General features: G+C 63.4%; 48 protein-coding genes and 1 tRNA gene (1 of these 49 running past the window's edge). 23 read left to right on the top strand and 26 right to left on the bottom strand.

The genetic code is table 11. The annotated features are described in order from the left end of the window. Positions 1-172 precede the first annotated feature (172 nt). The 3 genes from NCS58_RS05585 to NCS58_RS05595 are packed head-to-tail and all read left to right on the top strand — an operon-like array spanning position 173 to position 4,281. Positions 173-2,962, top strand: coding sequence for a sensor histidine kinase KdpD (locus NCS58_RS05585; RefSeq protein WP_250538074.1), 2,790 nt, complete (start codon positions 173-175; stop codon positions 2,960-2,962). Further along, positions 2,955-3,650 carry a two-component system response regulator KdpE gene (gene kdpE / locus NCS58_RS05590; protein WP_061119865.1) on the top strand — a complete coding sequence of 232 codons (696 nt, stop codon included), beginning with the start codon at positions 2,955-2,957 and terminating at the stop codon, positions 3,648-3,650. Before NCS58_RS05585 ends, kdpE begins: the two co-directional genes overlap by 8 nt. Positions 3,651-3,696: 46 nt before the next feature. Next, on the top strand, positions 3,697-4,281 hold the full coding sequence (locus NCS58_RS05595; RefSeq protein WP_250538075.1) for a GNAT family N-acetyltransferase: 585 nt from the start codon (positions 3,697-3,699) through the stop codon (positions 4,279-4,281). Here NCS58_RS05595 and NCS58_RS05600 read toward each other — a convergent pair. Continuing rightward, positions 4,265-5,164, bottom strand: a complete 900-nt coding sequence (locus NCS58_RS05600) for a LysR family transcriptional regulator (protein WP_250538077.1) — start codon at positions 5,162-5,164, stop codon at positions 4,265-4,267. The two genes, NCS58_RS05595 and NCS58_RS05600, sit on opposite strands and share 17 nt — an antisense overlap. 108 nt (positions 5,165-5,272) lie before the next feature. Here NCS58_RS05600 and NCS58_RS05605 point away from each other — a divergent pair, with 108 nt between their 5' ends. Together NCS58_RS05605 and NCS58_RS05610 are read left to right on the top strand one after the other, a co-directional pair. Further along, positions 5,273-6,109, top strand: a complete 837-nt coding sequence (locus tag NCS58_RS05605) for a nitrilase-related carbon-nitrogen hydrolase (RefSeq protein WP_250538078.1) — start codon at positions 5,273-5,275, stop codon at positions 6,107-6,109. 104 nt (positions 6,110-6,213) lie between these two features. Beyond that, positions 6,214-7,491, top strand: a complete 1,278-nt coding sequence (locus NCS58_RS05610; protein WP_250538080.1) for an amidohydrolase family protein — start codon at positions 6,214-6,216, stop codon at positions 7,489-7,491. Positions 7,492-7,539: 48 nt separating this feature from the next. Here NCS58_RS05610 and NCS58_RS05615 read toward each other — a convergent pair whose 3' ends face one another. The 6 genes from NCS58_RS05615 to fixL form a co-directional block, all read right to left on the bottom strand. After that, entirely contained in the window at positions 7,540-9,651 is a 2,112-nt protein-coding gene (locus tag NCS58_RS05615; protein ID WP_061121757.1) for a M3 family metallopeptidase, read from the bottom strand. A 147-nt stretch (positions 9,652-9,798) separates the two neighbouring features. Then, on the bottom strand, positions 9,799-10,653 hold the full coding sequence (gene folD / locus NCS58_RS05620; protein ID WP_061121756.1) for a bifunctional methylenetetrahydrofolate dehydrogenase/methenyltetrahydrofolate cyclohydrolase FolD: 855 nt from the start codon (positions 10,651-10,653) through the stop codon (positions 9,799-9,801). Positions 10,654-10,856: 203 nt separating this feature from the next. Then, positions 10,857-11,768: a DUF2950 domain-containing protein gene (locus NCS58_RS05625; RefSeq protein WP_250538082.1), complete on the bottom strand. Its 912-nt coding sequence runs from the start codon at positions 11,766-11,768 to the stop codon at positions 10,857-10,859. A 64-nt stretch (positions 11,769-11,832) separates the two neighbouring features. Next, complete coding sequence (locus NCS58_RS05630) at positions 11,833-13,182, bottom strand: DUF3300 domain-containing protein (RefSeq protein ID WP_250538178.1); 1,350 nt, start codon at positions 13,180-13,182, stop codon at positions 11,833-11,835. Between the two features lie 470 nt (positions 13,183-13,652). Next, positions 13,653-14,288: an oxygen response regulator transcription factor FixJ gene (gene fixJ / locus NCS58_RS05635; RefSeq protein ID WP_014190971.1), complete on the bottom strand. Its 636-nt coding sequence runs from the start codon at positions 14,286-14,288 to the stop codon at positions 13,653-13,655. After that, positions 14,285-16,819 (bottom strand): oxygen sensor histidine kinase FixL, encoded by a 2,535-nt coding sequence (gene fixL / locus NCS58_RS05640; RefSeq protein WP_061121754.1) that lies wholly within the window; start codon positions 16,817-16,819, stop codon positions 14,285-14,287. The genes fixJ and fixL overlap by 4 nt, the downstream gene beginning before the upstream one ends. Positions 16,820-17,100: 281 nt before the next feature. On the opposite strand from fixL, the gene aceE reads away from it, so the two are divergent. From aceE to lpdA, 3 genes are all read left to right on the top strand, one after another. Continuing rightward, on the top strand, positions 17,101-19,794 hold the full coding sequence (aceE, locus tag NCS58_RS05645; RefSeq protein WP_061121753.1) for a pyruvate dehydrogenase (acetyl-transferring), homodimeric type: 2,694 nt from the start codon (positions 17,101-17,103) through the stop codon (positions 19,792-19,794). Between the two features lie 80 nt (positions 19,795-19,874). Continuing rightward, positions 19,875-21,509, top strand: a complete 1,635-nt coding sequence (gene aceF / locus NCS58_RS05650; RefSeq protein WP_250538083.1) for a dihydrolipoyllysine-residue acetyltransferase — start codon at positions 19,875-19,877, stop codon at positions 21,507-21,509. 75 nt (positions 21,510-21,584) lie between these two features. Next, positions 21,585-23,642: a dihydrolipoyl dehydrogenase gene (gene lpdA / locus NCS58_RS05655; RefSeq protein WP_250538084.1), complete on the top strand. Its 2,058-nt coding sequence runs from the start codon at positions 21,585-21,587 to the stop codon at positions 23,640-23,642. A 150-nt stretch (positions 23,643-23,792) separates the two neighbouring features. Here lpdA and NCS58_RS05660 read toward each other — a convergent pair whose 3' ends face one another. Continuing rightward, complete coding sequence (locus NCS58_RS05660; RefSeq protein WP_061121751.1) at positions 23,793-24,368, bottom strand: phasin family protein; 576 nt, start codon at positions 24,366-24,368, stop codon at positions 23,793-23,795. A gap of 776 nt (positions 24,369-25,144) precedes the next feature. On the opposite strand from NCS58_RS05660, the gene pbpG reads away from it, so the two are divergent. Further along, the gene (gene pbpG, locus NCS58_RS05665) at positions 25,145-26,329 is read left to right on the top strand and encodes a D-alanyl-D-alanine endopeptidase (RefSeq protein WP_250538086.1); all 1,185 of its coding nucleotides are present in this window, start codon (positions 25,145-25,147) and stop codon (positions 26,327-26,329) included. 75 nt (positions 26,330-26,404) lie between these two features. Here the strand turns inward: pbpG and NCS58_RS05670 are convergent, their stop codons facing one another. Further along, positions 26,405-27,211, bottom strand: a complete 807-nt coding sequence (locus tag NCS58_RS05670) for an IclR family transcriptional regulator (protein ID WP_061121749.1) — start codon at positions 27,209-27,211, stop codon at positions 26,405-26,407. Between the two features lie 189 nt (positions 27,212-27,400). Here NCS58_RS05670 and NCS58_RS05675 point away from each other — a divergent pair, with 189 nt between their 5' ends. The 3 genes from NCS58_RS05675 (at position 27,401) to NCS58_RS05685 (ending at position 30,667) form a co-directional block, all read left to right on the top strand. Then, positions 27,401-28,135: a (Fe-S)-binding protein gene (locus tag NCS58_RS05675; protein WP_061121748.1), complete on the top strand. Its 735-nt coding sequence runs from the start codon at positions 27,401-27,403 to the stop codon at positions 28,133-28,135. A gap of 26 nt (positions 28,136-28,161) precedes the next feature. Further along, on the top strand, positions 28,162-29,574 hold the full coding sequence (locus NCS58_RS05680) for a lactate utilization protein B (protein WP_250538087.1): 1,413 nt from the start codon (positions 28,162-28,164) through the stop codon (positions 29,572-29,574). Positions 29,575-30,448: 874 nt separating this feature from the next. Then, on the top strand, positions 30,449-30,667 hold the full coding sequence (locus NCS58_RS05685) for a hypothetical protein (RefSeq protein WP_250538089.1): 219 nt from the start codon (positions 30,449-30,451) through the stop codon (positions 30,665-30,667). 77 nt (positions 30,668-30,744) lie between these two features. On the opposite strand, the gene NCS58_RS05690 is transcribed toward NCS58_RS05685, so the two are convergent. Together NCS58_RS05690 and NCS58_RS05695 are read right to left on the bottom strand one after the other, a co-directional pair. Further along, positions 30,745-32,111, bottom strand: a protein-coding gene (locus tag NCS58_RS05690; protein ID WP_250538090.1) for an IS3 family transposase whose coding sequence is annotated in 2 segments (ribosomal slippage) — positions 30,745-31,649 and positions 31,649-32,111 — 1,368 coding nt in all. Because the reading frame shifts where the segments join, the coding sequence is not laid out codon by codon here. Positions 32,112-32,204: 93 nt separating this feature from the next. After that, positions 32,205-33,404: an amino acid aminotransferase gene (locus NCS58_RS05695; RefSeq protein WP_061120146.1), complete on the bottom strand. Its 1,200-nt coding sequence runs from the start codon at positions 33,402-33,404 to the stop codon at positions 32,205-32,207. A 377-nt stretch (positions 33,405-33,781) separates the two neighbouring features. Between NCS58_RS05695 and uvrB the strand changes: the two genes are divergently transcribed. The 6 genes from uvrB (at position 33,782) to NCS58_RS05725 (ending at position 39,947) form a co-directional block, all read left to right on the top strand. Further along, positions 33,782-35,878, top strand: a complete 2,097-nt coding sequence (uvrB, locus tag NCS58_RS05700; RefSeq protein WP_250538091.1) for an excinuclease ABC subunit UvrB — start codon at positions 33,782-33,784, stop codon at positions 35,876-35,878. A gap of 364 nt (positions 35,879-36,242) precedes the next feature. After that, positions 36,243-36,788: an iron transporter gene (locus NCS58_RS05705; protein WP_061120144.1), complete on the top strand. Its 546-nt coding sequence runs from the start codon at positions 36,243-36,245 to the stop codon at positions 36,786-36,788. A gap of 55 nt (positions 36,789-36,843) precedes the next feature. Next, positions 36,844-37,176, top strand: a complete 333-nt coding sequence (locus tag NCS58_RS05710) for a cupredoxin domain-containing protein (RefSeq protein WP_061120143.1) — start codon at positions 36,844-36,846, stop codon at positions 37,174-37,176. 67 nt (positions 37,177-37,243) lie between these two features. Beyond that, positions 37,244-38,095: an FTR1 family protein gene (locus tag NCS58_RS05715; protein ID WP_061120142.1), complete on the top strand. Its 852-nt coding sequence runs from the start codon at positions 37,244-37,246 to the stop codon at positions 38,093-38,095. After that, positions 38,092-39,495, top strand: coding sequence for a 4Fe-4S binding protein (locus NCS58_RS05720; protein WP_250538092.1), 1,404 nt, complete (start codon positions 38,092-38,094; stop codon positions 39,493-39,495). Before NCS58_RS05715 ends, NCS58_RS05720 begins: the two co-directional genes overlap by 4 nt. A gap of 38 nt (positions 39,496-39,533) precedes the next feature. After that, on the top strand, positions 39,534-39,947 hold the full coding sequence (locus NCS58_RS05725; protein WP_061120140.1) for a heme-binding protein: 414 nt from the start codon (positions 39,534-39,536) through the stop codon (positions 39,945-39,947). A 295-nt stretch (positions 39,948-40,242) separates the two neighbouring features. Here NCS58_RS05725 and hemP read toward each other — a convergent pair whose 3' ends face one another. The 4 genes from hemP to NCS58_RS05745 form a co-directional block, all read right to left on the bottom strand. Continuing rightward, positions 40,243-40,491, bottom strand: a complete 249-nt coding sequence (gene hemP, locus NCS58_RS05730; protein WP_250538093.1) for a hemin uptake protein HemP — start codon at positions 40,489-40,491, stop codon at positions 40,243-40,245. 145 nt (positions 40,492-40,636) lie between these two features. Then, positions 40,637-41,125 (bottom strand): SRPBCC family protein, encoded by a 489-nt coding sequence (locus tag NCS58_RS05735; RefSeq protein ID WP_250538094.1) that lies wholly within the window; start codon positions 41,123-41,125, stop codon positions 40,637-40,639. Positions 41,126-41,165: 40 nt separating this feature from the next. Further along, entirely contained in the window at positions 41,166-41,564 is a 399-nt protein-coding gene (locus NCS58_RS05740; RefSeq protein ID WP_250538095.1) for an OsmC family protein, read from the bottom strand. Positions 41,565-41,698: 134 nt separating this feature from the next. Then, a complete protein-coding gene (locus NCS58_RS05745; protein ID WP_250538096.1) occupies positions 41,699-42,571 on the bottom strand; it encodes a pirin family protein in 873 nt (290 codons plus the stop codon). Between the two features lie 166 nt (positions 42,572-42,737). Between NCS58_RS05745 and NCS58_RS05750 the strand changes: the two genes are divergently transcribed. Next, a complete protein-coding gene (locus tag NCS58_RS05750) occupies positions 42,738-43,700 on the top strand; it encodes a LysR family transcriptional regulator (RefSeq protein ID WP_061120135.1) in 963 nt (320 codons plus the stop codon). A 326-nt stretch (positions 43,701-44,026) separates the two neighbouring features. Here NCS58_RS05750 and NCS58_RS05755 read toward each other — a convergent pair whose 3' ends face one another. The 9 genes from NCS58_RS05755 to NCS58_RS05795 all read right to left on the bottom strand — a co-directional run bounded on the left by NCS58_RS05755 (position 44,027) and on the right by NCS58_RS05795 (position 51,542). Next, positions 44,027-44,449 (bottom strand): biopolymer transporter ExbD, encoded by a 423-nt coding sequence (locus NCS58_RS05755; protein WP_061120134.1) that lies wholly within the window; start codon positions 44,447-44,449, stop codon positions 44,027-44,029. Positions 44,450-44,466: 17 nt separating this feature from the next. Next, entirely contained in the window at positions 44,467-45,213 is a 747-nt protein-coding gene (locus tag NCS58_RS05760; RefSeq protein ID WP_061120133.1) for a MotA/TolQ/ExbB proton channel family protein, read from the bottom strand. A gap of 34 nt (positions 45,214-45,247) precedes the next feature. Next, on the bottom strand, positions 45,248-45,979 hold the full coding sequence (locus NCS58_RS05765) for an energy transducer TonB (RefSeq protein ID WP_250538097.1): 732 nt from the start codon (positions 45,977-45,979) through the stop codon (positions 45,248-45,250). A 328-nt stretch (positions 45,980-46,307) separates the two neighbouring features. Next, entirely contained in the window at positions 46,308-46,544 is a 237-nt protein-coding gene (locus NCS58_RS05770; protein ID WP_250538098.1) for a bacterioferritin-associated ferredoxin, read from the bottom strand. Between the two features lie 174 nt (positions 46,545-46,718). Continuing rightward, positions 46,719-47,600 carry a glutamate racemase gene (gene murI / locus NCS58_RS05775; protein WP_250538099.1) on the bottom strand — a complete coding sequence of 294 codons (882 nt, stop codon included), beginning with the start codon at positions 47,598-47,600 and terminating at the stop codon, positions 46,719-46,721. Between the two features lie 4 nt (positions 47,601-47,604). Beyond that, positions 47,605-48,081: a bacterioferritin gene (bfr, locus tag NCS58_RS05780; protein ID WP_014190999.1), complete on the bottom strand. Its 477-nt coding sequence runs from the start codon at positions 48,079-48,081 to the stop codon at positions 47,605-47,607. Positions 48,082-48,285: 204 nt separating this feature from the next. Continuing rightward, positions 48,286-49,809: a fumarate hydratase gene (locus NCS58_RS05785; RefSeq protein ID WP_250538100.1), complete on the bottom strand. Its 1,524-nt coding sequence runs from the start codon at positions 49,807-49,809 to the stop codon at positions 48,286-48,288. Positions 49,810-49,858: 49 nt separating this feature from the next. After that, positions 49,859-50,446 (bottom strand): TIGR00645 family protein, encoded by a 588-nt coding sequence (locus NCS58_RS05790; RefSeq protein ID WP_061120128.1) that lies wholly within the window; start codon positions 50,444-50,446, stop codon positions 49,859-49,861. A gap of 169 nt (positions 50,447-50,615) precedes the next feature. Further along, positions 50,616-51,542, bottom strand: coding sequence for a DMT family transporter (locus NCS58_RS05795; RefSeq protein ID WP_250538101.1), 927 nt, complete (start codon positions 51,540-51,542; stop codon positions 50,616-50,618). Between the two features lie 333 nt (positions 51,543-51,875). Here NCS58_RS05795 and acs point away from each other — a divergent pair, with 333 nt between their 5' ends. From acs to NCS58_RS05815, 4 genes are all read left to right on the top strand, one after another. After that, a complete protein-coding gene (acs, locus tag NCS58_RS05800; RefSeq protein ID WP_250538102.1) occupies positions 51,876-53,858 on the top strand; it encodes an acetate--CoA ligase in 1,983 nt (660 codons plus the stop codon). Positions 53,859-53,935: 77 nt separating this feature from the next. Beyond that, positions 53,936-54,259, top strand: coding sequence for a DUF4212 domain-containing protein (locus NCS58_RS05805; RefSeq protein WP_061120126.1), 324 nt, complete (start codon positions 53,936-53,938; stop codon positions 54,257-54,259). Continuing rightward, entirely contained in the window at positions 54,256-56,280 is a 2,025-nt protein-coding gene (locus tag NCS58_RS05810; RefSeq protein WP_250538103.1) for a sodium:solute symporter family protein, read from the top strand. The genes NCS58_RS05805 and NCS58_RS05810 overlap by 4 nt, the downstream gene beginning before the upstream one ends. Before the next feature lie 43 nt (positions 56,281-56,323). Then, positions 56,324-56,413: transfer RNA gene (locus NCS58_RS05815), tRNA-Ser, on the top strand. Positions 56,414-56,908: 495 nt separating this feature from the next. On the opposite strand, the gene NCS58_RS05820 is transcribed toward NCS58_RS05815, so the two are convergent. Next, on the bottom strand, positions 56,909-57,205 hold the full coding sequence (locus NCS58_RS05820; RefSeq protein ID WP_061120124.1) for a hypothetical protein: 297 nt from the start codon (positions 57,203-57,205) through the stop codon (positions 56,909-56,911). A 98-nt stretch (positions 57,206-57,303) separates the two neighbouring features. Further along, on the bottom strand, positions 57,304-57,671 hold the 3' portion of the coding sequence (locus NCS58_RS05825) for a hypothetical protein (protein ID WP_250538104.1). Its footprint extends 10 nt past the window's final position; 368 of the gene's 378 nt are visible here — the last part of the coding sequence; the start codon falls outside the window, past its right edge; the stop codon is at positions 57,304-57,306.

Here is a 57,671-nt window from a genome sequence, read left to right on the forward strand (position 1 = left end):
TGATCGGCGCCCCGTGGGGGGGGGCGCATTAAATATTTAAGTACAAAAAAAAAACACCCCCCCCCCGCCCCGCACAGGGGCAGAGCCAATAGACCGACACGAACACAGGATTCCATAGAAGCCCGAGCAAACCGAAGCAAACCAAAGCAAAGCGAAGCAAAAAACCAGAACCATGCCCCGCCCAACCCCCGACGAACTCCTCGACAAACTCCACCGCGACGAAGAAAAACGCCAGCGCGGAAGGCTGAAGATCTTCTTCGGCGCCTCAGCCGGCGTAGGCAAAACCTTCGCGATGCTCCAGGCCGCGCGCCGCCGCCGCGACGAGAACGTGGAAGTCGTCGTCGGCGTGGTCGAAACGCATGGCCGCAAGGAAACCCTCGCCCTGCTCGAAGGACTCGAAACATTCCCGCCTGCGCGCATCGAGTACCGCGGCCGTCTGCTCGCCGAATTCGACCTCGACGCAGCCCTGACAAGAAAGCCCCAACTCATCCTCGTCGACGAACTCGCACATTCGAACGTGCAAGGCTCGCGCCACATGAAGCGCTGGCAGGACGTGCAGGAACTGCTCGACGCGGGCATCGACGTCTACACGACCGTCAACGTCCAGCACCTCGAAAGCCTGAACGACATCGTGGGCCGCATCACCGGCATTCGCGTCTGGGAGACCGTGCCCGACCGCATCTTCGATCTCGCCGATGAAGTCACGCTCGTCGATCTTCCGCCCGAAGAACTGCTCGACCGTCTGCGCGAAGGCAAGGTCTATCTGCCGCAGCAAGCCGAGCACGCGGTGCGCAACTTCTTTCGCAAAGGCAACCTGATCGCGCTGCGCGAGCTCGCGTTGCGCCGCACGGCGGACCGCGTCGATGCGCAGATGCGCGAATATCGCGCCGATCAGTCGATCGAACGCATCTGGCGCGCGCGCGAGCGGCTCATCGCGTGCGTCGGGCCGGGACCGGAAAGCGCGACGCTCGTGCGCGCGGCGGCGCGGCTCGCCGCTGCGCTCAAGGCCGACTGGCTCGCCGTCTACGTCGAAACGCCGAAGCTGCAACGCCTGTCCGACGACATCCGCCGCCGCACGCTCGATGCGCTCAAGCTCGCCTCCGAACTCGGCGCGGAAACGGTGACGCTCGATGGCGCCGATGCCGCTGCGACGCTCATCGACTATGCGCACATGCGCAACGTGTCGAAGCTCGTCGCGGGCGCATCGGCGAGTGAAGGATGGCGGCGCGTGTTCGCGCGGCCGGTCAGCGAGCGCATCATCCGGCAGGGCTCGGATATCGACGTGACGCTCGTTTCGACCGGCGCCCGCGACGAGCGACGCCGCACGTTCGCGCAGGCGTTCGGCATCTGGCGCGACGGTGCGCACTCGCCGCCGCGCGCTTATGTCGTCGCGCTCGCGATCGGCGGCGCCATCACGCTCGTCGCCGACATGCTGGCCGCGCATCGGTTCGCGCTCACGAATCTCGTGATGCTGTACCTGCTCGGCGTGATCTTCGCAGCGGTGCGCCTCGGGCGCGGGCCGGGCGTGATGCTGTCGTTCCTTTCCGTCGCCGCGTTCGATTTTTTCTTCGTGCCGCCCGAGCTGTCTTTCTCCGTGACGGACACGCAGTATCTGCTGACCTTCATCGTGATGCTGCTGACCTCGCTCACGATCAGCCATCTGACGTCGAGCCTGCGGCGCGAGGCGCGCATCGCGTCGCAGCGCGAACGCCGCACCGGCGCAATGTACGCGATGACCAGGGAACTCGGCGCCGCATTGATGACCGAGCAGATCATCGAAATCGGCACGCGTCACGTCGCGGAGGTGTTTCAGTCGAAGGTCGCGATGTTGTTGCCCGACGCCGCCGAAAAAGTGCGGCAGAAAGTGGGCGAGCCGAATCCGGATGTGACGCTCGACGCCGCGCGTCTCGATCTCGACATCGCGCAATGGGTCTACGACCAGCAGAAGCCCGCGGGCCGCGGCACCGAAACCTTGCCCGCGAGTCAGGCGCTCTATCTGCCGCTGAAAGCGCCGATGCGCACGCGCGGCGTGCTCGCGCTTGCGACCGAGCGCGAGGCCGAACTCGCGGTGCCCGAGCAGCGCCGCATGATCGAAACGTTCGCGTCGCAGATCGCGCTCGCGCTGGAGCGTGTGCATTACGTCGAGATCGCGCAGGACGCGCTCGTCAACATGGAATCGGAGCGCTTGCGCAACTCGCTCCTGTCCGCGATCTCGCACGATCTGCGCACGCCGCTCACCTCGATCGTCGGCTTCGCTTCGGTGCTGGAGGAACGGGCGCGCGAAGCCGGAGGCGGCGCGGATGAGGCGCAGGAACTCGTGCACGCGATCCACGAGGAAGCGCTGCGCATGAGCGGGCTCGTGACGAATCTGCTCGACATGGCGCGCCTGCAAGCGGGCGCGATTCGCCTGAACCGCCAATGGTCGATGCTCGAGGAGACCGTGGGCGCGGCGCTCGCGACCTCGCGCCGCGTGCTCGCAAGACGCGCCGTGCAAGTGCGCGTGCCCGCCGATCTGCCGCTTCTGCAGCTCGACGCGGTGCTGATGGAACGTCTCTTCGCGAATCTGCTGGAAAACGCCGCGAAGTACACGCCGCCGGGGACACCGATACACATCAGCGCCGCGCTGGAGCACGACGGCGATGCGCGCTTCGTGCGGGTGTGCATCGACGATGAAGGCCCGGGTGTGCCGTCCGGCATGCAGACCCGTCTCTTCGACAAGTTCACGCGCGGCGAGAAGGAATCGGCGCAGCCGGGCATCGGGCTCGGTCTCGCGATCTGCCGCGCGATCGTCGAGGCGCATGGCGGGCAGATCGGGGCGGGAAATCGTGAGGACGCGAACGGACGCATACAGGGCGCGCGCTTCTGGTTCACGCTGCCGGCCGACGATGCGCCGCCGGAAGACGTGCCGCCCGATGAAGATATCGAATCGAAGGCGGCGACGCCGGGAGCGGGCGATGCCTGATGCGGCCGTATCGGTCGTCGTCATCGAGGACGATCCGCAGATTCGCCGCTTCGTGCGCGCGACGCTGCATGCGCACGGCATGACGGCGATCGAAGCCGATACGGCCGCGGCCGGCCTGCGCGAAGCCGCGACGCGCAAGCCCGATCTGATCGTGATCGATCTCGGCTTGCCGGACGCGGACGGCATCGACGTGATCCGCGAGTTGCGCGGCTGGACGCGCACGCCGGTGATCGTGCTCTCGGCGCGCACGAGCGAGCAAACGAAAGTCGCCGCGCTCGATGCGGGCGCCGACGACTATCTGACTAAGCCCTTCGGCGTGCCCGAACTGCTCGCGCGCATGCGTGCGCAGTTGCGGCGCAACGCGCAGGCGCAGGACGAGACGCCGATGATTCGCTTCGGCGATATCGCCGTCGATCTGGGCAAGCGGCTCGTGACGCGGGAAGGGCAGCCGGTGCGCCTCACGCCGATCGAATACAGGCTCCTGACGGTGCTGATGCGTCACGCGGGCTGTGTGCTCACGCATCGGCAGTTGTTGCGCGAAGTGTGGGGACCGGAACACGTCGGGAACGCGCATTACCTGCGCGTCTACATGGGGCATTTGCGGCAGAAGCTCGAGCGCGACCCCGCGCAGCCCGTGCATATCGTGACGGAGACGGGCGTCGGATATCGGCTCGCGGGCATCGGATAGCGCGGCGAATTATGATGTCGTCTCAACGCAAACCTGCCGACAGTCGATGAGCCAACCGACCCTGAACGGGCAACGCGTGCAGCTTCGCCCGCTGCAACGCGATGACCGTGCCGCCTTGCTCGATGCCGCCGCCGATGGCGAGCTCTGGAATCTGAACGTGACGGTCGTGCCGAATGAGGACACGATCGACCGCTACCTCGACACCGCGCTCGCGGGTCGCGATGCTGGCACGGTGATGCCCTTCGTAATCGGGCAGGCCGGTGGCGGGCGCGTCGTCGGGAGCACGCGTTACTGGAAGATCGATCGCGCGAACCGCAAGCTCGAAATCGGCCATACGTGGCTCGCGGCATCGACGCAGCGCACCGGCATCAACACGGAAGCGAAATATCTGCTGCTCGCGCACGCGTTCGAAGCGATGAACTGCGTGCGCGTGCAATTCACCACCGACGAACTCAACGAGACATCGCGGGCGGCGATACTCGGCATTGGCGCGAAACAGGAAGGCATCGTGCGGCACGAGCGCATCATGCCCGATGGCCGCAAGCGCAACTCGGTGCGCTTTTCGATCATCGACGACGAATGGCCCGGCGTCAAAGCGATGCTTCTCGCGAAGCTCAGGCGTCGAGCGTAGCGGTCGCCTTCAATGTCTTCACGCGCGCTTTCATGAACGCGACGAAGCCGTGCGTGACGGTATCGTCGCGTTCGGCCTGCCATGCAAGGCCGACGCGCCATCGCGCGGCCTGATCGCGCAAGGTCAGCACGCGTGCATCGCGCAGCAGGTATCGCGCACGCGATGGCAGGAACGCGGCGCCCACGCCGCCCGCCACGGATGCGAGGACGGATTGAATGTCGTCCGCTTCCTGAATCACGCGCGGCACGAAGCCGTGCCCGGCGCACCAGCGATCGATCTGCGCGGCGAGACCCGGCCCGCGCGTGCGCGATAGCGCGATGAATCCCGGCTCGTTCAGTTCGTTCAGGTCCATGGGCAGACGTTTGTAGCGCGTGTGCTCGGGCACGGCGAGCGCGAGCGTTTCATCGAGTACGGTGAAGCCCGAAAGCCCGGCGTTAGCGGGCATGCGCATGAATCCCACATCGAGCTTGTTCGCGAGGATGCGGCGCGTCTGCTCGTGGGACGAAAGATCGTGCAGCGTGATGCTCACGCCCGGATTGAGCGCGCCGAACTCCGCGATCAGCTTCGGCACATGCGTAAGCGTCGACAGGCACAAGCCGACGCGCAGAAACCCGCGCGCACCGCTCGCGGCTTCGCGTGCGCGCACGAGCACGGCGTCGGCATCGCGCACCAGCGCTTGCGCATCGGCGATGAAGCCGGCGCCGAACGCCGTCAGCTCCGCGCCGTGGCGCCCGCGTTCGAACAGACGCGCGCCGAGGCTCGCTTCGAGCGCGGCGACCTGCTTGCTGAGCGCGGGCTGGCTGAGGTGCAGGGCTTCGGCAGCGCGGCCGAAATGGCGCAGTTCGGCGATGGTGAGGAAGGCGCGCAGGAGTTTCAGTTCCATCGGATATTCGATTCCCTCTGGCGATCGAATCGATCGAAACATTCATTTTACTTATCGATGTGCGAGCGGTTCAATGAGGCCATCTACTCGATTGTTCCGGAGCCTCGCTTGGATGCCACTTCGTTTCGCATCGCCGTGACTGCGCTCGATTCACCGCATGGCGATGCCGCGCGCCATCGTGCGCTGATCGCCGACGCCGCATTTCAGAAGGTACAGCTGGTGGTGTTCCCGCAATTGAGCATCGGCGTACCGGACGACGCATCGCGTGCCGAATCGTTCGATGGCCCTTCGATCCGCGCGATCGCCGCCGCCGTCGACGATACCGGCGTCGCGGCGGGCGTCGGCTGGATCGAGCGCACCGAAGACGGGCGCCTTTACGACAGCTATGCGATGCTCTTTCCGGGCGGCGCGCGCGTGCGCCATCGCAAGCTGCATGCGTCGCATCGCGGGTTGCATAGCGGTGAGCGCTTCACCGTGTTCGATGCGCCCTTCGGCGCACGCATCGGCATTCTGATCGGCGATGACAACGACGTCGTCGAAAACGTGCGGATGACCGCGCTCCTTGGCGCGACGCTTCTCATCGCACCGATGCGCGGCGATCGAACGCATCGCGGGATGCTCGCCGCGCGCGCCGCCGACAACGGCATGTTCATCGCGTGCAGCCACACGTCGGGCGACGAGGCGCTGATCGCCGGCCCGGACGGCCGTGTGCTCGCTCGTCGTGCGTCGGGCAATGACCATCTCGTCGTCGCGGACGTGCGGCCATCGTTGGCCGAGGCGAGTGCAGGGCGCAAGGCGCTGGCCGCGCGCCGTCCTGATCTTTATGAACCGCTCGCGCGCCAGGGCAACGCCTATCCGCTCGCGATCGAACCGGAACGCGCCATGCCGCGCGGTTCGCTGTCGCTCAGTTTCGCTGTGGTCGGACGCCATCGCGTGATGCGCTGAATCGAACGCGCACGGCTTTTCTGTCCCGATACAATCGGACGAACACATCGGACGAACACATCGGACGAACACATCGGACGAACGGCCTGACGGAGGTTTCGCACATGGATTTGATCATTCGCCGCGCATCGCTCGCGGACTCGCGCGGGCTTAACGATATCGGCATGGAAGCGGGGCGTATTGCCGCGATCGAGCCGCATCTGGCGGCCACCGCGCGAGAGGAAATCGATGCGAACGGCTCACTCGTCACCGCGCCTTTCGTCGATGCGCACTTCCACATGGACGCGACGCTTTCCTATGGATTGCCGCGCGTGAATGCGTCGGGCACCCTGCTCGAAGGCATTGCGCTGTGGGGCGAGCTGAAGCCCGAGCTCACGCAGGAAGCGCTCGTCGAGCGCGCGTTGCAGTACTGCGACTGGGCCGTGGCGCGCGGGCTGCTCGCGATCCGTTCTCACGTCGATGTCTGCGATCCGCGCCTCCTGGCCGTGGAAGCGCTCGTCGAAGTCAAGCGTCGCGTGAAACCGTATCTCGATCTGCAACTCGTCGCGTTTCCGCAAGACGGTGTATTGCGCAGCGCGGGCGCGTTCGACAACCTGAAGCGCGCGATCGCGATGGGCGTCGATGTCGTCGGCGGCATTCCGCACTTCGAGCGCACGATGGCCGACGGCGCGGCATCGGTGAAGCTCCTGTGCGAATACGCGGCGGAGCAGGGCTTGCGCGTCGACATGCACTGCGACGAATCCGACGATCCGATGTCGCGCCACATCGAAACGCTGGCGGCGCAAACGCATCGGCTGGGACTGCACGGCCGCGTGACCGGCTCGCATCTCACGTCGATGCATTCGATGGACAACTACTACGTCAGCAAGCTCATTCCGTTGATGCGCGAGGCGGGCGTCGCGGCGATCGCAAATCCGCTCATCAACATCACGCTGCAAGGGCGCTCGGATACGTATCCGAAGCGACGGGGCATGACGCGCGTGCCCGAACTGATGGCGGGCGGCATCACGGTCGCGTTCGGCCATGACTGCGTGATGGACCCGTGGTACAGCCTCGGCTCCGGCGACATGCTCGAAGTCGCGCACATGGGTCTGCACGTCGCGCAGATGACCGGCGTCGATGCGATGCGCGCCTGCTTCGATGCGGTGACGAAGCATCCCGCGCGCATTCTCGGGCTGGAAGGTTACGGCATCGAAACCGGATGCAACGCGGATTGCGTCGTGCTCGACGCGCGCGATCCTATCGAAGCGATACGCCTGCGGGCGGCGCGCACGGCCGTCGTGCGACGAGGCAAGGTGATCAGCCGAAGCCCTGCCGTTCGCGCGTCGCTGGCGCTGGAAGGGCGGCCATCGGCGATCGATTTCAGGATCGACAGGCGATAAAAAACCCCGGTCCCTGGATTGGGCCGGGGTTTTCTCGCCAGCTCGAGATCAGTGCGCCGCTTGCCCCGACATGCCGTTATGTCGCAGCAATGCGTCGATGTCCGGCTCGCGTCCGCGAAACGCCTTGAACGAATCCATCGCCGGGCGGCTGCCGCCGACTTCGAGAATCTCGCGGCGGTAGCGCGTGCCCGTCGTCACGTCGAGCACCGAGCCGTTGCTGGCCTTCGCGGCTTCTTCGAACGCCGCGTACGCGTCCGCCGACAGCACTTCAGCCCACTTGTAGCTGTAGTAACCCGCCGCGTAGCCGCCCGCGAAGATATGGCTGAACGTGTTCGGCCAGCGCGAGAACGGCGCCTGCGGAATCACATGGAACTTCTCGTTGATCGCGCGCGCGAGGTCGTTCACGTTCTGCGTCGCGTTGGCCGGATCGTAGGACGTGTGCAACACCATGTCGAACATCGAGAAGACGATCTGGCGCATCGTGCCGAGACCGCTCTGGAAGTTCTTCGCGGCGAGCATCTTGTCGAACAGCTCGCGCGGTAGCGGCGCGCCGGTCTCGACATGCGCGGACATGTCGGTCAAGACGTCCCACTCCCAGCAGAAGTTTTCCATGAACTGCGACGGCAGTTCGACCGCATCCCACTCGACGCCATTGATGCCCGACACGCCCAGTTCGTCGATCCGCGTCAACATGTGATGCAGGCCGTGGCCGAACTCATGGAACAGCGTGATGACTTCATCATGCGTGAAGCAGGCGGGCTTGCCGCCCACCGGCGCCGAGAAATTGCACGTGAGATAGGCGACCGGCGTCTGCACGCCGCCCTGCGTGCGCTTGTGGCGCGAGCGGGCGTCGTCCATCCATGCGCCGCCGCGCTTGCCTTCGCGCGCGTAGAGATCGAGATAGAACTGCGCGACGAGTGTGCCGTCCTTGTTCTCGACGCGGAAGAAGCGCACGTCGGGGTTCCACACGGCGGCTTCGTCGCGGCGGATCGACACGTTGAAAAGCGTTTCGGTGACCTTGAAGAGGCCCTTCAGCACGGCTTCCTGCGGGAAGTATTGCTTCACTTCGTTCTCGGAGAACGAGTAGCGCTTCTGACGCAGCTTCTCGGCCGCATACGCGATATCCCACGGCTGCAGTTCGGGCATGCCGAGCTCGGTCGCGGCGAACGCGCGCAGTTCCATCCAGTCCTTTTCGGCGTAAGGACGCGCACGCGTGGCGAGGTCCTCGAGGAACGCGATCACTTGCGCGGGCGATTCGGCCATCTTCGGCGCGAGCGACACTTCCGCGAAATTCTGATAGCCGAGCGTCTTCGCTTCCTCCTCGCGCAGCTTCAGATGCTCGACGATATTCGCGGTGTTGTCCCATTCAGGCTTGCCGTGGCCGTAGGTGCCGCCCAGCTCCGACGCACGGGTGGCATACGCGCGATACATCGCCTCGCGCATCGGCCGATGATCGGCATATTGCAGCACCGGGAAATACGACGGGAAATGCAGTGTGAACTTCCATCCTTCCTTGCCGTCGCGTTGAGCGGCTTCGCGGGCCGCTTCGATCACGTCATCCGGCAGGCCGGCGAGATCGCTTTTTTGCGTGACGACGTACGCGTAGGCGTTGGTCGAATCGAGCACGTGATCGGAGAATGCCTTGGAAAGCGCGGCTTGCTCCTCCTGCAATTGCGCGAAACGCGGCTTGCGGTCCTCGGGCAATTCGGCGCCCGACAGACGGAAATCCCGCAGCGAATTCTCCAGGATCTTCTTGCGCTCGGCCGATAAACCGGCGAATTCCGGTCCAGCGGCAATCGCCTTGTACTTCTCGTAGAGCGCGAGGTTCTGACCGACGCTTGCCGAAAATTCGGTGACGCGCGGCAGGTTTTCAGCGTGCGCGGCGCGCAGTTCTGGCGTATCGGCAACCGCGTTCAGATGGCCGATTACGCCCCAAGCGCGGGACAATTTTTCCGATTCCTGCTCGACCGCCTCGACGACATCTTTCCAGGTCGCCGGCGTGTCCGGCGCGCTCGCACGGTCGACGGCGGCCTTTGCATCGGCGAGCAGCACGTCGAGCGCCGGCGTGACGTGCGCAGGCTGAATTTCGCCGAAACGCGGAAGATCGGAAAAATCGAGCAGCGGATTGGCCGCTGCCAGGGTGGACGTGGTGTCGCTCATGACTCTCCCGTTCTGATGTTGGGTAAAGCGCGGGCGGGGAGTGTCGCACCCGTCCGCGCCGGCTCTCTGAGAGATTATTAGGGCGTGCGAGGCAAATTCCAATCGATTGTTTTTAAGGGGCCGATTAATGCGGCCCAGCGCCGATTTTCACGCCTGCGCCGCGCGCTCGGCCGCTTCGATCGTGTTGACGAGCAACATCGTGATGGTCATCGGGCCGACGCCGCCCGGGACCGGCGTGATATGGCCGGCGACTTCCCTGACGCCCGCGAAATCGACGTCGCCGCACAGCTTGCCTTCGTCGTCGCGATTCATGCCGACGTCGATCACGGTGGCGCCCGGCTTCACCATGTCGGCGGTCAGGATGTTGCGGCGGCCGACCGCGGCGACGATCACATCGGCATCGCGCGTATGCTTCGCGAGGTCGCGCGTCTTGCTGTGACAGATGGTGACGGTCGCGCCGGCTTCGAGCAGCAGAAGCGCCATCGGCTTGCCGACGATGTTCGAGCGGCCGATCACCACCGCGTTCGCGCCTTTCAGGTCGATGTCGTGCGCCTGGAACATCTTCATCACGCCGTAGGGCGTGCACGGGCGAAAGAGCGGCTTGCCGGTCATGAGCGCGCCCGCATTGGCGACGTGAAAGCCGTCGACATCCTTCTCGGGCGCGATGGCCTCGATGACCTTGTGGCTATCGATGTGCGCGGGCAGGGGCAGTTGCACAAGAATGCCGTGGATGGAAGGATCGGCGTTGAGCTTTGCGACGTGCGCGAGGAGTTCGTTTTCGGCGAGCGTCGCGGGGAAGCGGTCCATCACCGAGTGCAGGCCGTTGTCGTGGCACGCCTTCACCTTGTTGCGCACGTAGACCTCGCTCGCGGGATTGTCGCCGACGAGCACCACGGCCAGGCCCGGCTTGTGTCCACGGGCGGTGAGGGCGGCGGCGCGCTGGGCGACATCGGCGCGAAGGGTCTTGGAAAGGGCGTTGCCGTCGATGAGTTGGGCAGTCATGGCGAATCGGATCGAGGATGGGCGAAGGCGCGCGAGGGCGTTAAGCCGTCGCCGCGCCCGCTGCTTCGTGCGGCAGCGGTGCGCGGCGCTCGCGCATGGTGCTGGGCGCGTTTTTCGGCAAATGCGCCCCTGGGAAGGGCGAAATTATACCGCCGGGCGCTATTGCACGTTTTGGCCCGCCATGCCCGCCACTTCGCCGGGCCTTAAGGCGTAACCGCCTTCCAGGACGAATCCGGATTGAACGACTTGATCGCCGCGGCCGCGCGTGCGGACGCCGGGCCGAGGTCTTTTTCGAAGATCTGCCCGTCCTGGTTGACGATGAAAGTCATCACACCGGTCTGGCCGTAGCGCGCCGGCGTCGCGATCAAGCCGAAGCCTTGCGTCAGCTTGCCGTCCTGCAGATAGCTCTTCGCGCCGCCCTGCGCGTTCGCGCCCTGCGAAGTCAGGATGCGGTAGTGATAGCCGTAATAGCCGTCGGCTGCGCTCGGCTTGTTCGGCATCGTGGCAGCGAGCGGGCCGAGCGGGCTGTCCGGCTCGCCCGGCGCGGTGTCCCAGTAGAGGCCGTCGTGTTTGCCGTGCGTGCTGACGAAACGGTCGGCGTAGCGGTCGGCCGTCTTGTGATAGTCGTTCTGCGCGGCGACATACGCGAGCGCGACCTGCATCGCCGAACGCTCGTTGCGGCCGATACGCCGCGTGAGCAGTTCGTCGCGCGCGGCGGGCATGTCGAAGCGCCAGCCTTTCGCGACTTTCACGAGCGGAATCGGCAGCGTCCAGCCGCTCGTGCCCGCTTCGATGTGCGCAGCCGGATGGCCTTTGAGCGGTTGAGCATCCTCGACGATGCGATGCTGCTGCGCCCACGCGCCCAGGTACGCATAGATGTCCTCTTCGCCGACACTGCCGGCGGGTACGTAATGCCTGTGGTCCTTGCCGAGGACTTTGGCGAGCGCGGTGTCGTCGTTGGTCGCGATGGCGTCGGTGAGCGCCTGCGCGGCCGCTTCCGCGGTCGGATAGACGGTCTGCGCGTACGCGAGCGATACGCCGAGCGCGAGCGATGCGGCGACGAGGGCGCGCAGGAATGGCTTCTTCGTTGAGGCGAATGCTTGGGTAGGGGTCATCTCAGGCTCCTGAAAGTGGCGTTCGCCGCGTATGCGGCGTTTGAGCGATCAGTCGAATCGATCATCAACGGCGATGAAAGCCTCCGCCGCCGCCTCGCTGGAACCCGCCGCCGCCGTGCATTCCGCCGCCGCCCCCGAATCCACCGCCCTGACGTTGCGCGCCCCCCGCGCCGCCGAATCCACCCCCCGCACCGCCCCCCGCACCGCCGCCCGCCTGACGCTCGATACCACCGCCGCCGCCGACGCGGTTATGCGACTGATTGGCGAACGACTCCCGGCTCGCCTGTCCGCGCTGGATGTCCTGGCGCGCACCATTGCCGTCGCCCGCACCGCGCAGCGCGTTATCGCGGTTCACGTTCTGCGAGCGCTGGCGCAGGTCGCTGGTGTCGCGCGCGTTCACACCGCCGCCCTGGCGAATGCTCTGCACGCGCTGGCTCGCCGGCTCGTTGAGGTTTTGCCCGGTGCGCTGCTGCAGCGTCTGCGCCGCCTGCGCGCGCGCATTCTCGCGACCCCGAAACTGGTTGGCGTTCGCGCCGAGATTCGCGTTGTTCAACGTGTTCTGCCGGTTCGCGACGTTGGTCCGGTTGAACTGCGGATCGTTGCGGTTCCAGCGCACGTTGTTGCTGTTCGCATTGATGCGGTTGCTCGTGTTGATGTTGTTGTAGCGGTTCACGTTGACGTTGACATCCCCGTGCCCCCAGTTGCAGTTGCCCCACAGCGAATTCACGACCGCGACGCCTGCGCCGAACGCGAGACCGCCGACGAACGCCGACGCCATCGCATATCCCGGAGGCGGAGGCACGTAGACCGGCGGATAAGCCGGATAAGGCCACGTGCCGTACACGACCGTCGGGTTATAAGTCGGCACATAGACCACTTGCGGATTGGCCGGCTCGATTTGAATCACCGTGGTGCTGGTGGTCGTGCTGCCCGCCGGCGCCGGCGCGCTCGTGATCTTCTGCTGCTCGTTCGTCTTCAGATTCCCGGCGCTTTGCGCCGCGCGCCGCAGACGCTGAACGGAGTCCATCACGTCGCTCGGCTGCGCGATGAAGGCGTTGCCGAGCTGCGTCACCCAGTCGATCTTGGAGGCCATCGTTGCGAGCGCCTGAGGGAACGCGACGAGCGATTGCACGCTCGGATCCCACGGCTCGGTCTGCACGGCTTTCACGGCGTCGTCGCCCTTGACGTTCGGGTTCGCCTTCGACCACGCGGCTGCATCGGTGACTTGCGATGGATACGTCGACGCCATCAGCACTTGCGCGAGCAGCGCGTCGGGATAGAGCGCGACCGGCGCGGTCAGCGCATCGAGCTGCTGGTTCGTGAGCTTCTGCGCGGCGCTCGCGGCGTCCTGCGTCTGCGCGTGAACCGCGGCGGGAAGCAGCGCCGTAAGCGGCAACGCGAGCGCTACGCTCATCGCGATGATGCGCAGCGTGCGCGCGCGATGCCTGATGATGTAAGGGCTTCGTTTCAAGATCAAGTCCTCCGGTGCACGACGCTGGACACTCGGCGCGCGTGGACTGCCGATGCGGCGGGATGCGCCTGTAGTTTGCCGATAAGCAGCGAACTGATGCGCAGTGCTGAATGAAGGCGAGGGAATTGATGAGCGAGTGGCTTCGGTTTCGAAGACCTGGACGCCAAACGTTTGACATTCGAGCAAGGACGCAGCAGCCGTCGTGTCGCGCATGACCATTGTCCGGTAGTGGAGGTCACGCCAACTTACGGGCGGCCCTCTGGATGTGTCAACGTGATTGAGGAAATATCACGTTTCACTCTTGCCGACAACGGGGTTTCGGAAGGGGACGAACGGCGCGCGCGTGTCGCCAGGCGCGCCATGCAAGCGCGGCCGGCATGGCGATGCCGGCCGCGAAGAGAGAGATGAAGCCGTTACTGCTGAGGCTTGTTCGACAGCGCGAGACGCAGCAGATCGGCGACGGTGTTCACGGAGAGCTTCTCCATGATGTTCGCGCGATGCGCTTCCACCGTCTTGATGCTGATGCCGAGATCGTCGGCGATCTGCTTGTTCAGGCGCCCCGCGATGATGCGCTCGAGCACCTGATGCTCGCGTGCGGTCAGCTTGCCCAGACGCTCTGCGGCGGCGCGCTGCTGCTGCACGCTGGTGCTTTCGCTGCGCGCTTTCTCCAGCATGCGCTCCACGAGCTTGCGCAGTTCGGCTTCGTCGAACGGCTTTTCGATGAAGTCCATCGCGCCTTTTTTCATCGTCGAGACGGCCATCGGCACGTCGCCGTGACCCGTCACGAAGATGATCGGCAGCAGCGAATTCTCGGCGATGAGTTTCTCCTGCAGCTCGAGCCCCGTCATGCCGGCCATGCGCACGTCGAGGATCAGACAGGAGATCGCGCCGGAATGCGAGATCGGCAGATAGACGTCGAGGAACGATTCCGCGCTGGAGAAGCATTGAACGCGATAGCCGTTTGCTTCGAGCAGCCAGCGCAAGGAATCACGCACGGCTTCATCATCGTCGACGACGAAGACAGTTTCCTGAGTGGTGACTGTGCTCATAGTTCTCCCGTAACTGTTTGTTGTCTCGTATGTTCGTCCTGCGCATCCGTGCCGCCCGTGCCCGACGAGCCGTCCACTTCGCCGATCGGCAGGCTGCAGTGGAAAGTCGCGCCGGTCACGTGGCCGTCCGCTTCGACGTTGTTGACCACCCAAAGGCGTCCGCGATGCGACTCGATGATCGAGCGGCAGATGTTCAGCCCCATGCCCATGCCGTCGGACTTGGTGCTGTAGAACGGCTCGAAGAGGCGCTCGGCGGTTGCCTCGTCCACGCCCGGTCCCTGATCGACCACGCTGATGCAAACGAAGCCGCCGTCCATGCGCTGCACGACGACGCGAATCACCGGATCGACCGCGGTTGGTTTCGCATCATGCATCGCCTCAGCCGCGTTTTTCAACAGGTTGACCAACACTTGTTCGATCAAAACCGGGTCGACGTAGATCACCGGCATGCGCGAGCGGATTTCGGTGACGATGCGGATCTTGCGTTTGCGCGCTTCGATTTCGGCGAGACCAACCGCGTCCGCGACGATATCCGCGACGCGCGCGGCCTGGCGCTTGGGCTCGCTGCGCTTCACGAACTCGCGGATGCGCTTGATGATCATGCCTGCGCGCACGGCCTGCTGCGCGGTCTTCTCGAGCACGGGAAGCAGCGTTTCCTGCGTCATGCGGCCGGATTTCACCAGCGCGACGCAGCCGGAACAATAGTTGTTGATCGCCGCGAGCGGCTGATTCAGCTCGTGCGCGAGCGACGACGCCATTTCGCCCATCGTCATCAGGCGGCTCGTGAACTGCAGTTTCTCTTCCTGCTGATGCGCGAGTTCCTGCGCCTGCTTGCGCTGCGTGATGTCGGTGGCGATCTGCATCTGCGCGAGATGGCCGTCGACCCACTGGATGTACTGGCGGCGCACCTCGAACCACTTCTGGATACCCTCGACATAGACTTCCTGCGCGTCCGCCGAGCTTTCGGTGAGCGCGGCGGCGGGGAGGCCCGCGTAGGTGTCGACCATGTCGATGGTATCGGACGAGCTTTGCGAGCCGCCGTCGAACGCGGCGCCGGCGAGCTCCAGATGGCCGTCGGGACGGATGCCGAACAGATGGCGGTAATAGCGATTGGCGAAGAGCAGCTCGGCTTCGTCGGCGGCGAGCACGGAGACGGCCGCGTCGAGGCTTTCGAGCACGGTGGTGAAGCGCTCGTGCGCCGCGGCGAGCTCTTCGCGCGCGCGCTTGGGTTCGGTGATGTCCGTCATCGACGACATCCAGCCAGTCTGCCGCCCCGAGCTGTCGATCAGCGGCGAGACGTACAGCCGCGCGTGGAAGAACGAACCGTCCTTGCGGCGCACGCGCAATTCGAAGCCGGAAGAGGGCGCCTTGCCGCGCAGCGTCATGTCGAGCTGGCGCTGCATTTCGGGATAGGCGTCGCGCGGCCAGTACGGAAACGGCGCGTTCTTGCCGACGAGATCGCTCTCGTCCCAGCCCGTCATGCGGCAGAACGCGGGGTTCACGTGCGTGATGCGGCCGTGCATGTCGAGCACGCGCATGCCGATCAGCACCGAGTTTTCCATCGCCCGGCGGAAGAACGCTTCGGCGTACAGCGCCTGTTGCGCCTCGAAGCGCTGGCGCGTGTGTTTCCACAGACTCCAGAGACTCCACAGCACGAAGCACGACAAGCCGGCCACGAGCCAGACGAGCGTGTTATTGGTGAAGTTCGTGAGCTGCGGGTACGAATAGACGCGCACCGACAGGCCCTGACCCGGCGGATCGAGCGGCAGGTCGTAGAACATGTCGCGCGGCAGGCGCGGGCGGCTCGACGTGGTCGCGAGTTCGCGGTTGTTCAGGTCCGTGATGGAGATCTTGTACTTCGCCGACAGTTCGCTGGGAATGTCGTGCTTGAGGACGCCCTCGATCGAGAACACCGCCGCGATCGAGCCGAGGAATTCCCGGTCGCGGAAAACCGGTGTCTGCAGCGTGATATAGCCGTTGCCGAGATCGTCGTAGAGCAATGGCGAGTAGACTTGGCGGCGGGTGGTCCGCGCTTCGTCGAACGCGGCCTGCACGGCCTCGTCCATCTGCGTGTCGTTCGGCTTCGCGAGACGCGATCCGAGCACGGGCAGCGGCGTATTCGGCCAGCGCGGCTTATGCTCGCTCGTATACCAGTTCATGTAGAGGATCTCGGGATGCCCCTGCATGATGTCGGTGGACGAGGTCTGGAAGGTTTGCGGGTCGCCGTGGCCGGTCACGATGTCGCGGGCGAGCGCCTGGATCTGCTCCTGTGCTCCCGTCATCGAGAGACGGATTTGCTGCTGCGCCCACGCGACATTGCGGTAGAGCGTGTCTTCCTGCTGCTGTTGCTCGCGCCGGTTCAGGCTCCAGAGGATGAGACTCATCACGACCAGAAATACCAGGATCGAAATGAGCGGCGTGAGTAAATAGGAGTTCGACCACCACGGGCCGTGGTGCCAGCGAGAGGGCGAGGCGTCGGTCGGCTTGCGCGGGACCCTCGCCGAGCGTTTGATCAGCCGTTCGGTCAACATGGAAGCGATTGTAACGCAGCGCCTGATTGTTAATTGGCGTAAAAAGAGGGTAAAGAAGCCTCGATTGCAGGAAAAGGAGGAGAAACATCTGACTAAAAAAGTCTTATGGGACGGTGCGTTGCAGCAATTTTTCGTATGGTGAGATCAACTCTCATGATTTGAAAAATTCCTTGCGTCATGGTCTGGACCCTCTTTAGAATTGCCGGCACGCGGCCAGTGCCCGCCTTCGATCGGGCGTGCGCCGGCGGTTCTCAGAGTGTTCCTCACATCAGGAGACGAGCATGTCCGCTGTACCCGACGAAGTTCTCAAATATGTCGCCAACGCCAAGGACGACGATCCTCAGGAAACCGCCGAGTGGCTCGACGCGCTCGACGGCGTAATTTCCGCGGTCGGTCCTGATCGCGCGCACTACCTGATCGAGAAACAGATCGAATTCGCTCGCGTTCATGGCGAGCACCTGCCGTTCTCCGCCAACACGCCGTACATCAACACGATCCCCGTCGCTTCGCAGGCCAAGATCCCGGGCGACCAGGACATCGAACACCGGATCCGCTCGTACACCCGCTGGAACGCCATCGCGATGGTTCTGCGCGCGGGCAAGGATACGAACGTCGGCGGCCACATTGCTTCGTTCGCGTCCGCCGCCACGCTCTACGACGTGGGCTTCAACCACTTCTGGCACGCGCCGTCGAAAGAACACGGCGGCGATCTCGTGTTCGTGCAGGGCCACTCGTCGCCGGGCGTGTACTCGCGCGCGTTCCTGCTCGGCCGCCTGACCGAGAAGCAACTGAACAACTTCCGCCAGGAAGTGGGCGGCGAGGGCATCTCGTCGTATCCGCACCCGTGGCTGATGCCGGACTTCTGGCAATTCCCGACCGTGTCGATGGGTCTCGGCCCGATCATGGCGATCTATCAGGCGCGCTTCATGAAGTACATGGCCGCGCGCGGCATCGCGAAAACGGACGGCCGCAAGGTCTGGGCGTTTCTCGGCGACGGCGAGACGGACGAGCCGGAATCGCTCGGCGCGATCGGCATGGCCGGCCGCGAGCGTCTGGACAACCTCGTGTTCGTCATCAACTGCAACTTGCAGCGCCTGGACGGCCCGGTGCGCGGCAACGGCAAGATCATCCAGGAACTGGAAAGCGAATTCCGCGGCGCGGGCTGGAACGTCATCAAGGTCATCTGGGGCAGCCGCTGGGATGCGCTCTTCGCGCGCGACAAGACCGGCGCGCTGATGCGCCGCATGATGGAAGTCGTCGACGGCGAATACCAGACGTACAAGTCGGAGTCGGGCGCGTTCGTGCGCGAGCACTTCTTCAACACGCCGGAACTGAAGGCGCTGGTCGCCGACTGGTCCGATGAAGACATCTGGAACCTGAACCGCGGCGGTCACGATCCGCACAAGATCTACGCGGCATTCGACGCCGCGACCAAGACGAAGGGCGCGCCGACCGTCATCCTCGCCAAGACCATCAAGGGTTACGGCATGGGTGAGCATGGTCAGGCGATGAACATCACGCACCAGCAGAAGAAGCTGCCGATCGACACGCTGAAGAAATTCCGCGACCAGTTCCGCCTGCCGCTCACCGACGAGCAAATCGCCGACGTGCCGTACCTCACGTTCGAGGAAGGCTCGAAGGAACTGGAGTACATGCGTCAGAAGCGCATGGACCTCGGCGGCTATCTGCCGGCGCGTCGCGAAAAGGCGGAATCGCTGCCGGTGCCGGCGCTCGCCGCATTCGAGCCGCTGCTGAAGGGCACGGGCGAAGGCCGCGAAATCTCCACGACGATGGCCTTCGTGCGGATCCTGAACATCCTGCTGAAAGACAAGGCACTCGGCAAGCGCATCGTGCCGATCGTGCCGGACGAATCGCGTACTTTCGGCATGGAGGGTCTCTTCCGTCAGATCGGCATCTGGAATCAGGAAGGCCAGAAGTACATTCCCGAAGACTCCGACCAGCTGATGTTCTACAAGGAATCGGAAACCGGGCAGATTCTGCAGGAAGGCATCAACGAAGCAGGCGGGATGTGTGACTGGATCGCGGCCGCGACGTCGTACTCGACGCACGGCGAGATCATGATCCCGTTCTACATCTTCTACTCGATGTTCGGCTTCCAGCGCATCGGCGATCTGGCGTGGGCCGCGGGCGACATGCGCTCGCGCGGCTTCCTGCTGGGCGGTACCGCTGGCCGCACGACGCTCAACGGCGAAGGCCTGCAGCACGAAGACGGCCACTCGCTGCTGTGGGCGGCGTCCGTGCCGAACTGCGTGAGCTACGACCCGACCTTCGGCTACGAGCTCGCGGTCATCATGCAGGACGGTCTGCGCCGCATGGTCGCGGATCAGGAGGACGTGTACTACTACATCACCGTGATGAACGAGAACTACGAGCATCCGGCGATCCCGCAAGGCGATGCCGTTGCATCGGACATCATCAAGGGCATGTACGCGTTCAGGAAGGCCGATGCGGCCGGCAAGGCGCACGTTCAGCTGATGGGCGCGGGCACGATCTTCAACGAAGTGATCGCCGCCGCCGATCTTCTGAAGAACGACTGGGGCGTCACCTCCGATCTCTGGAGCGTGCCGAGCTTTACCGAACTGGCCCGTGACGGTCAGGCGTGCGAGCGCTGGAACCTGCTGCATCCGACCGAAGAGAAGCGCGTGCCGCACGTGAGCGCGCTGCTCAAGGGCGCGAAGGGTCCGGTGATCGCATCGACGGACTACATCCGTGCGCTCGTCGACCAGATCCGCGGCTATGTGCCGAACAAGTTCGTGGTGCTCGGCACCGACGGCTACGGCCGCTCGGACACGCGCGAGGCGCTGCGCCACTTCTTCGAAGTCGACCGCTACTGGGTGACGCTGGCCGCGCTGAACGCGCTGGCCGACGAAGGCACGATCGAGCGCAAGGTCGTCGCTGAGGCGATCAAGAAGTACAACCTCGACCCGTCCAAACCCAACCCGATGACCGTCTAAAGGCATCGCCCCCGAGCGTTGTGACGCGGCCTCTTTCCGAAGCGGAAGGAGGCCCGCGTGCAACCCAGGAGACACTAATAATGAGTCAAGCGATCGAAGTCAAAGTGCCGGACATCGGCGATTTCAAGGACATCCCCGTGATCGAGGTGCTGGTCAAGGTGGGTGATACGGTCGAACCCGAGCAGTCGCTCGTCACGCTCGAATCCGACAAGGCGACGATGGACGTGCCGAGTTCGGCGGCGGGCACCGTGAAGGAGGTGAAGGTCAAGGTCGGCGACAACGTGTCGGAAGGCACGCTCATCGTCGTACTGGAAGGCGGCGCATCCGCCGCCGCGCCTGCCGCAAAGCAGGAAGCGGCTGCACCGGCGCCGGCAGCGACTCCCGCTGCTGCCCCCGCCGCGAGCGGCGGCGGTTCCATCGAAGTGAAGGTGCCGGACATCGGCGACTTCACGGACATTCCGATCATCGAGATCGGCGTGAAGGTCGGCGACCAGGTCGAGAAGGAGCAGTCGCTCGTCACGCTCGAATCCGACAAGGCGACGATGGATGTGCCGAGTCCCGCATCGGGCACGGTGAAGGAACTGAAGGTCAAGATCGGCGACACGGTTTCCGAAGGCTCGCTGATCCTCGTGCTGGAAGGCGCCGGTGCAGCAGCAGCGCCCGCGGCGGCGCCCGCGCCTCAGAAGCAGGTCGAAGTGCCCGCCGATGCGCCCGCGAAGCCCGTTCCCGCGAAAGAGCCGCCGTCCGCGCTCGCGCAGGCGCCCGTGATTCCCGCCGGCGACGGCACGCGCACGTCGAGCCACGCGTCGCCGTCCGTGCGCAAGTTCGCCCGCGAACTGGGCGTCGACGTGTCTCGCGTGCGTGGCAGCGGTCCGAAGGGCCGCATCACGCAAGGCGACATCACCGCGTTCGTCAAGGGCGTGATGTCGGGTCAGGGCGCGGCGCCCGCAGCGGCTGCGCCGGCTGGCGGTGGCGGCGGCGAACTGGGTCTGCTGCCGTGGCCGAAGATCGACTTCACGAAGTTCGGCCCGGTCGATCCGAAGCCGCTGTCGCGCATCAAGAAGATCTCGGGGGCGAACCTGCATCGCAACTGGGTGATGATTCCGCACGTCACGAACAACGACGAAGCCGACATCACCGAGCTCGAAGAACTGCGCGTCAAGCTGAACAAGGAACACGAAAAGGCGGGCGTGAAGTTCACGATGCTCGCGTTCGTCATCAAGGCCGTGGTCTCGGCGCTCAAGAAGTTTCCGGACTTCAACGCGAGCCTGGACGGCGACAACCTCGTGTTCAAGAAGTATTACCACATCGGTTTCGCGGCCGATACGCCGAACGGCCTCGTCGTTCCGGTGATCCGCGACGCGGACAAGAAGGGCCTCGTCGATATCGCCAAGGAAATGGCGGAGCTGTCGAAGCTCGCGCGCGACGGCAAGCTCAAGCCCGATCAGATGCAGGGCGGCTGCTTCTCGATCTCGTCGCTGGGCGGCATCGGCGGAACGCACTTCACGCCGATCATCAACGCGCCCGAAGTCGCGATTCTCGGCCTGTCGCGCGGTCAGATGAAGCCGGTGTGGGACGGCAAGCAGTTCGTGCCGCGCCTTACGCTGCCCATGTCGCTGTCGTACGACCATCGCGTCATCGACGGTGCGGCCGCTGCGCGCTTCAACGCTTATCTGTCGGCGATTCTGGGCGATTTCCGTCGCGTCATTCTCTGATCTTCTGATCCGGCCGACGGCGGAACCTCGGGGCGTGGCCCTGAGGTTCCATCCGCACATCTCTTAGGGGACAACATGAGTCTCGTCGAACTAAAAGTACCCGACATCGGCGACTTCTCCGATGTCGATGTCATCGAAGTCAATATCAAACCCGGCGACAGCATCGAAAAGGAACAGGGCGTCATCACGCTCGAAACCGACAAGGCCACGATGGAAGTGCCCGCCGATTTCGCGGGCACCGTCAAGGAAGTGAAGGTCAAGCAGGGCGACAAGGTCTCGCAGGGCTCGGTCATCGCGATGGTCGAAACCGAAGGCGCGTCGGCGGCTCCGTCGCCTGCTGCAGCGCCGGCGGCCGCGAAGCCCGCCGCGGCCGGCGGCGGCGTGCAGGACGTGAAGGTGCCGGACATCGGCGACTTCAAGGACATTCCGGTCATCGAAGTGCACGTGAAGCCGGGCGATACGGTCGAGAAGGAGCAGTCGCTCATCACGCTCGAATCCGATAAAGCCACGATGGACGTGCCTTCACCCGCTGCGGGCACCGTGAAGGAAGTGAAGCTGAAGGTCGGTGACACCGTGTCGGAAGGCACGCTGGTCCTGACGCTCGAAGGCGGCGGCGCGGCGTCGGCGTCTGCGCCCGCGCCCGCGCCTCAGCAGGCTGCTCCGGCAGCCGCTGCAGCCGCTCCGGCCCCCGCGCCGCAAGCGGGCAGTTACTCCGGCGCCGCCGATGTCGAGTGCGACATGCTCGTGATCGGCGCCGGCCCCGGCGGTTATTCGGCGGCGTTCCGGTCCGCCGATCTCGGCATGAAGACGGTGCTCGTCGAGCGTTATTCGACGCTGGGCGGCGTGTGCCTGAACGTCGGCTGCATTCCGTCGAAGGCGCTGCTGCACACCGCGCTCGTCATCGACGAAGCGGCGGAGCTCGCGGCGCACGGCATCAGCTTTGGCGAGCCGAAGGTCGATCTGGACAAACTGCGCGGCTTCAAGGAAGGCGTGGTCAAGAAGCTGACCGGCGGTCTCGCGGGCATGGCGAAGGCGCGCAAGGTGCAGGTCGTCACGGGCGTGGGTAACTTCGTCGATCCGTATCACATGGAAGTGCAGGGCGCGGACGGCAAGAAGGTCGTGAAGTTCAAGCAGGCGATCATCGCGGCCGGCTCGCAAGCCGTGAAGCTGCCGTTCTTCCCGGACGATCCGCGTGTCGTCGATTCGACGGGCGCGCTCGAACTGCGTCAGCTTCCGAAGCGCATGCTCGTGGTGGGCGGCGGCATCATCGGCCTGGAAATGGCGACGGTGTATTCGACGCTCGGCGCGGACATCGACGTCGTCGAAATGCTCGACGGCCTCATGCTCGGCGCGGATCGCGACCTCGTGAAGGTTTGGGAGAAGTTCAATTCCAAACGCTTCACGAACGTGATGCTGAAGACCAAGACGACCAAGGCGGAAGCGCGCGAAGACGGCATCTACGTGACCTTCGAAGGCGAGAAGGCGCCGAGCGAACCGCAGCGCTACGACCTCGTGCTGCTCGCGGTCGGCCGCAGCCCGAACGGCGGCAAGATCGGCGCGGACAAGGCCGGCGTGGCGGTGACGGATCGCGGCTTCATCAACGTCGACAAGCAGATGCGCACCAACGTGCCGCATATCTTCGCGATCGGCGATCTCGTCGGCCAGCCGATGCTCGCGCACAAGGCGGTGCACGAGGGCCACGTCGCGGCGGAAGTGGCGCACGGCGAGAAGGCGTATTTCGACGCGATGCAGATTCCGTCGGTGGCTTACACCGATCCGGAAGTGGCGTGGGCCGGCAAGACGGAAGACCAGTGCAAGGCCGAAGGCATCAAGTTCGGCAAAGCGGTGTTCCCGTGGGCCGCGTCGGGCCGCGCGATCGCGAATGGCCGCGACGAGGGCTTCACCAAGCTCATCTTCGATGAGGAGACGCACCGTGTGATCGGCGGCGGCATCGTCGGTCTGAATGCGGGCGACCTGATCAGCGAAGTGTGCCTTGCGATCGAGATGGGCGCGGATGCAACCGACATCGGCAAGACGATCCACCCGCATCCGACGCTCGGCGAATCGGTCGGCATGGCCGCCGAGTTGTACGAAGGCGTGTGCACGGACTTGCCGCCGCAACGCAAGAAGTAAGCTTCCGCACTTCGAGAAGTGCAAAGGCGCGTTCCTTCACCGGAGCGCGCCTTTTTCGTTTAGGAACGGCAGACGACAAAAAGCCCGGCGCGGTGGCCGGGCTCTTCGTCATGCGTGCTGCATTGAACCGGGCAGAGCCCGGCGGCAAACTTACGCAACCGACTTCTTGGCGGCGCGGGTAGCTTGCTCGGTCGCTTGCGTAGCGGCCTTCGTCGCAGCCGTAGCGGCAGCGTTGAAGTTGCTTTCGGCGATCTCGACAGCTTGCTTCGTTGCCTTGTGAACCGTTTCGTACGTCGTGTTGGCAGCGGTGATAGCCGACTTCATCACGGCGACAGCGGTTTCCGAACCGGCCGGTGCGTTCTTCGCGACGTTGTCGACGAGCGTTTGCACCTTGCGGTTCTGCTCTTCGTACTGCGCTTCCGCGACGCGGGCGAATTCGGCTTGCGTGGCCGACGCGATTTCATACAGGTGACGGCCATACGACAGCACCTTTTCCGCGACCGGCTGGGTCAGGCTGGCTTGCAGCGCGAGCAGTTCCTGCGCGTCCTTCACCGACAGAGCGCGCTGCGCGTTTTCCTGGCTTTCGGCCAGCGTGGACTTCACGACTTGCAGGTTCAGTTCGACCAGCTTCTCGACGCCTTCGAACGCCTTGTTCGTCAGACCGAACAGCGTGTCGAAGTTAGCTTTTTGTGCAGCGGCGATTTGCTCGGGGGTCAACAGCGTCATCTCAGGCTCCTGATGGCCGACCCATCAAATGCGGGTCGTGGTTTGGATAGATCCGGCGCGATGAACCTGGCCGGCTAGGTGCAACCGCGATTGGTGCGTCGCAACATGAGACCCATTTTAGAGATATTCCGATAGATGTCAAGCACTTTTTGTGCGCTGCACAATGACTCGAAAAGGTATGTTAAACAAAGGCTTACTTGATCGACGGACGCTCGAGACGGACACCCGTGGAAACCCTGTGCACGTCAGACGGGTATGAGCTTCAAGACGTCGCGACGCGCGTTCTTGCAGTGGATGAGAGCACGTCTGGATGAAGTTTTGATGTCGCCCGACGTCAGACGCCTGCGAGTTTTTCGCGATGCAAAATGAGACGATTCTGGAGAATGTCTTAATTTTAAGATGTTGCCGTACACCAAATTGTTGAAGAAACGTTAACATTTCGATGGTCCGATTTTGTGGCGCGGACCCACGCGCAACTCGGCCTGCCTTGCTGTCGATTTCGCATTCTGCGTTTGTCCCATCGCTCTGCACGTTTTGACTAAAGTCGTGGAAAGTTTTGCCGATAGCACGTTTGACGTCATGTAGAAAAGCGCGCTTTGGGCAGCACAGGCTCCGCCGGGACGATCGTTTTTCCGATCGAGGCGCGCTGTTGATCGGCAATACGCAATCAAGGCTTACAACTCAGTTTAACGAGTGCCGATAAGTGCTTAATATTGCTTAAATTTCGTTGCTTCACTACACTTGGCGGTACCCTCCAGCCGCCCAACAGAACACTAATGAAAACCGAAATGTTTTCGTCGTTGAAGGTGGTGCATGGCGTGGCAGTGCGCTCGGCATTGTCCATCGCTGTCTCCATCGCAGTAGCGACGTCCTTCGCAGCGGCTCCGGCTGAAGCCTTTGCAAAGACCGCCACCGCAACCAGGACCGCAAAGAAATCCACCGCCCACGCTGAAAAGCCTGCGCGCGTGGCCAAAACCGCGCTCAAGGCACCGAAGCCGGCGAAGGCCGCCAAGGTCGCTGCCACGGATGACGACGAGGATGCGCCCCGCGCATCGCGCAAGCGTCGGGTGTCTTACCGCATGGAACCGCATGCGCGCCGCGGTGCGGTGCACGCCGTCGCGTTCCAGCCGCGTGCCACATCGGTCGGACAGGCGTTCGGCCTGCATGACACGCCCGACAGCCTTGCGCTGCGCTCGAGCGTTGCTTATGTGGTCGACCAGAACACGTCCGAGACGCTCTTCGACAAGAACTCGCGCGCCGTCGTGCCGATCGCGTCGATCACGAAACTCATGACGGCGATGGTCGTGCTCGACTCGCACATGCCGCTCACCGACGAGATCAGCGTCACCGACGAAGACCGCGACTACGAGAAGTTCACCGGCTCGCGCCTTGCAGTCGGTTCGGTGCTGAATCGCGAGGACATGCTGCATATCGCGTTGATGGCCTCCGAGAATCGCGCGGCGGCGGCACTCTCGCGCTATTACCCGGGCGGCCGTCCGGCGTTCATCGCCGCGATGAACGCGAAAGCGAAGTCGCTCGGCATGGCCGACACGCACTTCGAGAACTCGACGGGCCTGACGAGCCAGAACGTATCGAGCGCGCGCGACCTCGTGAAGATGGTGAACGCGGCGTATCAATATCCGCTGATCCGCAAGTTCTCGACCGACCGCAGCTACGATGTCTTCACCGGCAAGCGCAATATCGCCTACAACAGCACGAACGCGCTGATCCGCAATGCATCGTGGGATATCGGCTTGCAGAAGACGGGCTTCATCAACGAAGCGGGCGAATGTCTCGTGATGCAGGCGAACGTGAACGGCCGCCCGGTCGTGATCGTGCTGCTCGACTCCTACGGCAAGTACTCGCGCTTCGCGGATGCGAGCCGCCTGCGCTCGTTTCTCGATACGCTCGGCGAGCCGCACATCATGAGTGCCGATATGGGCAGCGGCGCGAATCCTTGAGCGTCCGCGTTCCGCTGCTTCAAAAGCAAACGGGATTCGTCGAAAGACGAATCCCGTTTTTTCATGCGGCGCGGATCAGCGGTGCGCGTGTTGCACGTCGGCGGCCGCCTGTTCGGGGTGATATCCCAGCGATTGCGAGATTTCGAGCGCCGTGTGGCTCAGTTGCTTGAGCCAGGCATCTTGCAGACGATCGGCGGGCGCGGAAAGCGAAAGTCCGGCGACGAGCCGCCCGGTGTCGTCGTAGATGCCGGCGGCGATGCAGCGCACGCCGAGTTCGAGTTCCTCGTTGTCGCGCGCGCAGGCCTGCTGACGCACCAGCGACAGTTCGCGCTCGAGCTTCGAGAGATCGGTGATGCTGTTCTGCGTGTGCCCCGAGAGACCGGTGCGCATCGCGTAGGCGCGCACGCGTGCGGCTTCGTCGGCGGCAAGGAACAGTTTCCCGACCGAAGTCAGATGCAAAGGCGCACGGCCGCCGATCGCCCGCACGACCTGCATGCCAGAGCGCTCCGAATAAGCGCGCTCGATGTAGACGATCTCGTCGCCTTGTCGTACGGATAGATTGACGGTCTGGCCGGTTTGCCGATGCAGTTCGCGCATCGGCGGCATCGCGGCCTCGCGCACCGAGAGACGCGCCTTCACGAGATTGCCGAGTTCCAGCAGCCGCATGCCGAGCCGGTAGGTGCCGGGATCGGAACGGTCCACGAGGCGGCACAGCACCATGTCGTTGAGGATGCGATGCGCCGTGGACGGATGCAGACTCGTGCTCTGGGAGAGCTCTTTGAGGCTGACGGGGTCGGTGTGATCGGCGAGGGCGTCGAGAAGACGCATCATGCGCTCGATCACCTGAATGGAAGTCTTGGAGTCCGGGTTCGTATCGCTCATCGTGAAAAATCGGTTGATGCGTCAAACAGCGGAATGGCGATTGTATCTCATAATGTGAAAAAAGCGAACGCCGTTCTGAAACGATGATTCCGGCAATGACGCGCGCGTATAGCGCGACCCGACGGGCGAGGCTTTCGCGGATAATCGGCGATGCGTTCATATCACTTCTACAAAACAGGAAACGCCCCCATGCGAGTCGGACTTTTCGTCACGTGTCTCATCGACATGATGCGCCCTGAAATCGGCTTTTCAGTCATCAAGCTGATCGAGCGGGCGGGTTTCGAAGTCGTCGTGCCGCCGTCGCAGACGTGCTGCGGCCAGCCCGCGTATAACTCGGGCGATCGTCCGCTCGCCCGCGATCTCGCCGAAAAAACGCTGCGCGAGTTCGAGCAGTTCGACTATGTGGTCGTTCCGTCGGGTTCCTGCGGCGGCATGATCCGCGCGCACTACGGCGATCTCTTTCGTGACGATCCGCAACTGATGAGCCGCTTCGGGCGCCTGCAGCCGCGTGTGTTCGAACTGACCGATTTTCTGGTGAATGTCGCAAAGGCGCGCATGGAGCCCGGCGCATTCGACGGCATGGTGACCTATCACGATTCGTGCTCGGGTTTGCGCGAACTCGGCGTGAAGTCGCAGCCGCGTGAGCTGCTCGCACAGGCGGGCGTACCGGTCACGGAGATGGCGGGCTGCGAACACTGCTGCGGCTTCGGCGGCACGTTCGCGGTGAAGTACGGCGACATTTCGACGGCGATCGTCGATGAGAAGTGCGCGAACATCAAGGCGAGCGGCGCGGACACGGTCGTGCTCGGCGACCTCGGCTGCATGCTGAACATCGAAGGGCGCCTGCGCCGCACAGGCGATACGTCGACGCGCGTGCTGCACATCGCGCAGGTGCTCGCCGGCGACGCGCAAGGCCGCGCGTGAGCGCATCCTGAAAAGAGAGACTGCCCATGCAAGTCCAGACGATGCATTTCAAGGCGCGCGCAGGCAGCAAGCTTGCCGACGAGCGCCTTCAACAAAACCTCACGAAGCTCTCGACGAAGTTCGTCAGCGCGCGCGCGAGCGCGGTGCGCGACATCGACTTCGAGGCGACTCGTGCCGCGCTGAAAGAGCGGCGCGATCGGGCGCTCGACAATCTCGACGTATGGCTCGAAACCTTCGAGCGCGAAGCGACGCGGCGCGGCGCCACGGTGCTCTACGCCGAATCGACGCAGGACGCAGCCAGGCTCGTCGCCGATATCGCCCGCAAGCATGACGTGAAGAAGGTCATCAAGACCAAGTCGATGGTATCCGAAGAGATGCAGTTGAATCGCGTGCTCGGCGAGATGGGCGTGCAGTCCATCGAGACCGACCTCGGCGAATACATCCTGCAGATCAACGATAACGAGCCGCCTAGCCACATCATCGCGCCGGTCGTCCATAAGGATAAGGAGCAGATTGCCGATCTCTTCGCAAAAACGCATAACAAGCCGCGCCTGACCGACATCCCCGACATGACGCGCGAGGCGCGTGAAGTGCTGCGCCCGCATTTCATGTCGGCGGACATGGGGGTGACGGGCGGCAACTTTCTGATCGCGGAGACGGGGTCGGTGGCGGTCGTCACGAACGAGGGCAACGAGGGCATGTGCACGGTGATGCCGCGCGTGCATGTCGCGGTGACGGGCATCGAGAAGGTGCTCCCGACACTCGAGGATCTCGCGACCGCCATGCGCCTCCTGCCGCGCTCGGCGACCGGGCAGACGATCTCGAACTACTTTTCGCTGCTGACCGGACCGCGCGCGCCGGACGAGTCGGACGGCCCGGAGCACATGTACTTCGTGCTCGTCGATGGCGGGCGTACCGGGCTCATCGGCGGAGAGTTCCAGGAAATGCTGCGCTGTATCCGCTGCGGCGCGTGCATGAATCATTGCCCGGTCTATCAGAAGATCGGTGGGCATGCGTACGGTTGGGTCTATCCGGGACCGATGGGCTCCGTGTTGACGCCGGCGTACGTCGGCATTGAGAAGGCGCTCGATCTGCCACAAGCCGCGACGCTCTGCGGCGAATGCAACAGCGTGTGCCCGGTCGGCATTCCGCTGTCGGATTTGCTGCGCAAGCTGCGGGAAAAGCAGATGGAGCGCGGACTGCGCCCCTGGAGCGAGCGCGCCGCGCTCGCAGCCTGGGGCTATCTCGTGAAACGGCCGGCGGCGTATGCGCTTTTCACCAAGCTCGTCGTGCGTGTGCTCGAACGCATGGGTGGCGAAAGGAAAGCGATTTCGCGCTTGCCGTTCGGCAAGGGATGGACCGGCACGCGCGATATGCCCGCGCCGGTCGGTCGAACTTTTCGGGAGTTATACAAGGCGCAACACTCGCATCTCGGATAGAACAAAGCCACGGCAGATCGTCCGATCTGCCGTGGCCCGTTTTCGATGAAGGCGTTCCGCGCCTTAACCGCCGTAGCGTCCAAGAAAGCCGCGTGAATTGCCGCCGTCGCGAGTGCCGCCATTCGCGGATGGCGGCGGGGCGCGGTTCGGCCCCGGAGGTCGACCGCCCACTGCGTTGGGCACCGGCGCGCCGCCGACTGCCTGCGGAGGGGGAGCGGCCGGCGGACGACCGCCGCCTGCCTGTGGCGGCGGGCCGTTCGGATGTCCGCCACCCGCTTGCGGCGGCGGCCCGCCCGGACCATGATCGCGCCGGTGTGAGCCGCCGCCATGCCAGCCACCTGGGGGCGGACGGCGCCAGCCCGGACCGTCATCCCAGTAGCGGCTGCGCCCCGGACCGTAATACGCCGGACCAGAGTAATACCCGCCACCGACGACAACGCCCGGCTGAACGACCGGCGGACCGCCGTAATAGCCATAGCCCGGATCGTCATAGACACCAGGATAGCCGCCGCCATAGGACGGCGCGTCCGGATAGACCGCGCAACCGCCAAGCAAGGCAGCGGACGACGCGAGGAGAACACCTACAACCGCGGATTTCATGATCTTGATAGAACCTGTAGCACCATTACTGTATGAGACAGCATCGCCAAGCGGATGTCCCCAATAACTTTGTAAGGCTTTATGACGGCCAAGTGTCATAAGGACGGGTAGCGGAAGCGGCGCGCCGGATAGGGACTTGTTGTCGCGAACGCAACAATCCTTTGCTTTTCAACGGCTTTTTAAGATCGGGACGATTCCGTACCATTCGAATTGTCCGGCAGTGGGTCCCGGATCCTTGTTACCCACTGCGACACTTCGACCCAAAGGCAGTCCCATGAAAAAGACAATATCGACCTACTGGCCCGTCGCCATCGTGCTTCCGATCGCACTGGCTTTTTGCTTGCACGCCGGCGAAGGCGGCAGCACGTCCACGCGCCATCAGGAAACCAGCGTGGCAGGCGTGAGCGCCGAGCTTGCTCGCGCGATCTCACTCGGCTTAGTCGAGGACGATGACGCGACGCCCGCAGTGACTTCCGTACAAAAGACGCTCTAGATCGCCGGGTTTTTACGCAGACGAAAAATGGCGCCCCGCGAAGTGAACTGCACCCCGCGAAGTTGGACGGTTAAAGTCTAGCGGGTAGCCAAGGCCTGAGTTCTGTATTGCACGGGACTCAGGCCTTTTAGTTTGAGTTTGATGCGTTCGTGGTTGTAGTAGTGGATGTAGCGATTCAGCGCGTCGCGCAAGCGGTCCACACTGGTGAACCGGTCTAGTCTAAAGCACTCGGACTTGAGTGTGCCGAAGAAGCTCTCCATGGCGGCGTTGTCCAGACAGTTGGCCTTGCTCGACATGCTTTGCGGCAATTGGCGTTGCTTGAGTAGCCGGCTAAATGCCGGCATCCGGTATTGCCAACCCTGATCTGAATGCAGCAGTGGTCGCTCGTTGCCTCGAAGTCGGGTCAATGCCTTTTTCAGCATGCCGCTGACCAACTCGAAGCTGGGTCGCGAGTCCATCTGATACGCCACGATCTCGCCGTTATACAGATCCATCACGGGCGATAGATAAAGCCTCTGCGCGCCGACTTTGAATTCGGTCACATCGGTCACCCACTTCTGGTTGGGGCCGTCAGCTTTGAATTGTCTTTGCAACAGATTGGGTGCAGCACGACCCACTTCGCCCCGCCAGGAACGGTATTTCTTCGGGCGCACCAGTGACTTCAACTGGAGTTGCCCCATCAGCCGCTGCACCGTCTTGTGGTTGACGAGTTCTCCGGCCTGCCGGATTGCAGCCGTGATGCGACGGTAGCCGTAGCGACCCTTGTGGTGCTCATACAAGGTTCGGATCTTCTCCTTCAGACCAGCGTGCCGCTCGCCCCTGTCCAGCGCCTTCAACTGATAGTAGAACGTGCTGCGGACCAGACCCGCGGCCTTCAGAAGGGCTGCCAGAGGATGGTGCTCCCGGAGGTCCTGCACTATTTGCGCTTTTTCCTTTGCGCTGCCCGCGCTTTCTCCTTGAGCAGCGCATCGAGCTTTTTTAGGTACGCCACCTCCGCGCGCAGGTATTCGTTCTCCTTGAGCAGTTCTTCGCGCGTGCGCGCCTCTGGCGTTTTGCCTTCGGCAGGCTTGTCGGGCTGGGTAGCTTTCATCTTTGGGCAACGCCCCCGCGGACGGGGCGCCAAGGCATCTATACCGCCCTCATGATACAGGCGCTCCCACGTCGCGACGCCACGCGGGTTACGCAGATCGAACAGCGCCGTCACCTGGGTGTACGACAACTCGTCCTGCCACATCCGTTCCAGCACCGACAACTTGAACTGCGCATCGTAATGGCTGTATTTCTTGCGCAGCCCCGCAACCCCATGCACACGATAGCTTGCCACCCAGCGGCGAACCATCGAGAAGCCCACTCCGTAACGCGCCCCCAATGCCCTGTAGCCGCTTTCGCCGGCAAGATATTCCTCGACAACCCGTCTTCTGAATCGCTCGCTGTACTTCGCCATGAAAAACACCCCCAAAGGTTGGATCGGTATCCAACTTTTGGGGTGCAGTTCAGAAGGGCGCCATTTTTTATTTTGATGCTGCCTGGGCCGCTTTTACTTCAGCACAGCTGCGACGGCGTTCGCGACAGCATCGATGTTGCGCGTGTTCAGCGCGGCCACGCAGATACGGCCGGTGCTCACGGCGTAGATGCCGAATTCTTCACGCAGACGATCGACTTGCGCCGCTGTCAATCCCGAGTACGAGAACATGCCGCGCTGCTTGTTGACGAACGAGAAGTCGCGATCGACGCCGCTCGCCTTCAGGCGCTCGACGAGACCGTTACGCATCGCGCGAATGCGATCGCGCATTTCGCCCAGTTCCTGCTCCCAAGTGGCGCGCAGTTCCGGCGACGCCAGCACGGCCGCGACGATCGAGCCGCCGTGCGTCGGCGGATTCGAGTAGTTGGTGCGGATCACGCGCTTGAGTTGCGACAGCACACGGGTCGATTCCTCCTTGCCCGTCGTGATGATCGACAGCGCGCCGACGCGCTCGCCGTACAGCGAAAACGACTTCGAGAACGACGACGATACGAAGACGTTCAGATCGGCGGCTGCGAAGAGACGCACGGCGGCCGAGTCCGCATCGATGTTTTCCGCGAAGCCCTGATAGGCCATGTCGAGGAACGGCACGAGATTCTTCGCCTTCACCACTTCCACGATCTGCTTCCACTGGTCGTCCGACAGATCGACGCCCGTCGGGTTGTGGCAGCACGCGTGCAGCACGACGACGGTGCCCGGCGCGTAGCTGTTGAGCGCCGCGAGCATGCCGTCGAAGTTCACGCCGTGCGTGGCGGCTTCGTAGTAAGGGTAGTTGACGACCTCGAAACCTGCGCTCTCGAACAGCGCGCGGTGGTTTTCCCAGCTCGGATCGCTGATTGCGACGATCGCGTTGGGATTCACGCGTTTCAGGAAGTCCGCGCCGATCTTGAGCGCGCCGGTGCCGCCGAGCGCCTGCGCCGTCACGACGCGGCCCGCGGCGATCAGCGGCGAGTCATCGCCGAGCAGCAGTTTTTGCACGGCGGCGTCATACGCCGCGATGCCGTCGATCGGCAGATATCCGCGGGGCAGCGCGGCATCGACGCGTGCTTTCTCGGCTTCGCGCACGGCGCGCAAGAGCGGAATCTTGCCTTCCTCGTTCGTGTATACGCCGACGCCCAGATTGACTTTGGTCGTGCGCGTATCGGCGTTGAAGGCTTCGTTGAGGCCCAGGATCGGGTCGCGGGGAGCGAGTTCGACGGCAGAGAAAAGAGACATGATCTATCGGCAGTGAGGGAAGGACGTGCGGCAGGATGCAAACGGACGATGCGTGCGCCCCCGGTAACATCGCAAGAGGCGCAGAGCGCGGCGAAATACGGCTCGGGGCCGCTGCGCCCAGTCGCACATTGTAGCGAATCCAGCGAGGCTTTTTGGGCGATTATGGTGCGAATGCGCGTGCTTTTCGCCCTTTTTTGCACCGGAAGCCGTGCGAATGTCAATTAAAAGGGCGCGAATGGGCGCGCTTGAGATTGGTGATCGTTGCCCAATCTGTTGACGATCAGCCTTCCGAATCCCGGTCACGTCATGGCGAGCGCGCGTATTGCGTACGACGCTAAAATGCTTGTTTGCGCAGGCGTTGACTCTCTCGATCTCTCATGTCCGACACTCTCATCGCATCACCCGAAGAACTGGACGAATCGAAGTTCGTCACGTTCAAAGATTCGCCGTTTCAGCTCTATCAGCCGTATCCGCCCGCAGGCGATCAGCCGACTGCCATTACGACGCTCGTCGAAGGCGTCGAGGACGGCCTTTCGTTTCAGACGCTGCTCGGCGTGACCGGCTCCGGCAAGACCTTCACGATGGCGAACGTGATCGCGCGCCTTGGCCGACCGGCGATCGTCTTCGCGCCGAACAAGACGCTCGCGGCGCAACTCTATGCGGAATTCCGCGAGTTCTTTCCGCGCAATGCCGTCGAGTACTTCGTCTCGTACTACGACTATTACCAGCCCGAAGCGTACGTGCCGCAGCGCGATCTTTTCATCGAGAAGGATTCGTCGATCAACGAGCACATCGAGCAGATGCGGCTTTCGGCCACGAAGAGCCTGCTCGAGCGGCGCGACGTGGTGATCGTCGCGACCGTGTCGGCGATTTACGGTATCGGCAATCCGTCCGAATACCACAAGATGATTCTCACGCTGCGCACCGGCGACAAACTCGGCCAGCGTGACGTCATCGCGCGTCTGATCGCGATGCAGTACACCCGCAACGAAGCCGATTTCCAGCGCGGCTCGTTCCGCGTGCGCGGCGACACCATCGATATCTTCCCGGCGGAGCACGCCGAAATGGCGGTACGCGTCGAGCTTTTCGACGATGAAATCGAATCGATGATGCTCTTCGATCCGCTCACCGGCCGCGTGCGCAACAAGATTCCGCGCTTCACGGTCTATCCTTCGTCGCACTACGTGACGCCGCGCGACACGGTCATGCGCGCGATCGAAACCATCAAGCTCGAACTGCGCGAGCGGCTCGAGTTTTTCCACGGCGACGGCAAGCTCGTCGAAGCGCAGCGGCTGGAGCAGCGCACGCGCTTCGACCTGGAAATGCTCCAGGAACTCGGCTTCTGCAAGGGCATCGAGAATTACTCGCGGCACTTTTCGGGCGCGGCGCCGGGCGAGCCGCCGCCGACGCTCGTCGACTATCTGCCGCCCGATGCGCTGATGCTGCTCGACGAATCGCACGTCTTGATCGGCCAGTTGAACGGCATGTACAACGGCGACCGCGCGCGCAAGGAAAATCTCGTCGACTACGGCTTTCGCATGCCGTCCGCGCTCGATAACCGGCCGCTCAAGTTCAACGAGTTCGAGCGCAAGATGCGTCAGGCGATCTTCGTCTCCGCGACGCCCGCCGACTACGAAAAGCAGAAGGCGGGGCAGGTGGCCGAGCAACTCGTGCGGCCGACCGGTCTCGTCGATCCGGAGATCGAGGTGCGTCCGGCGCGCTCGCAGGTCGACGACGTGCTTTCCGAGATCAATGCCCGCGTCGCCGTGCATGAGCGCGTGCTCGTCACCGTGCTCACGAAGCGCATGGCCGAGCAACTGACCGAATTTCTCGCCGATCACGGCGTGAAGGTGCGCTATCTGCATAGCGATATCGACACCGTCGAGCGCGTGGAGATCATCCGCGACCTGCGGCTCGGCACGTTCGATGTGCTCGTCGGCATCAACCTGCTGCGCGAGGGTCTCGATATTCCCGAAGTGTCGCTCGTCGCGATTCTCGACGCCGACAAGGAAGGCTTCCTGCGCGCCGAGCGCTCGCTGATCCAGACGATCGGCCGGGCGGCGCGTAACGTGAACGGCAAGGCGATTCTCTACGCCGACAACATGACCGATTCGATGACGCGCGCCATCGGCGAAACCGAGCGGCGGCGCGCGAAGCAGATCGCGCACAACGAGAAGATGGGCATCACGCCGCGCGGTGTCGAGAAGCGCATCAAGGACATCATCGATGGCGTCTATAACGCCGACGATGCCCGCGCCGAGCTCAAGGAAGCGCAGGCGCGCGCGAAGTTCGAGGACATGTCCGAGAAGCAGATCGCGAAGGAAATCAAGCGCCTCGAAAAGCAGATGATGGATCACGCCAAGAACCTCGAATTCGAAAAGGCGGCGCAGACCCGCGACCAATTGGCGCTTCTTCGACAGCGCGTGTTCGGCGCGAACGTCGGCGATCACGTGAGCGGCATCGGCGGAAAGTAGGCGATATGTAAGTGGTTTGCGCGGTGAAACGCGAAAAGACGCGGCGGATCGGAAGATTCGCCGCGTTTTTTTACGTGCGCGGAAATCGCGATTTCGCGAAAAGCCTTACTGCGTCTAGGTCTGTAAGTTTGCTCAAATTGTTGAGCGTGTCGAACGATGCTAAACTGACGAACATTGAGAATGGTTCGTATTAACGTTCACAGTGTTGTGCTAACGCGCGACTGCGGCACTGCGATGCGGGCGGTCAATCGGCACGCATTGCCCGGCCGGCGCGTCGCTTTCAGCCGTGGCGTGAAGGTTCGGTATCTCTGTGGCACGGCTCGCGTGGCACGCGCGCCAATCGATAACAACAAGGAGTTTTTTGATGGGTTCAACGTTGATGCGCGGCCTCGTCGCCGCCGCAGGTCTCACGGCGATGATGGCAGCATCGGCTGCCGAATATCCGATCGGCAAGCAGCACATCGAGGGCGGCATGGAAACGGGGGCCGTGTATCTCCAGCCGATCACGATGGCGCCGGAAGGCATGATGCGCAAGGCATCGGATTCGGACATCCACCTCGAGGCGGACATTCACGCGGTCAAGAACAACCCGACCGGTTTCGCCGAAGGCGACTGGATGCCGTATCTGAACGTGACGTATGAACTCACGAAGGTCGGCACGACGCAGACCCTCAAGGGCGACCTGATGCCGATGGTCGCGAGCGACGGCCCGCATTACGGCGACAACGTGAAGCTCTTCGGCCCGGGCAAGTATCACCTCAAGCTGCACATCTCGCCGCCTTCGCAGGACGGTCACATGGCGTTCGGCCGTCACACCGACAAGGAAACGGGCGTCGGTCCGTGGTTCAAGCCGTTTACGATCGAATACGACTTCCCGTTCGCGGGCATCGGCAAGAAGGGCGGTTACTGATCGTCGCAGGCGCCCGGCATCCCGGTCCGGGCGCACTCATCTTCAGGAAGTACGCATGAAACTGAAAATTCAGGTGGCCGCGCTCGCGATGTCCGTGTTCGCCTCCGGGATCGCATTCGCCGCCGACCTGCCGACGTTCAAGCTCGAAATGAACGACGGCAAGCTCAACCCGGCGCGTATCGAGGTGCCGGCGGGGCAGCGCATCAAGATCGAAGTGCACAACATCGGCAAGGGCGCAGCCGAGTTCGAAAGCGTGCAGTTGCGCAAGGAAAAAGTGCTCGCGCCGGGCGCCGATTCGTTCGTCGTGATCGCGCCGCTGGACCCGGGCGAATACAAGTTCTTCGACGACTTTCATCAGACCGCGCAGGGCGTGATCGTCGCGAAGTAACCGCCGTGCCGGCACGAGACGTGATGTCGCGCGCGGCCGATCGAATTGGAATTGCTGGAGGTTTGGAATGGGGCAGGTACTTTTCATCGTGTGGCGGGAGAGCGTCGAGGCGTTGCTCGTCGTCGGCATTCTCTACGCGTGGCTGAAGAACGGCGACCATCAGGCGCGCCGTGGCCTGCCTTATCTCTGGGCCGGCGTCATCATCGGTCTGCTCGCGGCCGTGGCGCTGGGCGCGGCGCTGATCGGCTTCACGGAAGTGCTGTCGGGCAATGCGCAGGATTATTTCCAGACCGCGATGGTGCTGGTCGCGTGCGTGCTGATCGTGCAGATGGTTCTGTGGATGAAGCGCCACGGCCGCACGCTCAAGCGCGACATGGAATCGTCGCTGCAAAAGAGCACGCAGGACGGGCACTGGTGGGGCATCGCGCTGCTCGTCGCACTCGCGATCGCGCGTGAGGGGAGCGAAACCGCCGTGTTCCTCTACGGCGTCGGGTTCGGCCAGTCGGGGCACGTCGACGTGTCGCAGTATGTCGCCATCATCATCGGCTTCGGCCTCGCGCTGCTGACCTTCTATGTGCTGCAGCTCGGCGGCAAGATCTTCTCGTGGCGCTCGTTCTTCCGCGTCACCGAAATCATGCTGCTGTTCCTCGCTGCGGGCCTCTTCGAGACGGGCGTCGACAAGCTGATCGACATGGAAGTGCTGCCGGTCATCGTCAATCAGGTGTGGAACACGTCGTGGCTGCTCGACGATTCGAGTACCTTCGGTTCGCTCGTCGCGACGCTCACCGGTTATCGCGCGCATCCGGCAGGCATGAACCTCGTTGCGTATGCCGTGTACTGGATCGTCATCTATCTCCTCATGCGCCATTCGAACAGCCAGATGGCGCAGAAACAAAAGGCGGCGAGCCGTCCAGCATGAGCTCTGTAATGCCTAGACCGGGCCGCCTGCAACAAGTCGGCCACTGGATGCAACGTCACGGCAGTGCGATCCGCATGATCCAGTGGGTCGTCGTGGCCGTATATGCATTTCTGATCGTCGTGCCCGCCGTGATGCCGCTACCCGACGGCTCCGCGCATCTCTGGAGCAATCTCACGCTCGCCGCGCAGTTCGTGTTCTGGGGCATTTGGTGGCCGTTCGTGCTGCTTTCGATGGTGATGCTCGGCCGCGTCTGGTGCGGCGTGCTGTGTCCCGAGGGCGCGCTGTCCGAGTTCGCGAGCAAGTTCGGCCGCGGCTGGGCAATTCCGCGCTGGATGCGCTGGGGCGGCTGGCCGTTCGTCGCGTTCGGGTTGACGACCATCTACGGCCAGATGGTCAGCGTCTATCAGTATCCGAAAGCGGTGCTGCTCGTGCTTGGCGGCTCGACCGTGGGCGCGATGATCATCGGCGTGCTGTATGGCCGCGAGAAGCGCGTGTGGTGCAAGTATCTGTGCCCGGTGAACGGCGTGTTCTCGCTGCTCGCGCGGCTCGCGCCGTTCCACTACAAGGTCAGCGAAGACGCGTGGCGCCGCTCGTACAAAGAGGGCGAGCACGGGCATCGCGTCATTCCGATCAACTGCGCACCGCTCGTCCCGCTGCGCAACATGAAGGGCGCGGCCGACTGCCACATGTGCGGACGATGCAGCGGCCATCGCGATGCAATCGCTCTCACGTGGCGCTCGCCGTCGGAAGAAATCGTGAAGCTCGGCGACAAGGCCGCGAATCCGTGGGACACCGCGCTGATTCTGTATGGCCTGCTCGGTATCGCGATCGGCGCGTTCCACTGGACGGTGAGCACGTGGTTCGTCGACCTGACGCAATATCTCGCCGCGTGGCTGATCGATCGCAACATTCTCTGGCCGCTCGATACAACCGCGCCGTGGTTCCTGTTCACGCACTACCCTGAGCAGAACGACGTCTTCTCGTGGCTCGACGGGACGATGGTCATCGGCTATATCGTCGCAACGGGGATCGTGTACGGCACGGCGTTGCTCGCGCTCCTCGCGATGAGCACGCGCATGCTCGGCAAGATGAACGCGACGCGCCTGCACCATCTGACGCTCGCGCTGATCCCGATTGCGGGTGTCGGCGTGTTTCTCGGCCTTTCCGCGACGACGGTGTCGCTCTTGCGTGCCGAGCATTTGCCGTTGTGGTGGGTGCCGGGGCTGCGCCTCGGTTTGCTCGGCGCGGCGAATCTCTGGAGCGCGTGGCTCGCGTGGCGCGTGACGAACCGCTACACGTCGACGCTTGGTTCCCGCGTCCTTGCGATGGTATGGTTTGTCTCGGCGCTGGCCGTCGCGGACAGCGCGTGGTACCTGATGTTCTGGGGCTTCACCCGATAAACCGTCCACGCCGTCACGTGCGGCAACGAGAGCGAGAAGTGAGAACCAAACCCGTACTGACCGACGAAGACGTCAAGACCATGGCCGCCGCCGCCGAGGCGCATGCCAGGGAGCACAACTGGAACGTGACGATTGCGATCGTCGACGATGGCGGACATCTGCTGCATCTGCATCGTCTCGACGGGGCGGGCGCGAGCACCGCCGAGATGGCGACGGGCAAGGCGCGCACCGCCGTGCTCGGCCGCCGTGAGACCAAGGTCTACGAAGACACCATCAAGCAGGGCCGCACGGCATTTCTCAGCGCGCCCATGACCGCGATGCTCGAAGGCGGCGTGCCGATCTTCGTGGGCGCGGATATCGTCGGAGCAGTGGGCGTGTCGGGCGTGAAGTCGGATCAGGATGCACAGATCGCGAAGGCGGGCATCGCGGCGCTGGGCATCGAGAACGTCTGATCGGCGGCAGCGCGCTTCCTTCCATCAGTCGCGGCAAACGAAAACGGCACGCCTTCCGTGGAAGCGCGTGCCGTTTGCTCGATCATCATTTGCGTGGCATGCCTGAGAGGCATATCGCACAAGCGCGGGAACCAAAAAAAGCGGCTTCGCTTGCTATCGACGACTGGCTGGTGTTTGCACGAAGGGGTCTAAATTCTCGCGTGCAAGTCGTCCTCGCTGGCTAAGGCCAAACACCTCTTGGCGAGGTGGTCCCCACAATACCCGGTAGTAACGCTGTTCTTGCCTGACTGCCGCCTTACTTCGTCAGGATCAGTTTGCCCAGACGTGTCGCGCGCAACTGATAGGTCTCCCCGTTATGCACGATGCTCACATGGCTGCGTCCCTGCAGCAGCGCGTCGCTCCTGAGCGAGCGTTCGCCATTGCTGTCCGCTGCGTGGGCAACGTGAACCGTAGTCACGGTGGTCGCTTTAGGGCGGGTGATCGCGGCGTCGCGGACAGCCGGGCGGCGCAGCCTGAGCGTGGAGGATCGCGGCGTGTCAGTCATGTCGGAATGTGCGTTCGTTGATTCGATGGCCTATAGTAAATGATAACTATTCCTATTTGCAAACAGACTTTCCGATTGAAGCGCAAAACTCGATAGGCAATCTCGATGCAGCAGCGACACAGTCGCTGCCGCGTCGGAGAAACGCTCAATGCAGCGGGCGTTCGTCTTTGCGCGCGTGCACGAACTGGCGAATCAGCCGCACGGTATCGATATCCGATTCGCGATAAGCCGACTTCACAATCTCCTGCGTCTGACGCTCGTCGGGCGTCGCGTTCTCGTTCTCGGGCAGCGTCGTGCTGTAGGTGAAGCGCAGGAATAGCTGAAGCGCGTCAGGCTGCTCGATGGCCATTGTGAGCGAGCCGCCGACGTACTCCGCAGTCGGCAGGATGTCATAGCGCACGCTCGAACCGGGCGTGAGCGTCACCCGATCGCGCACGGTGGCCTGGCCGTAGTGCAGCTCGCGCTCCATCGTGTCGCCATCGCGCGAGAGGATGTCGCAGCTATCCAGCCCCAGCACGAACAACTGCGGCTGCTCCGCACGCAGGACGAGCCCTTCCCAAAGCTGTTCGGGCGTGAGCGACTCGACGAGCGGGTTGAGCGGATCGTTGATCTGGATAAGGTGTTCGAAATTCAAGACGACGGTTTCCTTGGACGTTCGTGGTGCCTGCGACGCATCACTGCGGCGTGAGCCCGGAGTCGATGCGAATCGCGCCGGACAGGACCTTGTGCATCGGGCACGCATTGGCAATTTGCAAGAGCCGTTCCCGCTGTTCATCGGACAACGCGCCCTTAAGCGCGATGCGGCGATCGATGTTCGTGCCTTCCGCGGTGCTTTTCATCGACAACTCGACGTGGACGGCTTCCAGCGGCCATTCCTTGCGCTTCGCGTACATCTTCAGCGTGATGGACGTGCACGCGCCGAGGCTCGCGAGCAGCAGTGAAGCTGGTTCCGGGCCAGTGTCGCCGCCGCCGATGCTGGCCGGCTCGTCGGCGATCCACGCGTGTGTGCCATCCGCGAGGCGGACTTGATAGTCGATATTGCCGATGTCGGCGGTCACGGAAGGTCCGGCCATGCGTTGCTCCTCGTTGTAATAGGGGACTGCAAGAATGACGAAAACGGTGCGGCAAGAACGGTCATTGTGACGCAATGTGTCCGTTCATGCCGCACCGTCTCGTTGATTCCGCTCCAGTACGTGGGCGACGGCGCTCAGTGCGTGATCGCGCCCATCCGGCCTGCCTGAAAGTCCACCACGGCCTGACGGATTTCGTCCTCGGTGTTCATCACGAAGGGGCCGTAGCGCACGACCGGCTCCTTCAGCGGCACGCCGCCGATCAGCAGGAGCTCGACCGGCTCATCACCGGCGGCGAGTGCGATCGTATCGCTGTCGTCGCGAAAGATCACCATTTGCTGCGCACGCACCGGCTGGCTTTGCGGGCCGTACAGCGCCGTGCCCGACAGCGGATAGGCGAACACGCGGTAATCGCGCGGCACGGCTAACTCCATCTTCGCGCCGGGCTTCAGCGAAAAGTGCTGATACAGGATCGGCGTGCGCGTTTCGATGGCGGCTTTCACGCCGAGTGCCTCGCCCGCAATGACCTTCACACTGACGTTTCCGTCTTCGCTCGTCGCGACGGGAATCTGCGTCGACGGAATCTCCTGATAGTGCGGCGCGATCATCTTGTCGCGGCGCGGCAGGTTCACCCAGAGCTGCAGGCCGTGTACTCGGCCGCCGCGGCGTGTGAATTCCTCGGCCGGCATTTCGCTATGCACGACGCCCGCGCCGGCGGTCATCCATTGCACGTCGCCGGGCCGCAGCGTGCCCGAATGCCCCGCCGAATCCTTGTGGCCGAACTCGCCTTCGAGCATGTACGTCACGGTTTCGAAGCCGCGGTGCGGGTGATCGGGTGCGCCCTTCGCCTCGCCGGGCGCATAGTCGGCGGGCCCCATCTCGTCGAGGAGAAGGAACGGGTCGAAATCCATCAGAAGACGGGTCGGAAACGGGCGATGCACGACGAACCCGCCGCCTTCGATGGTGCGGGTCGCCGGAATGATGCGTTCGATGCTGCGGCTGATGGACATGGTTGCCTCGCGTCGCGGATACAGAAGTAAGGGAATAGCGATGAATTTGAAACACTGGTCTATTATATGGGCCGCGTTTCGCGGTAAAAGACGCTGCGGCGCAATGGATTGTCGCGCTGGCGATAACGAACGCGTCAATCCGAATTCCCAGCCTCAACGAGCGACCATGAAAGCCGACTCGCATGACCTGAACGATCTGATGTATTTCTCGCACGTGGTCGAACACGGCGGATTTTCGGCTGCCGAGCGCGTGCTCGGCATCTCGAAGTCGCGACTGTCGCGGCGTGTGTCCGAGCTCGAGGCGTCGCTCGGCGTGCGGCTGCTGCAACGCTCGACGCGCAAGCTCGCGCTGACCGAAGCCGGACAGCTTTTCTACCAGCACTGTCAGGCGATGCTCGCGGAAGCGCAGGCGGCGGTCAATGTCGTGCAAAGCCTGCGCGATTCGCCGCGCGGAACGGTGCGCGTGAGCGTGCCGGTGACGATCGCGCAGACGTTTCTCTCCGCGGTGATGCCGGATTTCATGCATCGCTATCCGGAGGTGCGCATCGTTTTGCGCGTGACGAATCGTGTCGTCGATCTGTTCGAGGATGCGATCGATGTGGCGCTGCGCGTGCGCTCGGAGCCGCCCGCGAGCTCGAACGTCGTCGCACGGCCGTTGTGGCGCACGGAGCAGATGCTCGTCGCGGCGCCGTCGCTGCTCAAGTCGAATGCGCCGCCGATGACGCCCGCCGAGCTCGCCCAATACGACACGATCGACACGCCGTCCGCCGATGGCCGCCACGTCTACCGGCTGATCGCGCCTGACGGCACGCGCCACGAGTTCGAGCACGAGCCGCGGCTCGTCACGGCGGACCTGTCGATGATCCGTGAAGCCGTGATGCGCGGCGTCGGCATCGCGGCGCTGCCAGAAATGATGTACGGCGCGCCGCTGCGAACGGGCCAACTCTCGCCGGTGATGCCGGGCTGGACGTTTCCGTCGCCGCAACTCTATGCAGTCTTTCTGTCGCGCCAGGGCATGGTCCCGGCAGTGCGCGCGTTTGTCGATTTTCTCGTGGAGTCGATCGGCAGCGGCCAGCGCTTCCCAGGAGAATGTCCTGTTCAGGAAGCGCCCGAACGGGAAACAGTTTGACCGCATCGGCGTCTGTCATTGGTTTATGACATTGAAGCGCGCGTTTGCGATGGTCAGATTCAATTGATGGCGAGCAGTCGCAGCGGTATATTGAAGCTCCCTTCGCTAAGGAGCTCCTTATGCGAAAACTCACGGCTGCTCTGATAGTTAGCCTGATAGGGTTGATTGCGCTGTCCGTGTCGACCACGGCTGCCGCATGTGACGGGACTTCCGGTTCTGGCTACTCGAACCCAAAGTGACCGCCTCACCCGAATGCGCCGAGTGCGCACGAAAAAAGGCCTTCATCTGACGATGAAGGCCTTTTACTTTGAGGCTTGCGCGAGCGCTTACTTGCCGCTCTTCGGCTCTGTGACGAAACCGATCTTCGTGAGTCCGCCGGCCTGCGCCGCCGACATCAGATCGGCGACTTTCTCGTAGGCCACCTGACGGTCCGCGCGCAGATGGATCTCCGGCTGCGGATTCTGCTGCGATGCCTGCGCGATGCGCGCCTCGAGCGTCGCTTCGTCGATCGGCTGATCGTCCCACAGCGTCGTGCCGTCGGCTTTGATCGCGATATTTACATGCGCGGGCTTCTCGTCCTGCGGCTGGCTGCTCGCGTGCGGCAGGTCGATCTTCACCGCGTGATGCATGGCCGGGATCGTGACGAGGAAGATGATCAAGAGAACCAGCATGACGTCGACGAGCGGCGTCATGTTGATCTCGCTCATCATGCCGTCGTCTTCATCTCCGGCGAAAGGGCTCATGGCCATGATGCGAACCTCCGCGCTTACGACGCGCGCGTCGCGAGACGCAGGCTGTCTGTCGAGGCGTTCGTCGCGCGCTTGGTCGACGAGAGCTTCGAGCCCGTGACGAAGAATGCGTGCAGGCCGTGCGCGAAGCGGTTCAGCTTCGTGACGATGCCCTTGTTCGCGCGGGTGAGGGCGTTGTAGCCGAGCACAGCCGGAATTGCGACGAAGAGGCCGAACGCGGTCATGATGAGCGATTCGCCGACGGGGCCCGCGACCTGATCGATCGACGTCTGGCCTGTCGCGCCGATCGTCAGAAGCGCGTGATAGATACCCCAGACGGTGCCAAAAAGACCGACGAACGGCGACGTGGACCCGATCGACGCGAGCACCGCGAGACCCGCCTGCATGCGGCCGACGCCTTCATCCATCACGTCCTTGAGGCAGCGCGTGATCCAATCCGACACGTCCATGCGGTCGTGCAGATGCGGCTGCGTCTGATGATGATGGTCGGCGGCTTCCTGTCCGGCGAGCGCGAGCGCGAGGAACGGGTTGTCCGCGGGGCTGGACGACTGGCTGCCGAGCTTCTTGATCCCGTCGTTGAAGTCGTCGGAATGCCAGAACGCCTGTTCGGCGTTCTTGGTCAGGCGCTTCAGGCGCACGACATTCCATGCTTTCACGATGATCACCGTCCACGAAAGCACCGACATGATGACGAGCGCGAGCGCGATGCCCCGCGTCACGAAGTCGCCTTGCGCCCAGACGTGCGCAATCCCGTAGTTTTGCATTTTCCCGTTCCTTCTCTGTATCTAAAAAAATCGATCAGTCGTTCAGACTGAAAACGAATGGCACCGTGGCGGTCGCGCGAATCGCTTCGCCATTTTCCTTATAGGGGCTGCACGCGCTGCCGCGTACGGCCTCGAGCGCCGCGTCGTCGAGCCGCGACGAACCGCTGCTCTTTTGCAGCGTGACGTTTTCGATTTTGCCGGACAGCCCCACCGTCAGCCGGATGACAGCCGTGCCGGTTTCGCCGCGGCGCCTGGACATCGACGGATAGTCTGGCTGCGCGATGTTACAACTGAGGTGCGCGACGTTCTTCGGCGCGGCGAGATCCATGCTCGGCTTGCCGATGGCGGGCGCGGCGGGCTGCGGCGCGGGCTGCGGCGGGGCGGGCGGCGTGGGTTCGGGCGCAGGCGCGGCAATTTGCGAGGGCGCCTCGGCGACCGGCATCGGCGTGGGCTTCGGCTCGACTTTCGGCTTGACCTTCGGCTTGGGCTGCGGCTTCGGAACGGGCTGCGGAACCGGCTTCGGCGGCGGCGGCGTTTCGACGGCGACCGGCTGCGGCGCGGGCTGCGGCGTTTCGCTGATCAGTTGGGCGGTGATCGATTTGGCTTCGATCGGGCGCGGCAGCGGCTCGCGGTGCATCGTCAGCGCGACGCCCAGAAGCGCGGCGTGAATGATGACGACAGCGGCGCACGCCGCGACGACGCGCGGATTGGCGTTTGCGGCTGGCGCGGTCTGAAACGCGGCGGGAGTGGTGGTCGGGGACTGCATTGTTATTGGCTGCCTGCGGTACTGCGTGAATGCTTGCTGGTGAGGCTGCCTTTCAACTCGGAGTCCAACGACAGCGCAGGCACGGTGCAAAAGAAACCAAGCGACGTCATGTTCGAAAAATCAGCAGGGAAATGAACAGGGTGGCCACGAAACCGATCAGCAGTTCCATCTTTCCCTCCAGGGGTAAGGGGTTGCTCGGCTGGCTCGAAGTGACCGGAAGTTCGAAGGTAACCTGGCTTGCTGGAGACGAGAAAAAACGACTTGACGGCGCGACCGGACAAGCCGCGGGCGCCGTCGTTAGTGCTGCGTCACGGCCGCGCGGGACGCTTCAGGCGGCCTGGCGTTCGTAGAACGTGAGGGGTGCAACGTGTTCGCGCTGCTCGACCCCGCAGCGGGACGAACACACACCGCTTTCTGCCATCACGTCGCGAACGGTCGGCTCGCATTTTCCGCAGCACAGCGCCACGCCGAGCTCGAATTGCAGTTCGTCGAAAGAGTCCACTCCCTCGGCGATAGCGGCGCGGATCTTTCGGTCGGACACTGATTTGCAGACACAGACAATCATGATCGTTCGCGATAGCTTGCGTTAATGCGAATTATTATCATTCGTTATGCGCGGCTTTGCAAGCGGGGTTCTGTGTTTTTTGTAACACAGCGCGCAAGTAGGCGGGTTTATTGCCAGGCGTCTTGTCCGGCGGGCGAAAGCGCGCGTGTGAAAGAGCGCGGCGCGAGGAAACCCTCAGACGATGTCGGGTTCAGCGAGACGCGTTCGGCGCGAGGGGATATCCACATGCTCGACTTTCGCGTCGATTTGAAGCAGGGCCGCGGCGAGCTGGCGCTGAGTTGCGCCATCGGCGGTGGAATAGAAGCGGGGCAGGGTTTCGGGTGGCGTGCTCACGTTTTTCTGCGCATGCGCGTCCAGCAGGCGATCGAGTTGCCGAGCGATCGCCACGCTCGTATCGATGATCTGCAGTCGCTCCCCGGCGATGTCACGAATCGCGCGATCGAGAAAAGGGTAATGCGTGCAGCCGAGCACGAGCGTGTCCGCCCCGGCGTCGAGCATGGGCGCGAGATAGCTTTCGAGCAGCGCCATCAGCGCGGGCGACGACGTGTCGCAACGCTCGACGGCCTGAACCAGCCCATGTCCCGCCTGACAGATGAACCGGCAATCTCCCGCGTACCGGTCGAGCAGTGACTGAAAGCGCGGGGAGCGCAATGTGACGGCCGTGGCGAGTACGCCGACCACACGCGACTTCGACACAGCCGCCGCGGGCTTCACCCCCGGCTCGACGCCGACGAGCGGAATCGGCAGGCGCTCACGCACGAGCGCGATCGACTGGGCGGTGGCGGTATTGCATGCGACGACGAGCGCCTTCGCGCCTTGCCCGACGAGCCATTCGCCGATCGCCATCGTGCGGTCGACGATGAAATCGTCGTCGCGCTCGCCGTAGGGCGCGTGGCGCGAATCAGCGACGTAGATCAGACGTTCGTGCGGCAGCGTCGCGCGTACGGCGCGAAGCACCGACAACCCGCCGAGACCGGAATCGAAAATGCCGACCGGCGCGCTCGCGTCTGACGCGGCACGCCCGTTCGGCTTCTGGGAAGGCACTGCGCCGGGCATGCGGTTACTCGTGATCGCCCATCATGGTCTGCTGGTAGTTCTGGATGCCGACCTTGTCGATCAGATCGAGTTGCGTTTCCAGCCAGTCGATGTGCTCTTCGGTGTCGTGCAGGATCTTTTCGAATATTTCGCGCGAGACGAAATCGCGCACCGACTCGCAATACGCGATGGCTTCCTTGCAGGTGGACTGGGAAATCTGCTCGAGCTTCAGATCGCATTCGAGGATTTCCTTGGTCTCTTCACCGATCAGCAGCTTGTGCAGGTCCTGCAGATTCGGCAGTCCGTCTAGCATGAACACGCGCTGGATCAGCCAGTCGGCATGCTTCATCTCGCCGATCGATTCGTCGTACTCGTGCTTGTTCAGCTTCTCGAGGCCCCAGTGCTGATACATCCGGGCGTGCAGGAAGTATTGATTGATCGCGGTCAGTTCGTTCTTCAACTGCGCGTTCAAAAATTCGATGACTTTCGCGTCGCCTTGCATGATTTTGATTCCTGTTCTAAACGTGGGGCTTTTGAAAAGATAAACCTTGAGCGTGGCAATGCCAAGGTTGAGAAGAAATTTTTTGTTTCGATGAAACCGGGAATGAAAACCTTTCTCAGCTGGCGGCGTTGCAAAGAAAAGAGCCGGGTGGATCGCCCGGCTCGTGCCCATCAGTAGCGGTGGCAAACCGCCGTCAAGCGGCAATCAAGCCGTCGCGACCGGAATTTTGCCGATCTTCGCCTGCCATTCTGCGGGGCCCGTCTTGTGGACCGACGTGCCGGTCGAATCGACGGCGACCGTCACCGGCATGTCCTGCACGTCGAATTCATAGATCGCTTCCATGCCGAGGTCTTCGAACGCGAGCACCTCCGCCTCGCGGATCGCCTTTGATACGAGATACGCCGCGCCGCCGACCGCCATCAGATACGCGGCCTTGTGATTCTTGATCGCCTCGATCGCGACCGGGCCGCGCTCGGCCTTGCCGATCATCGAGATGAGGCCGGTTTGCGCGAGCATCATCTCGGTGAACTTGTCCATGCGGGTGGCCGTGGTCGGGCCCGCCGGGCCGACGGCTTCGTCGCGCACCGGATCCACCGGACCGACGTAGTAAATCACGCGGTTCGTGAAATCCACCGGCAGCTTTTCGCCCTTGGCGAGCATGTCGGCGATGCGCTTGTGCGCGGCGTCGCGGCCCGTCAGCATCTTGCCCGACAGGAGCAGCGTCTGACCCGGCTTCCACGACGCGACTTCTTCCGGCGTCAGCGTGTTCAGATCGATGCGCTTGCTGGTTTCCGTGTTCGGCGCCCAGGTGACCTTCGGCCATGCGTCGAGCGGCGGCGCTTCGAGCTTCGCCGCGCCCGAGCCGTCGAGCGTGAAGTGCGCGTGGCGCGTGGCCGCGCAGTTCGGGATGATCGCGATGGGCTTCGACGCCGCGTGCGTCGGCGCCGCCATGATCTTCACGTCGAGCACGGTCGCGAGGCCGCCGAGACCTTGCGCGCCGATGCCGAGCGCGTTCACTTTCTCGTGCAGTTCGACGCGCAATTCTTCGATCCAGTCCTGCGGTCCGCGCGCGATGACGTCCTGAATGTCGATCGGGTCCATCAGCGATTCCTTCGCCATGACCATCGCCTTTTCAGCAGTGCCGCCAATGCCGATGCCGAGCATCCCCGGCGGGCACCAGCCGGCGCCCATCGTCGGCACGGTCTTCAGAATCCAGTCGACGATCGAATCCGACGGATTCAGCATCGCGAACTTCGACTTGTTCTCCGAGCCGCCGCCCTTGGCCGCGACCTGGACGTCGACCTTGTCGCCCGGCACGATCTCGTAGTGGATCACGGCCGGCGTGTTGTCCTTCGTGTTCTTGCGGCCGCCTTCGGGCGGACTCACGATCGATGCGCGCAGCACGTTGTCCGGGTTCAGGTAACCGCGGCGCACGCCTTCGTTGATCATGTCGGTGACCGACATCGTCGCGCCGTCCCAGCGCACATCCATGCCCACTTTCACGAACACCGTGACGATGCCCGTGTCCTGGCAGATCGGGCGCTTGCCTTCGGCGCACATGCGGCTGTTGGTCAGGATCTGCGCGATCGCGTCTTTCGCGGCGGGGCTCTCTTCCAGCTCGTAGGCGCGGCCGAGCGCCTGAATGTAGTCGAGCGGATGGTAGTAGCTGATGTATTGCAGCGAATCGGCGATGCTCTGAATCAGGTCTTCCTGCTTGATGACGGTCATGGCTTGGGCTCTGGGGGACGAAATTTTTGCGTGCGTTCTATCGGACGCTTCAGTCGAGCGCGCTTCGGGGCGCGATGGTCTCGCTGTGAAAGTGCTTCGGATGCGTGTGCGTGGTCAGCCGGTCGACGTACGCCATGATGAGCGCGGAAACGAGGAACGCGACGTGGATGACAACCTGCCACAACACCGTGTGGAACGTGTGCTGGTCAGGGTTGATGAAGGTTTTCAGCAGGTGGATCGACGAGATGCTGATGAGCGCCATCGACAGCTTCACTTTCAGCACGCCCGCGTTGACGTGATCGAGCCACTCGGGTTCGTCGGGATGACCTTCGACGCCGAGGCGCGACACGAAAGTCTCATACCCGCCGACGATCACCATGATGAGCAGATTGGAGATCATCACCACGTCGATCAGGCCGAGGACCACGAGCATGATGTTGGTTTCGTCGAGCGTCATTGCGTGCGTGACGAGGTGCCACACTTCCTTCAGGAACAGCACGACGTAGACGCCTTGCGCGACGATCAGGCCCAGGTAGAGCGGCACCTGGAGCCAGCGGCTCATGAAGATGACTTTCGGCAGCACTTTCATCGAGCCGGACTGAGGGGGCGAGGCGGGAGAATGCTTGGGAGCGGACATGGCGGCTTTTCAGTCGAGGCAGGTCGGACCGGACACGATGACAGGCGAATATGACGAACAAAACGTGCGATGCGCCGGCAAACGCGCGCTTGAGCGCAATTGCGGTGTCAGGAAGCCCGTTATTGTAGCGCGTCACCCGGCGCGCCTGCCGAAAGCTTTCAGAATTCGCTTAACGGTTGAGCCGTTCCTGAATGACCGTTTCCCGCGGCACGGAGCCGGCGGAGCGCGGTTTGAGGCTCGCGAGCGCGATGCCCGTCACGACACACGCGAGCGCGACGCCGTGCGCGAGCGTCGGCCGCTCGTCGAGGAAAGCGATGCCGTAGAGCGCCGCCGCGACGGGCAGAACGGCACAGAACACGCCGGCGAGACTGCCGTCGACGTGACGTATGCCTTTCATCCACAGCCAGAAGGAGAAGACGCTGGCGGAGAGTCCATACCATAAGACGAGCGCCCACGTGTCCCAGGCGACGCTGGCCCAGTCGAAGTGCGCGAGCGAGGTCGCGCCCGATCCGACGACGGGCAGCATCAGCAGCAGACCGATGGCGTGCGTGTACGCGCAGATGTCGATGGCGGGCAGCGTCTGCGTGAGACGGCGCGACAGGATCACGTAAAGCGATTCGCAGCACACCGCGCCGAGCACCATCAGATTGCCGGGCAACGAGCTCGCGCCCGTGTCGCCGGCCTGAGCGACGTTGATGACGAGCACGCCCGCGATAGCCAGCCCGATCGACGCGAGCGCGCGGCCGCCCGGCTTCTCTTTCAGGAAGATCCACGCGAAGAGCGCGACCACGGCCGGGATCGTGCTCGTGATGACGCCCGCCGCGACCGCGCTCGTGCGCGCGACGCCGTTGAGCATCAGCAACGTGAATCCGAACGTGCCGAACAACGCCTGCAGGAAAAGATTGATCCACTCGCCGCGCGCGACGCGCTTCATCTTCGACCAGCGCAGGAGCGGCCAGAGCACCGCCAGCGCAATCACGAAGCGCAGCAGGGCGAAGAGCGGCACGGGAACGAAAGCGACGATCGACTTGCCGATGCCGACGTTGCTTCCGACGAGCAGCATGGCGCCGATGAGTAAGAGGGCGTAGCGATTCAAGCTGGATACCGCGCGCATAGTTCAGTTACGATTGTGGGGACGCATTGTAGAAGCCCCGCGGACTCCGTGTATACCCCGTGCCCGTTGGATCGGCCACGTAAGAAGCGGGTAAGTTCAACGGCTTATCTTGAAATCAATGCAGGATGTCATGGGCGCGCGAATGTGACCTGACATGCTGTTCGTGCCGCCCCGGCACGGTTCAAGGAGACAAGGTCGGACACGGGAACGCCGCGCGCATCCCGCGTTCGAACCTCATAAACATGCGGCGCACGCAACCCATTCAGCGATGTGCGCGCCGCCGGATTTTGGAAACACCATCAGGAGAGGTTGTCGATGTCTGCGATCGAATCGGTTCTTCAGGAAAAACGTGTGTTCCCGCCGTCAGCCAAGGCAACTGCGGGCGCGGCAATCTCCGGCATGGACGCCTACAAGGCGCTTGTAGCGGAAGCGGAGCGTGATTACGAAGGCTTCTGGGCGCGCGTCGCGCGCGAGACGCTCGCCTGGCACAAGCCCTTCACGAAGGTGCTGGACGAATCGAAGGCGCCGTTCTACACGTGGTTCGAGGACGGCGAGCTCAATGCGTCGTACAACTGTCTCGACCGTCACGTCGAAGCGGGGCGTGGCAACGAGAACGCGATCATTTTCGAAGCCGACGACGGCACTGTCACCAACGTCACCTACGAGGAGCTGCTCGAGCGCGTCTGCCGCCTCGCCAATGCGCTCAAGAAGCGCGGCGTCAAGAAAGGCGACCGCGTGGTGATCTATCTGCCGATGTCGGTGGAAGGCGTGGTCGCGATGCAGGCGTGTGTGCGCATTGGAGCCACGCATTCGGTCGTGTTCGGCGGCTTCTCGTCGAAGTCCCTCAACGAACGTCTCGTCGATGTCGGGGCGGTCGCGCTCATCACCGCCGACGAGCAGATGCGCGGCGGCAAGGCCCTGCCGTTGAAGAGCATCGCCGACGAAGCGCTCGCCGCGGGCGGCTGCGAGAAAGTGAAGGACGTCATCGTGTATCGCCGCACGGGCGGCAAGGTCGCATGGACCGAAGGCCGCGACGTGTGGCTGCACGAGCTCGTCGAGAACGAACCGGCGAAGTGCGAGCCGGAGTGGGTGAGCGCGGAGCATCCGCTCTTCATCCTCTATACGTCGGGTTCGACGGGCAAGCCCAAGGGCGTGCAGCACAGCACGGCGGGCATCCTGCTGTGGGCCGCGCAGACGATGAAGTGGACCTTCGACATGAAACCGGGCGATGTCTTCTGGTGCACGGCGGATATCGGCTGGATTACCGGGCACAGCTACATTGCCTATGGACCGCTCGCGATCGGCGCGACGCAGGTGATGTTCGAAGGCGTGCCGACATATCCGCACGCGGGCCGTTTCTGGGAGATGATCGCGCGCCACAAGGTCACGATCTTCTACACGGCGCCCACGGCCATCCGCTCGCTCATCAAGGCGTCGGAAGCGGACGAGAAGGTGCATCCGAAGAGTTTCGACCTGTCGACGCTGCGCATTCTCGGCACCGTGGGCGAGCCGATCAATCCGGAAGCGTGGATGTGGTATCACGAGAACGTCGGCAAGGGGCAATGCCCGATCGTCGATACATGGTGGCAGACCGAAACCGGCGGCCACATGATCACACCGCTGCCGGGCGCGACGCCGCTCGTGCCGGGATCGTGCACGCTGCCGTTGCCGGGCATCATGGCGGCGATCGTCGATGAGACCGGCCAGGACGTGCCGAACGGGCAGGGCGGCATTCTGGTCGTGAAGCGCCCCTGGCCGTCCATGCTGCGCAACGTCTGGGGCGATCCGAAGCGCTATCAGACGAGCTACTTCCCCGAGGAACTCGGCGGCAAGCTGTATCTCGCCGGCGACGGCGCGGTGCGCGACAAGCAGACCGGCTACTTCACGATCATGGGCCGTATCGACGACGTGCTGAACGTCTCCGGTCACCGCCTCGGCACGATGGAAATCGAGTCGGCGCTGGTCGCCAATCCGATGGTCGCGGAAGCGGCGGTCGTCGGCCGGCCGGACGATACGACGGGTGAAGCCGTGGTCGCGTTCGTCGTGCTGAAGCGCACGCGTCCGGAGGGCGACGAAGCGAAGCAGATCGCGACCGAGTTGCGCAACTGGGTCGGCAAGGAAATCGGCCCGATTGCGAAGCCGAAGGACATCCGCTTCGGCGAGAACCTGCCGAAGACGCGCTCGGGCAAGATCATGCGTCGCCTCTTGCGCTCGCTCGCGAAGGGCGAGGAAATCACGCAGGACGTGTCGACGCTGGAAAACCCCGCCATCCTCGATCAGCTCGGCGAAGCGCGCTGATCTCGCGACGGCCGCTGCCCGATGCGGGCGCGGTCGATCCTTATTGCCGATGCCATGCGGTTTTGTTAAAAAGCCGCATGTCCGATTTCTCCCCGACGCCCGCCGCACCGCCGCCCGTATCGGCGGCGATGGCGCGCGCGCATCGACGCTACTGGCGTTTCAACGTCGCGCTGATTGCCGTGCTGATGACGATCGGCTTCGTCGTCTCCTTCGGCGTGCCGCTTTTCGCGCAGCGTTTCCAGCACGCGCGCGTTGCGGGCTTTCCGCTGCCGTTCTACTTCGGCGCGCAGGGCGCGATTCTCGTCTATGTCGCGCTGATCCTCGTCTATATCGTGCTGATGCAAGTCGCCGATGCGCGTTTGCTGCGCGCCGCCCGATCGGAACAGGGCGACGCGGCATGAAGCTCACGAACCGGCTCATCCTTTCCTACGCGCTCTATACGCTCGGTTTTTTGCTTTTCATCTTCCTGATGGAGCGCATCGAGCGCACGACGGGGCCGGGCATGTGGATCGGCTACGTGTTCCTGTTCGTGCCGATCGCGGTGTATGCGGTGATCGGACTCCTGTCGCGCACGTCCGATCTCGTCGAATACTATGTGGCCGGGCGGCGCGTGCCGTCCGCGTTCAATGGCATGGCGACCGCCGCGGACTGGCTCTCGGCCGCGTCGTTCATCGGTCTGGCGGGCTCGATCTACGCGAGCGGCTACGATGGCCTCGCCTATGTGATGGGCTGGACGGGCGGCTACTGCCTCGTCGCGTTCCTGCTCGCGCCCTACGTGCGCAAGCTCGCGCGCTACACGATCCCCGATTTTCTCGGCACGCGCTTCTCCAGCAATCTCGTGCGCGCGCTCGCGGCGGTCGCGGCGATTCTCTGTTCGTTCGTGTACCTGGTCGCGCAGATCCAGGGCATCGGATTGATCGCGTCGCGCTTCATCGGCATCGAGTTTTCGATCGGCATCTTCTGCGGCCTCGCGGGCATTCTCGTGTGCTCGTTTCTGGGCGGGATGCGCGCGGTGACATGGACGCAGGTCGCGCAATACATCATCCTCATCAGCGCGATGCTGATTCCGGTGTCGATGATCGCCCATCGCGAAGGGCTGGGCTGGTTTCCGCAATTCAACTATGGGCGCGTGATGGAGCGCGTCGAAGCGCTCGAGCGGGCCGTCGCCGTCTCACCCGAGGAAGCGCGCGTGCGTGCCGATTATCAGCGTCAGGCTGCGCGGATTCAGCAGCGCATCGACGCGTTGCCGCGGTCGTTCCACGACGAGCATGCGCGGCTCGTTGCCGAGATTGCCGAATTGCGGCGGCACAACAGCCCGCTGCGCGAGATCAACGAGCGTGAGCGCGAGCTCGCGGCGTTTCCGCGCGATCCCGCCGATGCGCAAGCCAAATGGTCGCGCGAACGCGACTCGCTGATCGATCGCGTCGCCGCGCCCGTGCCGATGACCGAGGCGTTCGCGCCCGGCTCTTCCGTCGATGAAAGTCCGCGCGTGCATCAGGTGAACTTCCTGTCGCTGCTCTTGTGCCTGTCGATCGGCACGGCGAGCCTGCCCCACATCCTGACGCGCTATAACACGACGACGTCGGTCTCGTCTGCGCGGCGTTCGGTCGGCTGGACACTGTTCTTCGTCGCGCTCTTTTATTTGACGGTGCCGGTGCTCGCCGTGCTGATCAAGCACGAGATCTTGACGGGACTGGTCGGTCATCGCTTCGCGGATCTGCCGCAGTGGGTCACGCAGTGGCGGCGCGTGGAGCCGTATCTGATCCGTATCAGCGATGTGAACGGCGACGGCATCGTGCGCTGGGCCGGCATCCAGATGCAGCCGGACATGGTGGTGCTCGCGGCGCCCGAGATTGCCGGATTGCCGTATGTGATCTCCGGCCTGATCGCGGCGGGCGCGCTGGCGGCCGCGCTCTCGACGGCGGACGGCCTGCTGCTCACGATCGCCAACGCGCTGTCGCACGACGTTTACTACTGCATGGTCGATCGCCACGCAACCAGCCAGCGGCGCGTGACGATCTCCAAGATTCTGCTGCTGGGCGTGGCTTTGCTGGCTTCGTATGTGGCGTCGCTCAATGCGGGCAACATTTTGTTTCTCGTCGGCGCGGCGTTTTCTCTTGCGGCGTCGAGTCTCTTCCCGGCGCTCGTGCTCGGCGTGTTCTGGAAGCGGACGACGCAGCGCGGCGTCGTCGCGGGGATGATTGCGGGGCTCGTCGTGTGCGTGTACTACATCGTGTCGACGTATCCGTTCTTCGTGCAGCTGACGGGTTTCGCGGGGCCACGCTGGTTCGGCATCGAGCCGATCAGTTCGGGCGTATTCGGCGTGCCGGCGGGGTTCGCGGTGGCGATCGCGGTCAGTCTTCTGGACCGCAAGCCCGATGCGTACACGCGCGCGCTCGTCGATTACATTCGTCATCCATAGGGGCTGGCGCACGCGCGGGAAGTTGGTATAATCGCGGTCTTCCGGAGAGATGGATGAGTGGTTTAAGTCGCACGCCTGGAAAGCGTGTATAGGGTAAAACCTATCGGGGGTTCGAATCCCCCTCTCTCCGCCAGAATCTTAAGCCCTTGATCATCAAGGGCTTTTTAACGCGCATTGATTTCGATGTGCATAAGCCAAACGCGAACACAGACGCGACCCATCAGCACAGCAGCGTTCGCTTGGTTCCCACCTGCAACCCCGCCCACTTTCATCGTTTTCTTGGCTCGTCCCCGCATCTGCGAGCGCGCATTATCGACGACTCACTTGATAATTCAAAAATTCGGATAACTACGCAAGACGAACGGCGCGCGCGGTCATAGCAAGGCGGGCACGCGTATTGACAAGGACTGGGGGAAAGAGAGAAAGGCCGAAAATCGATGTCGTAAGAGTAGTGGGCGCCGGTATGGCTGCGCCTCTAATAATGCTCGATGAACTCTCGCACATGGCAGGGCGCAGCGGCCCATGCAACCCACCTCTTACGACATTCAGAAGGATAGTCGATGCGGGGAAGAAAGGAATCGGATTAGTCGCGTTATGTGAGCGACGAACCTTTCAGCCGCGGTACGACTCAGCGGCGCGCCGGTTTCCGGGCGAACGCCGCAATCGGATCGTCGTCCGGTGTGTTCACTGCGGTCTGAACGGGTGCCTTGTGCGCCGTGTGCTTGATTTTCTGCGGTGCAACAGACTTTTGCGGGTTGCGGACGACTTCCGCGCTGGATACCCAGTGCTCGGTGTATCGCGCGCTGGCGGGTGCGGCGCTCGAAAAGAGCGCCACGGCGACCGGTATCAGGATAATGCTGGGTGTTCGCATGGCTGTGATGTTGGTTTGACGGTACGGCATCGCGAAACGGTGCAGGCGCGGCATGCCGTGTGCCCGGTGTAGAGGAAAAGCCCGTGCGGGGCACCGGCATCGGATCGATCCCGTTCGCGTCCCTGGCGACACGCGAGCGAGGTGAAAAAAGCTCAGTGCGAGGTCATGATCATCTGAGCGGTCTGGTTTTCGGCGTCGTAGTGCAAGGCGGCGTTCGCGGCCTGCGCCTCGTGAATCAGAACTTCGCGCGCGGCTTGGGCGCCTCGCTCATAGCCCGATTTCGCCGCGTGTTCCTCGAGGGCGGCGATGAGCGGCAACTGCTCCTCCGCGACCGAACGCATCAGATTCAGAATGTCGCGGCGCATCGATTCGGGATACGAGCAGAGTTGTTCGAAACCGCCGGGCGCCGAAACGATATTCACGAGCGACATGAGCAGCCGGGCGCGGTTGGCGCAATGCTCGCTGATCTGCACCGATTGCGAAAGCGTGACGTAGCCGTTTGCGTCGACGGAAATCTGCA

Source organism: Caballeronia sp. INML3B (assembly GCF_023631305.1).
Lineage (GTDB): Bacteria > Pseudomonadota > Gammaproteobacteria > Burkholderiales > Burkholderiaceae > Caballeronia > Caballeronia turbans.

What these genes read in the sequence shown, in the direction of transcription:
- NCS58_RS05710 (WP_061120143.1), top strand. Translation starts at nt 36,844, where the DNA reads ATGAAACTGAAAATTCAGGTGGCCGCGCTCGCGATGTCCGTGTTCGCC.
- uvrB (WP_250538091.1), top strand. Translation starts at nt 33,782, where the DNA reads ATGTCCGACACTCTCATCGCATCACCCGAAGAACTGGACGAATCGAAG.
- NCS58_RS05750 (WP_061120135.1), top strand. Translation starts at nt 42,738, where the DNA reads ATGAAAGCCGACTCGCATGACCTGAACGATCTGATGTATTTCTCGCAC.
- NCS58_RS05675 (WP_061121748.1), top strand. Translation starts at nt 27,401, where the DNA reads ATGCGAGTCGGACTTTTCGTCACGTGTCTCATCGACATGATGCGCCCT.
- NCS58_RS05745 (WP_250538096.1), bottom strand. Translation starts at nt 42,571, where the DNA reads ATGTCCATCAGCCGCAGCATCGAACGCATCATTCCGGCGACCCGCACC.
- NCS58_RS05600 (WP_250538077.1), bottom strand. Translation starts at nt 5,164, where the DNA reads ATGGAACTGAAACTCCTGCGCGCCTTCCTCACCATCGCCGAACTGCGC.
- NCS58_RS05625 (WP_250538082.1), bottom strand. Translation starts at nt 11,768, where the DNA reads ATGACCCCTACCCAAGCATTCGCCTCAACGAAGAAGCCATTCCTGCGC.
- NCS58_RS05755 (WP_061120134.1), bottom strand. Translation starts at nt 44,449, where the DNA reads ATGGCCATGAGCCCTTTCGCCGGAGATGAAGACGACGGCATGATGAGC.
- NCS58_RS05680 (WP_250538087.1), top strand. Translation starts at nt 28,162, where the DNA reads ATGCAAGTCCAGACGATGCATTTCAAGGCGCGCGCAGGCAGCAAGCTT.
- aceF (WP_250538083.1), top strand. Translation starts at nt 19,875, where the DNA reads ATGAGTCAAGCGATCGAAGTCAAAGTGCCGGACATCGGCGATTTCAAG.
- NCS58_RS05820 (WP_061120124.1), bottom strand. Translation starts at nt 57,205, where the DNA reads ATGCCGCGCCTGCACCGTTTCGCGATGCCGTACCGTCAAACCAACATC.
- NCS58_RS05705 (WP_061120144.1), top strand. Translation starts at nt 36,243, where the DNA reads ATGGGTTCAACGTTGATGCGCGGCCTCGTCGCCGCCGCAGGTCTCACG.
- lpdA (WP_250538084.1), top strand. Translation starts at nt 21,585, where the DNA reads ATGAGTCTCGTCGAACTAAAAGTACCCGACATCGGCGACTTCTCCGAT.
- fixL (WP_061121754.1), bottom strand. Translation starts at nt 16,819, where the DNA reads ATGTTGACCGAACGGCTGATCAAACGCTCGGCGAGGGTCCCGCGCAAG.
- NCS58_RS05740 (WP_250538095.1), bottom strand. Translation starts at nt 41,564, where the DNA reads ATGGCCGGACCTTCCGTGACCGCCGACATCGGCAATATCGACTATCAA.
- NCS58_RS05615 (WP_061121757.1), bottom strand. Translation starts at nt 9,651, where the DNA reads ATGAGCGACACCACGTCCACCCTGGCAGCGGCCAATCCGCTGCTCGAT.
- NCS58_RS05685 (WP_250538089.1), top strand. Translation starts at nt 30,449, where the DNA reads ATGAAAAAGACAATATCGACCTACTGGCCCGTCGCCATCGTGCTTCCG.
- NCS58_RS05720 (WP_250538092.1), top strand. Translation starts at nt 38,092, where the DNA reads ATGAGCTCTGTAATGCCTAGACCGGGCCGCCTGCAACAAGTCGGCCAC.
- NCS58_RS05810 (WP_250538103.1), top strand. Translation starts at nt 54,256, where the DNA reads ATGAAGCTCACGAACCGGCTCATCCTTTCCTACGCGCTCTATACGCTC.
- NCS58_RS05790 (WP_061120128.1), bottom strand. Translation starts at nt 50,446, where the DNA reads ATGTCCGCTCCCAAGCATTCTCCCGCCTCGCCCCCTCAGTCCGGCTCG.
- aceE (WP_061121753.1), top strand. Translation starts at nt 17,101, where the DNA reads ATGTCCGCTGTACCCGACGAAGTTCTCAAATATGTCGCCAACGCCAAG.
- bfr (WP_014190999.1), bottom strand. Translation starts at nt 48,081, where the DNA reads ATGCAAGGCGACGCGAAAGTCATCGAATTTTTGAACGCGCAGTTGAAG.
- NCS58_RS05630 (WP_250538178.1), bottom strand. Translation starts at nt 13,182, where the DNA reads ATGAGCGTAGCGCTCGCGTTGCCGCTTACGGCGCTGCTTCCCGCCGCG.
- NCS58_RS05585 (WP_250538074.1), top strand. Translation starts at nt 173, where the DNA reads ATGCCCCGCCCAACCCCCGACGAACTCCTCGACAAACTCCACCGCGAC.
- fixJ (WP_014190971.1), bottom strand. Translation starts at nt 14,288, where the DNA reads ATGAGCACAGTCACCACTCAGGAAACTGTCTTCGTCGTCGACGATGAT.
- NCS58_RS05595 (WP_250538075.1), top strand. Translation starts at nt 3,697, where the DNA reads ATGAGCCAACCGACCCTGAACGGGCAACGCGTGCAGCTTCGCCCGCTG.
- NCS58_RS05760 (WP_061120133.1), bottom strand. Translation starts at nt 45,213, where the DNA reads ATGCAAAACTACGGGATTGCGCACGTCTGGGCGCAAGGCGACTTCGTG.
- NCS58_RS05770 (WP_250538098.1), bottom strand. Translation starts at nt 46,544, where the DNA reads ATGATTGTCTGTGTCTGCAAATCAGTGTCCGACCGAAAGATCCGCGCC.
- pbpG (WP_250538086.1), top strand. Translation starts at nt 25,145, where the DNA reads ATGAAAACCGAAATGTTTTCGTCGTTGAAGGTGGTGCATGGCGTGGCA.
- murI (WP_250538099.1), bottom strand. Translation starts at nt 47,600, where the DNA reads ATGCCCGGCGCAGTGCCTTCCCAGAAGCCGAACGGGCGTGCCGCGTCA.
- NCS58_RS05695 (WP_061120146.1), bottom strand. Translation starts at nt 33,404, where the DNA reads ATGTCTCTTTTCTCTGCCGTCGAACTCGCTCCCCGCGACCCGATCCTG.
- NCS58_RS05660 (WP_061121751.1), bottom strand. Translation starts at nt 24,368, where the DNA reads ATGACGCTGTTGACCCCCGAGCAAATCGCCGCTGCACAAAAAGCTAAC.
- acs (WP_250538102.1), top strand. Translation starts at nt 51,876, where the DNA reads ATGTCTGCGATCGAATCGGTTCTTCAGGAAAAACGTGTGTTCCCGCCG.
- folD (WP_061121756.1), bottom strand. Translation starts at nt 10,653, where the DNA reads ATGACTGCCCAACTCATCGACGGCAACGCCCTTTCCAAGACCCTTCGC.
- kdpE (WP_061119865.1), top strand. Translation starts at nt 2,955, where the DNA reads ATGCCTGATGCGGCCGTATCGGTCGTCGTCATCGAGGACGATCCGCAG.
- NCS58_RS05805 (WP_061120126.1), top strand. Translation starts at nt 53,936, where the DNA reads ATGTCCGATTTCTCCCCGACGCCCGCCGCACCGCCGCCCGTATCGGCG.
- NCS58_RS05670 (WP_061121749.1), bottom strand. Translation starts at nt 27,211, where the DNA reads ATGAGCGATACGAACCCGGACTCCAAGACTTCCATTCAGGTGATCGAG.
- NCS58_RS05765 (WP_250538097.1), bottom strand. Translation starts at nt 45,979, where the DNA reads ATGCAGTCCCCGACCACCACTCCCGCCGCGTTTCAGACCGCGCCAGCC.
- hemP (WP_250538093.1), bottom strand. Translation starts at nt 40,491, where the DNA reads ATGACTGACACGCCGCGATCCTCCACGCTCAGGCTGCGCCGCCCGGCT.
- NCS58_RS05610 (WP_250538080.1), top strand. Translation starts at nt 6,214, where the DNA reads ATGGATTTGATCATTCGCCGCGCATCGCTCGCGGACTCGCGCGGGCTT.
- NCS58_RS05785 (WP_250538100.1), bottom strand. Translation starts at nt 49,809, where the DNA reads ATGACCGTCATCAAGCAGGAAGACCTGATTCAGAGCATCGCCGATTCG.
- NCS58_RS05715 (WP_061120142.1), top strand. Translation starts at nt 37,244, where the DNA reads ATGGGGCAGGTACTTTTCATCGTGTGGCGGGAGAGCGTCGAGGCGTTG.